The 56,719-nt window shown below is 64.7% G+C and carries 48 protein-coding genes, 3 tRNA genes and 1 pseudogene (1 of these 52 cut by a window edge); 22 read left to right on the forward strand and 30 right to left on the reverse strand.

The genetic code is table 11. The features are described 5' to 3' along the window. From ACWCIA_RS10075 to ACWCIA_RS10085, 3 genes and pseudogenes are all read left to right on the forward strand, one after another. Positions 1 to 712, forward strand: a pseudogene (locus ACWCIA_RS10075) (hypothetical protein); the annotation flags it as partial. A 102-nt stretch (positions 713 to 814) separates the two neighbouring features. Then, a complete protein-coding gene (locus ACWCIA_RS10080; protein WP_454162896.1) occupies positions 815 to 1,870 on the forward strand; it encodes an HAF repeat-containing protein in 1,056 nt (351 codons plus the stop codon). A 91-nt stretch (positions 1,871 to 1,961) separates the two neighbouring features. Next, entirely contained in the window at positions 1,962 to 3,068 is a 1,107-nt protein-coding gene (locus tag ACWCIA_RS10085; RefSeq protein WP_454162898.1) for an HAF repeat-containing protein, read from the forward strand. A gap of 172 nt (positions 3,069 to 3,240) precedes the next feature. Here the strand turns inward: ACWCIA_RS10085 and ACWCIA_RS10090 are convergent. The 11 genes from ACWCIA_RS10090 to ybiB form a co-directional block, all read right to left on the reverse strand. After that, positions 3,241 to 3,319, reverse strand: a tRNA-Ile gene (locus tag ACWCIA_RS10090). A gap of 115 nt (positions 3,320 to 3,434) precedes the next feature. Beyond that, entirely contained in the window at positions 3,435 to 5,681 is a 2,247-nt protein-coding gene (rpoD, locus tag ACWCIA_RS10095; protein WP_454162900.1) for an RNA polymerase sigma factor RpoD, read from the reverse strand. Positions 5,682 to 5,937: 256 nt separating this feature from the next. Continuing rightward, entirely contained in the window at positions 5,938 to 7,734 is a 1,797-nt protein-coding gene (dnaG, locus tag ACWCIA_RS10100) for a DNA primase (protein WP_454162902.1), read from the reverse strand. A 111-nt stretch (positions 7,735 to 7,845) separates the two neighbouring features. After that, the gene (locus tag ACWCIA_RS10105) at positions 7,846 to 8,295 is read right to left on the reverse strand and encodes a GatB/YqeY domain-containing protein (protein WP_454162904.1); all 450 of its coding nucleotides are present in this window, start codon (positions 8,293 to 8,295) and stop codon (positions 7,846 to 7,848) included. Between the two features lie 131 nt (positions 8,296 to 8,426). Then, entirely contained in the window at positions 8,427 to 8,639 is a 213-nt protein-coding gene (rpsU, locus tag ACWCIA_RS10110; RefSeq protein WP_005665410.1) for a 30S ribosomal protein S21, read from the reverse strand. A 207-nt stretch (positions 8,640 to 8,846) separates the two neighbouring features. Next, positions 8,847 to 10,055 (reverse strand): NAD(P)/FAD-dependent oxidoreductase, encoded by a 1,209-nt coding sequence (locus ACWCIA_RS10115; RefSeq protein ID WP_454162907.1) that lies wholly within the window; start codon positions 10,053 to 10,055, stop codon positions 8,847 to 8,849. Positions 10,056 to 10,155: 100 nt separating this feature from the next. Next, positions 10,156 to 12,849 carry an MSCRAMM family protein gene (locus ACWCIA_RS10120; RefSeq protein WP_454162909.1) on the reverse strand — a complete coding sequence of 898 codons (2,694 nt, stop codon included), beginning with the start codon at positions 12,847 to 12,849 and terminating at the stop codon, positions 10,156 to 10,158. 82 nt (positions 12,850 to 12,931) lie between these two features. After that, the gene (locus tag ACWCIA_RS10125; protein ID WP_454162911.1) at positions 12,932 to 13,780 is read right to left on the reverse strand and encodes a fimbrial biogenesis chaperone; all 849 of its coding nucleotides are present in this window, start codon (positions 13,778 to 13,780) and stop codon (positions 12,932 to 12,934) included. Positions 13,781 to 13,819: 39 nt separating this feature from the next. Next, positions 13,820 to 14,311: a DUF4402 domain-containing protein gene (locus tag ACWCIA_RS10130; protein ID WP_454162913.1), complete on the reverse strand. Its 492-nt coding sequence runs from the start codon at positions 14,309 to 14,311 to the stop codon at positions 13,820 to 13,822. Between the two features lie 32 nt (positions 14,312 to 14,343). Then, on the reverse strand, positions 14,344 to 14,874 hold the full coding sequence (locus tag ACWCIA_RS10135; protein WP_454162914.1) for a DUF4402 domain-containing protein: 531 nt from the start codon (positions 14,872 to 14,874) through the stop codon (positions 14,344 to 14,346). Between the two features lie 295 nt (positions 14,875 to 15,169). Continuing rightward, positions 15,170 to 16,153 (reverse strand): DNA-binding protein YbiB, encoded by a 984-nt coding sequence (gene ybiB, locus ACWCIA_RS10140; protein WP_454162916.1) that lies wholly within the window; start codon positions 16,151 to 16,153, stop codon positions 15,170 to 15,172. Positions 16,154 to 16,260: 107 nt separating this feature from the next. Here ybiB and ACWCIA_RS10145 point away from each other — a divergent pair, with 107 nt between their 5' ends. From ACWCIA_RS10145 to ACWCIA_RS10155, 3 genes are all read left to right on the forward strand, one after another. Continuing rightward, positions 16,261 to 17,322: a 3-deoxy-7-phosphoheptulonate synthase gene (locus tag ACWCIA_RS10145; protein ID WP_454162917.1), complete on the forward strand. Its 1,062-nt coding sequence runs from the start codon at positions 16,261 to 16,263 to the stop codon at positions 17,320 to 17,322. Between the two features lie 96 nt (positions 17,323 to 17,418). Then, complete coding sequence (gene tsaD, locus ACWCIA_RS10150) at positions 17,419 to 18,459, forward strand: tRNA (adenosine(37)-N6)-threonylcarbamoyltransferase complex transferase subunit TsaD (protein ID WP_454162919.1); 1,041 nt, start codon at positions 17,419 to 17,421, stop codon at positions 18,457 to 18,459. A 119-nt stretch (positions 18,460 to 18,578) separates the two neighbouring features. Continuing rightward, positions 18,579 to 19,436 carry an endonuclease/exonuclease/phosphatase family protein gene (locus ACWCIA_RS10155; protein ID WP_454162921.1) on the forward strand — a complete coding sequence of 286 codons (858 nt, stop codon included), beginning with the start codon at positions 18,579 to 18,581 and terminating at the stop codon, positions 19,434 to 19,436. 171 nt (positions 19,437 to 19,607) lie between these two features. Here the strand turns inward: ACWCIA_RS10155 and ACWCIA_RS10160 are convergent, their stop codons facing one another. The 3 genes from ACWCIA_RS10160 to ybaK form a co-directional block, all read right to left on the reverse strand. After that, positions 19,608 to 20,270 (reverse strand): DsbA family oxidoreductase, encoded by a 663-nt coding sequence (locus ACWCIA_RS10160; protein ID WP_454162923.1) that lies wholly within the window; start codon positions 20,268 to 20,270, stop codon positions 19,608 to 19,610. Positions 20,271 to 20,389: 119 nt separating this feature from the next. Next, on the reverse strand, positions 20,390 to 21,010 hold the full coding sequence (gene plsY / locus ACWCIA_RS10165; protein WP_454162925.1) for a glycerol-3-phosphate 1-O-acyltransferase PlsY: 621 nt from the start codon (positions 21,008 to 21,010) through the stop codon (positions 20,390 to 20,392). A 94-nt stretch (positions 21,011 to 21,104) separates the two neighbouring features. Continuing rightward, positions 21,105 to 21,596 (reverse strand): Cys-tRNA(Pro) deacylase, encoded by a 492-nt coding sequence (gene ybaK, locus ACWCIA_RS10170; protein ID WP_454162927.1) that lies wholly within the window; start codon positions 21,594 to 21,596, stop codon positions 21,105 to 21,107. A gap of 38 nt (positions 21,597 to 21,634) precedes the next feature. Between ybaK and ACWCIA_RS10175 the strand changes: the two genes are divergently transcribed. Then, positions 21,635 to 22,609, forward strand: coding sequence for an endonuclease/exonuclease/phosphatase family protein (locus ACWCIA_RS10175; protein ID WP_454162929.1), 975 nt, complete (start codon positions 21,635 to 21,637; stop codon positions 22,607 to 22,609). On the opposite strand, the gene ACWCIA_RS10180 is transcribed toward ACWCIA_RS10175, so the two are convergent. Next, positions 22,590 to 24,731: a putative bifunctional diguanylate cyclase/phosphodiesterase gene (locus ACWCIA_RS10180; protein ID WP_454162931.1), complete on the reverse strand. Its 2,142-nt coding sequence runs from the start codon at positions 24,729 to 24,731 to the stop codon at positions 22,590 to 22,592. The genes ACWCIA_RS10175 and ACWCIA_RS10180 overlap by 20 nt on opposite strands. Before the next feature lie 350 nt (positions 24,732 to 25,081). Here ACWCIA_RS10180 and ACWCIA_RS10185 point away from each other — a divergent pair, with 350 nt between their 5' ends. Continuing rightward, on the forward strand, positions 25,082 to 26,299 hold the full coding sequence (locus ACWCIA_RS10185) for an efflux RND transporter periplasmic adaptor subunit (RefSeq protein ID WP_454162932.1): 1,218 nt from the start codon (positions 25,082 to 25,084) through the stop codon (positions 26,297 to 26,299). Positions 26,300 to 26,303: 4 nt separating this feature from the next. Next, on the forward strand, positions 26,304 to 29,423 hold the full coding sequence (locus ACWCIA_RS10190) for an efflux RND transporter permease subunit (protein WP_454162933.1): 3,120 nt from the start codon (positions 26,304 to 26,306) through the stop codon (positions 29,421 to 29,423). Between the two features lie 222 nt (positions 29,424 to 29,645). Here ACWCIA_RS10190 and ACWCIA_RS10195 read toward each other — a convergent pair whose 3' ends face one another. The 4 genes from ACWCIA_RS10195 to ACWCIA_RS10210 form a co-directional block, all read right to left on the reverse strand. Further along, positions 29,646 to 29,837, reverse strand: coding sequence for a hypothetical protein (locus ACWCIA_RS10195; protein ID WP_454162934.1), 192 nt, complete (start codon positions 29,835 to 29,837; stop codon positions 29,646 to 29,648). 76 nt (positions 29,838 to 29,913) lie between these two features. Then, on the reverse strand, positions 29,914 to 30,816 hold the full coding sequence (xerD, locus tag ACWCIA_RS10200; protein ID WP_454162936.1) for a site-specific tyrosine recombinase XerD: 903 nt from the start codon (positions 30,814 to 30,816) through the stop codon (positions 29,914 to 29,916). Next, positions 30,789 to 31,313, reverse strand: a complete 525-nt coding sequence (locus ACWCIA_RS10205) for a methylated-DNA--[protein]-cysteine S-methyltransferase (RefSeq protein ID WP_454162937.1) — start codon at positions 31,311 to 31,313, stop codon at positions 30,789 to 30,791. The genes xerD and ACWCIA_RS10205 overlap by 28 nt, the downstream gene beginning before the upstream one ends. 395 nt (positions 31,314 to 31,708) lie before the next feature. After that, complete coding sequence (locus ACWCIA_RS10210) at positions 31,709 to 32,713, reverse strand: TRAP transporter substrate-binding protein (protein ID WP_454163281.1); 1,005 nt, start codon at positions 32,711 to 32,713, stop codon at positions 31,709 to 31,711. 111 nt (positions 32,714 to 32,824) lie between these two features. On the opposite strand from ACWCIA_RS10210, the gene ACWCIA_RS10215 reads away from it, so the two are divergent. The 3 genes from ACWCIA_RS10215 (at position 32,825) to ACWCIA_RS10225 (ending at position 36,017) form a co-directional block, all read left to right on the forward strand. Continuing rightward, positions 32,825 to 34,828 carry a sensor histidine kinase gene (locus ACWCIA_RS10215; RefSeq protein WP_454162939.1) on the forward strand — a complete coding sequence of 668 codons (2,004 nt, stop codon included), beginning with the start codon at positions 32,825 to 32,827 and terminating at the stop codon, positions 34,826 to 34,828. Between the two features lie 28 nt (positions 34,829 to 34,856). Then, positions 34,857 to 35,438: a response regulator transcription factor gene (locus ACWCIA_RS10220; RefSeq protein ID WP_454162941.1), complete on the forward strand. Its 582-nt coding sequence runs from the start codon at positions 34,857 to 34,859 to the stop codon at positions 35,436 to 35,438. A 198-nt stretch (positions 35,439 to 35,636) separates the two neighbouring features. Beyond that, the gene (locus ACWCIA_RS10225) at positions 35,637 to 36,017 is read left to right on the forward strand and encodes a DUF3052 family protein (protein ID WP_454162943.1); all 381 of its coding nucleotides are present in this window, start codon (positions 35,637 to 35,639) and stop codon (positions 36,015 to 36,017) included. Here the strand turns inward: ACWCIA_RS10225 and queG are convergent. Next, the gene (gene queG, locus ACWCIA_RS10230) at positions 36,012 to 37,106 is read right to left on the reverse strand and encodes a tRNA epoxyqueuosine(34) reductase QueG (protein WP_454162945.1); all 1,095 of its coding nucleotides are present in this window, start codon (positions 37,104 to 37,106) and stop codon (positions 36,012 to 36,014) included. The genes ACWCIA_RS10225 and queG overlap by 6 nt on opposite strands. Positions 37,107 to 37,165: 59 nt before the next feature. Between queG and tsaE the strand changes: the two genes are divergently transcribed. The 3 genes from tsaE to ACWCIA_RS10245 are packed head-to-tail and all read left to right on the forward strand — an operon-like array spanning position 37,166 to position 39,879. Continuing rightward, complete coding sequence (gene tsaE / locus ACWCIA_RS10235) at positions 37,166 to 37,651, forward strand: tRNA (adenosine(37)-N6)-threonylcarbamoyltransferase complex ATPase subunit type 1 TsaE (protein WP_454162947.1); 486 nt, start codon at positions 37,166 to 37,168, stop codon at positions 37,649 to 37,651. Next, on the forward strand, positions 37,615 to 39,018 hold the full coding sequence (locus ACWCIA_RS10240) for an N-acetylmuramoyl-L-alanine amidase (RefSeq protein WP_454162949.1): 1,404 nt from the start codon (positions 37,615 to 37,617) through the stop codon (positions 39,016 to 39,018). The genes tsaE and ACWCIA_RS10240 overlap by 37 nt, the downstream gene beginning before the upstream one ends. 57 nt (positions 39,019 to 39,075) lie before the next feature. After that, on the forward strand, positions 39,076 to 39,879 hold the full coding sequence (locus tag ACWCIA_RS10245; protein ID WP_454162951.1) for an aldose epimerase family protein: 804 nt from the start codon (positions 39,076 to 39,078) through the stop codon (positions 39,877 to 39,879). A gap of 84 nt (positions 39,880 to 39,963) precedes the next feature. Here ACWCIA_RS10245 and ACWCIA_RS10250 read toward each other — a convergent pair whose 3' ends face one another. Both ACWCIA_RS10250 and ACWCIA_RS10255 read right to left on the reverse strand, forming a co-directional pair. Then, the gene (locus tag ACWCIA_RS10250) at positions 39,964 to 41,112 is read right to left on the reverse strand and encodes a carbonic anhydrase (protein ID WP_454162953.1); all 1,149 of its coding nucleotides are present in this window, start codon (positions 41,110 to 41,112) and stop codon (positions 39,964 to 39,966) included. Between the two features lie 129 nt (positions 41,113 to 41,241). Further along, a complete protein-coding gene (locus ACWCIA_RS10255) occupies positions 41,242 to 41,886 on the reverse strand; it encodes a VTT domain-containing protein (protein WP_454162955.1) in 645 nt (214 codons plus the stop codon). A gap of 171 nt (positions 41,887 to 42,057) precedes the next feature. Between ACWCIA_RS10255 and ACWCIA_RS10260 the strand changes: the two genes are divergently transcribed. The 6 genes from ACWCIA_RS10260 (at position 42,058) to ACWCIA_RS10285 (ending at position 47,966) form a co-directional block, all read left to right on the forward strand. Continuing rightward, positions 42,058 to 42,975, forward strand: coding sequence for a peptidylprolyl isomerase (locus ACWCIA_RS10260; RefSeq protein ID WP_454162957.1), 918 nt, complete (start codon positions 42,058 to 42,060; stop codon positions 42,973 to 42,975). A gap of 41 nt (positions 42,976 to 43,016) precedes the next feature. Further along, positions 43,017 to 44,918: a DNA mismatch repair endonuclease MutL gene (gene mutL, locus ACWCIA_RS10265; protein ID WP_454162959.1), complete on the forward strand. Its 1,902-nt coding sequence runs from the start codon at positions 43,017 to 43,019 to the stop codon at positions 44,916 to 44,918. Beyond that, positions 44,919 to 45,881 carry a tRNA (adenosine(37)-N6)-dimethylallyltransferase MiaA gene (miaA, locus tag ACWCIA_RS10270; RefSeq protein ID WP_454162961.1) on the forward strand — a complete coding sequence of 321 codons (963 nt, stop codon included), beginning with the start codon at positions 44,919 to 44,921 and terminating at the stop codon, positions 45,879 to 45,881. It begins immediately after the preceding gene. An 81-nt stretch (positions 45,882 to 45,962) separates the two neighbouring features. Continuing rightward, positions 45,963 to 46,039: transfer RNA gene (locus ACWCIA_RS10275), tRNA-Met, on the forward strand. 62 nt (positions 46,040 to 46,101) lie between these two features. Beyond that, positions 46,102 to 46,178: transfer RNA gene (locus tag ACWCIA_RS10280), tRNA-Met, on the forward strand. Positions 46,179 to 46,388: 210 nt separating this feature from the next. After that, the gene (locus ACWCIA_RS10285) at positions 46,389 to 47,966 is read left to right on the forward strand and encodes a GmrSD restriction endonuclease domain-containing protein (RefSeq protein WP_454162963.1); all 1,578 of its coding nucleotides are present in this window, start codon (positions 46,389 to 46,391) and stop codon (positions 47,964 to 47,966) included. Positions 47,967 to 48,407: 441 nt separating this feature from the next. Here ACWCIA_RS10285 and ACWCIA_RS10290 read toward each other — a convergent pair whose 3' ends face one another. The 8 genes from ACWCIA_RS10290 to ACWCIA_RS10325 all read right to left on the reverse strand — a co-directional run bounded on the left by ACWCIA_RS10290 (position 48,408) and on the right by ACWCIA_RS10325 (position 55,402). Continuing rightward, complete coding sequence (locus ACWCIA_RS10290) at positions 48,408 to 49,013, reverse strand: DUF4326 domain-containing protein (protein ID WP_454162965.1); 606 nt, start codon at positions 49,011 to 49,013, stop codon at positions 48,408 to 48,410. A 1-nt stretch (position 49,014) separates the two neighbouring features. Next, a complete protein-coding gene (locus ACWCIA_RS10295; protein ID WP_454162966.1) occupies positions 49,015 to 49,455 on the reverse strand; it encodes a DUF488 domain-containing protein in 441 nt (146 codons plus the stop codon). 10 nt (positions 49,456 to 49,465) lie between these two features. Then, complete coding sequence (locus ACWCIA_RS10300) at positions 49,466 to 50,077, reverse strand: dual OB domain-containing protein (RefSeq protein WP_454162968.1); 612 nt, start codon at positions 50,075 to 50,077, stop codon at positions 49,466 to 49,468. A gap of 115 nt (positions 50,078 to 50,192) precedes the next feature. Continuing rightward, a complete protein-coding gene (locus ACWCIA_RS10305; protein ID WP_454162970.1) occupies positions 50,193 to 50,525 on the reverse strand; it encodes a putative signal transducing protein in 333 nt (110 codons plus the stop codon). A gap of 53 nt (positions 50,526 to 50,578) precedes the next feature. Continuing rightward, the gene (locus tag ACWCIA_RS10310; RefSeq protein WP_454162971.1) at positions 50,579 to 51,847 is read right to left on the reverse strand and encodes a DUF445 domain-containing protein; all 1,269 of its coding nucleotides are present in this window, start codon (positions 51,845 to 51,847) and stop codon (positions 50,579 to 50,581) included. A gap of 31 nt (positions 51,848 to 51,878) precedes the next feature. Continuing rightward, on the reverse strand, positions 51,879 to 53,030 hold the full coding sequence (locus ACWCIA_RS10315; RefSeq protein WP_454162973.1) for a CaiB/BaiF CoA transferase family protein: 1,152 nt from the start codon (positions 53,028 to 53,030) through the stop codon (positions 51,879 to 51,881). 19 nt (positions 53,031 to 53,049) lie between these two features. Next, positions 53,050 to 54,210: an acyl-CoA dehydrogenase family protein gene (locus ACWCIA_RS10320; protein ID WP_454162975.1), complete on the reverse strand. Its 1,161-nt coding sequence runs from the start codon at positions 54,208 to 54,210 to the stop codon at positions 53,050 to 53,052. A gap of 10 nt (positions 54,211 to 54,220) precedes the next feature. Further along, positions 54,221 to 55,402 (reverse strand): lipid-transfer protein, encoded by a 1,182-nt coding sequence (locus tag ACWCIA_RS10325; RefSeq protein WP_454162977.1) that lies wholly within the window; start codon positions 55,400 to 55,402, stop codon positions 54,221 to 54,223. 159 nt (positions 55,403 to 55,561) lie between these two features. Between ACWCIA_RS10325 and ybaL the strand changes: the two genes are divergently transcribed. Then, positions 55,562 to 56,719, forward strand: the 5' portion of a protein-coding gene (gene ybaL / locus ACWCIA_RS10330) for a YbaL family putative K(+) efflux transporter (protein ID WP_454162979.1). It continues 543 nt past the right edge of the window; only the first 1,158 of its 1,701 coding nucleotides appear in the window; it begins with the start codon at positions 55,562 to 55,564; its stop codon lies beyond the right edge, outside the window.

A 56,719-nucleotide genomic window follows, 5' to 3' on the forward strand; every position in this document is an offset into this window, starting at 1 on the left:
CGGGACCCCCCCAAACCCCCAAACCACCCCGCCCGCCACCGCCACCGCTAGGGGGTGGGGGGCGGGATACCGCGCCCCCCCACCCTCCCGGCCCGCGCCCCACGGCAAGTTCACCGACATCGGCAACCTGCCCTTCGAGGAACCGACCCTGACCTTCGCCCGCGCGCTGAATAACCGCAACCAGGTCGCCGGCGAATCCGGGCCGTTGACCTTCCCGGACCAGCCGCTGCGCGCCTTCATCTGGACCAAGGGCGTGATGCGCGACCTGGGCGACCTGGGCGACACCCCGAACGGCGCCACCGACATCAACGACCGCGGCCAGGCCACCGGCTTCGCGGCCCTGCTGGAAGGCTTCCGCGACCGGGTGGCCTTCCTGTACACCAACGGCCGCCTGGTCGACATCGACCGCCGCCCCGCCACCGAGGACAGGGACAGCGCGGGGACCGGCATCAACAACTACGGGCACGTCGTCGGCACCAGCAACCACCTGTCCGGCTTCATCTACCGCGGCAAGCGGATGCAGAGCCTGAATGCGCTGGTCGATCCCCGGCTGGGCTGGGACATCACCCGTCCGGAAGCCATCAACGACGCCGGCCAGATCGCGGCCACCGCCTTCCGCGGCGGCATTCAGTATGCGGTGCGCCTGGACCTGATCCGTCCGCACGCCTTGTCGGCGCCGCTGCTCGATGAGGACGAGATGGTGCAGCAGTAAGAAAGCGGCCGGCGCGACAGGTGCGGCGCGGCCGCGCCGGCCAATCGAGGCGCAGCCCAGGTTGCGCCGTCGCCGCATGCCTTTGTTTTTAAGGAGATCATCATGTGGAAGCGAAACAGTCTGGCCCTGGTACTGCTGGCCTCGGCAGTTGGCCTGGCCAGCGCATCACCGCCCCGATTCGAGTACCGGGTCACCCGGGTCGCCCCGCTGATCAGCAGCGGCCTGGCCATCAACAATGCCGGCGCCACGGTCGGCGACTTCCAGTTCACGGGCGCCGGCGCCCACGGTTTCCTGACCCGGGGCAACCGCACGGTCGAGATCGGCGGCCTGGAGGAGTTCGGCAACTTCAGCATCGCCAACGACATCAACGACCGCTTCCAGGTCGTCGGCACCTCGAACGTCGCCAGCGGCACGCGCGGATTTCTCTATGAAGGCGGCGTCCCCAGGGACGTCAACGTCTTCCTGCCGGCGACGACCACCGCCACCGGCATCAACAATGCCGGCTATATCGTGGGCAGCTACCAGTTCAACTTCGGGGCCCCGCGCGGCTACCTGCGCGCCCCCGACGGGTCCTTCCGCGACCTCGGCGCCCTGCCCTTCGCCAATCCGTTCACGCTGCCCGAAGCGATCAACAAGCGCAAGCAGGTGGTCGGCGGTTCCGGCCCCTTCGTGCCGGGCGCGATCCTGGTGCCGCGCGCCTTCCTCTGGCAGGACGGGGTGATGCGCAGCCTGGGCACCTTGGGCGGCGTGTCCAGCGCGGCCAGCGACATCAACGACCACGGCCAGGTCACCGGCTCTTCGGCGCTCAGGACGCCGGGCGTGTCGCACGCCTTCCTCTGGCAGAACGGGCGCATGGTCGACATCGACGGCCGGCGCGGCGGGCAAAGCGGGGGCAACGGCATCAACAACCGCGGTTACATCGTCGGCGACAGCGACCTCGGTCCCTTCATCTGGCGCGGCAAGCGGATGGAGCGCCTGAATGCCCTGATCGATCCGTCCGGCCGCTACGTCATCACGAGCGTGCAGGGCATCAACGACAAGGGACAGATCGTCGGCACGGCCGACCAGTTCGGCGTCGCCTTCGGCTTCGCGGTGCGGCTCGACCCGGTCTGCCGCGACCCGCGCCACGGCAAGGAGGCCCACGTCCACGATGAATGACCAGTTGTAGCTGCGCAGCCCTGGTGGCGGGCTCGACCTGACGGCAGGGGCCATCGCCCTGCCCGGCCGTCATTACCTTGTGGAGATTGTCATGACCGTCATGTCATTGCGTACATCCGTTTCCCTGTTCCTGCTGTCGCTCGGGATGGGCCTGGCCCATGGCTCGCCCGGCTACGCGGAATACCGGGTCACCATCGTCGGCCCGGCCGGCAGCCAGCCGAGCGACATCAACGAGTCCGGCGCCGTCGTCGGCTACACCTATCTCGGCGGCCCCAACTACCGCAGCTTCGTCAACTACGGCAAGGGCCCGATCGACCTGGGCCTGCGGGGCGGCACCTCCAACCAGGCGGTGGCCATCAACGACAAGGGCGAGGTGCTCGGCAACGTGACCACCACCACCGCCACCACCTCCGGCTCGCCGCGCGGCTACGTCTATTATCGCGGCAGCTTCCGGACTATCCCCGGCCCCGGCGGCCGCCCTGCCCGCCTGGTGGACATCAACAATGCCGGGTATATCCTCGCAGCGAGCAACGCGACAACAGGCCCCGGCGCCGGCAACCCGGGCGCCTACCTGCGCGCGCCGAACGGCAAGTACCAGGAGCTCGGCGCGCTGCCCTACCCGAACCCGACCACCCAGCCGGAAGCGCTCAACAACCGCAACCAGGTCACGGGCGAATCCGGCACGCTGAGCTCTCCGGAAATCCCGTTCTACGCTTTCATCTGGAGCAAAGGCGTCATGCGCCAGCTGGGCAGCTTCGGCTACACGCCCAACTACGGCCTGGACATCAACGACCGCGGACAAGTCGCCGGCTATACCTCGACAGAAACCTTCCGCGAGGCACTCGCCACCATCTGGAACCACGGCCGCCCCACCCTGATCGACACGCGCCCGGCCGGCGACTACCGCTTCAGCACCGCCCAGGCCATCAACAACCATGGCCACGTCGTCGGCAACAGCAACCACCTGGGCGCCTACATCTGGCGCGGCAGGCGGATGGAGAGCCTGAATGCGCTGATCGATCGCAAGTCGGGTTGGAACATTAGCTTTTCGAGGGGGATCAATGATGCGGGGCAGGTGATCGCGGATGGATACCGCAATGGCGTTGGGTATGCGGTGAGGCTGGATTTGGTGAGGCCGCATGCGTTGGGGAAGGCGCAGATTGAGGCGGATGAGGAGGCTGATGTGGTTGCGAAGTGAACGCTGCAGCGCAAGCGAAAGCAGGAAGCAGGAAGCAGTGCGGCAGTGAAGTCATGCTGGAACGGTTGGCGCGGCGACAAGACATTGCGTCGCGCCAATCGATGACTCGAGCAGCAGGTAAGCTATTGGCGCGGGATACGGGAACGCTGCTGTACCAGCTACGGGAGAAAATTGGTAGGCCTCCCCGGAGTCGAACCGGGCACCAACGGATTATGAGTCCGCTGCTCTAACCAGGCATGAGCTAGAGGCCCAAACTCGTTACAGATGGGAAGTAGAAAAATCTCGCCACCGCGCTGCGGTGTTCCGAACGAAGTGGCGAGAGGATATTGCTTTAGTGTTGAGCCGTCAAGGTATAGCTACAACGGATCAGCTACTACCTTCCAGGAAGCTCTTCAGCTTGTCCGAGCGCGACGGGTGGCGCAGTTTGCGCAAGGCCTTGGCTTCGATCTGGCGGATACGCTCGCGGGTGACGTCGAACTGCTTGCCGACTTCTTCCAGCGTGTGGTCCGTGGACATCTCGATGCCGAAGCGCATGCGCAGCACCTTCGCTTCGCGCGGGGTCAGCGAGTCCAACACATCTTTGACGACACCGCGCATCGAGGCGTGCAGGGCCGCATCCGACGGGGCCAGCGTGTTGTTGTCCTCGATGAAGTCGCCCAGGTGCGAATCGTCGTCGTCGCCGATCGGCGTTTCCATCGAAATCGGCTCTTTCGCGATCTTCATGATCTTCCGAATTTTGTCTTCCGGCATTTCCATCTTGATCGCGAGCGTTGCCGGGTCTGGCTCGGCACCGGTCTCCTGCAAGATCTGGCGCGAGATGCGGTTCATCTTGTTGATGGTCTCGATCATGTGCACCGGGATACGGATGGTGCGCGCCTGGTCGGCGATCGAGCGGGTGATGGCCTGGCGGATCCACCACGTCGCGTAGGTCGAGAATTTGTAGCCGCGGCGGTATTCGAACTTGTCGACCGCCTTCATCAGGCCGATGTTGCCTTCCTGGATCAGGTCGAGGAATTGCAGGCCGCGGTTCGTGTACTTTTTCGCGATCGAGATCACGAGACGCAGATTGGCCTCGGTCATCTCGCGCTTGGCCTTGCGCGCCTTCATTTCGCCGGCCGCCATCTGGCGGTTGATGTTGCGCAGGTCCGGCAGCGGCAGCACGACGCGCGCCTGCAGGTCGATCAGGCGTTGCTGCAGTTCCTTGATCGTCGGGATGTTGCGGCCGAGGATGGCGCTGTAAGCGTGGCCGGCGTTGACTTCGCCGTCGACCCATTCCAGGTTCGTTTCGTTGCCCGGGAAGACCTTGATGAAGTGGGCGCGCGGCATGCCGCAACGGTTCACGGCCACGTCGAGGATCTGCTTTTCGATGTGGCGCACTTCGTCGACCTGGCCGCGCAGCGTGTCGCACAGCTTTTCGACGACCTTGGCCGTAAAGCGGATGCCCAGCAGCTCGTTGGAGATCGTTTCCTGGGCCTTGACGTAGGCTTTCGAGTTGTAGCCGTCCTTCTCGAAGGCCTTGCGCATCTTGTCGAACTGCTGCTCGATGGTGCCGAATTTTTCCAGTGCGGAATTTTTCAGCGCTTCAAGCTGCTCGGCGGAGTAGCCGGCCGCGCCGGTGCTGGCGGCGGCCTCTTCTTCTTCGCCCTCTTCCTCGTCGCCGGCTTCTTCTTCCTCGTCCTCGTCGCCTTCGCCGGCGCTCGGGACGACGGCTGCCGGTGCGGCTGCTTCGTCTTCTTCCGGATCGACCATGCCGTCGACGATCTCGTCGATCTTGATTTCGTCGGCTTCGATGCGCTTGGAGGCGGAGATGATTTCGGCGATCGTGACCGGGCAGGCGGAGATGGCCTGGATCATGTCGCGCAGGCCGTCTTCGATGCGCTTGGCGATTTCGATTTCGCCTTCGCGCGTCAGCAGCTCGACCGAGCCCATTTCGCGCATGTACATGCGGACCGGGTCGGTGGTGCGGCCGAAGTCGGAGTCGACGGTGGAGAGGGCGGCTTCGGCGGCGGCCTCGGCTTCGTCGTCGCTGGTGACGGTGGCGACGTTGTCGGACAGCAGCAGCGTTTCGGCATCGGGCGCGTGTTCGTACACGGCAATGCCCATGTCGTTGAAGGTGCCGATGATGCCTTCGATCGCTTCCGGATCGACGATGTTTTCCGGCAGGTGGTCGTTGATTTCCGCGTAGGTGAGGAAACCGCGCTCCTTGCCGGACTTGATCAGCGCTTTCAGCTTCTGGCGGCGGAGCTCGATTTCTTCTTCGCTCGCTTCAGTATCGGCCGAGAACGCATCTTTCAGCAAGGCTTTTTCTTTGGCCTTGCGGTCCTTGGCCTTGGCCTTGTCGACGGCCTTCAGTTCAGCGCGTTCGACGGCGTTGAGCGCGGCGACTTCGTCATTCTCCGGCGTGAATTCCTTTGGCTTGCGCCCGCGGCGGCCCGGGACCTTCACGGTCGGCAGCACGTAGCCGGACGTGTCGATGGCGGCCAGGGCGGCGGCATCGGTGGTCTGGCTGACGACTGGTGCGGCGCCCGCTGCAGGTGGAGTAGCAGTGCGAACTTCCGCCTTGTCTTGTGCGTTGTCCGCCTTGGCGGACGCTCTGGTGGTTTTGGCAGCCACGATGGGTTCGGGTTTCTTGGTTGGCACAGGCGCTTTCGATGTCACAACGACTAACTTTACGATGGTTAAAGATAAAGTTTTGTTACCTTACATCACGCTGCTAACAGCGTACAACACTGCTGCGCTAACTGAAACTCCACGCCCCTTTTGACACGAAAGTCGTTTCAAAGGTTGCAATAGTTAGCGTTTTATTATAGCACGCACCCCTTCTTTTTCCAGCCGCACATAGCCCCCTTGTTAGTTTTGCGACAAGGGTCTAGCGCCTGGTGGCCGCTTCCAGCTCCTCACGATCCAGGAACTGCTGCTGCGCTGTGATTTCACGATAGCGAGTACTCACCTGATCTGGGGTCAGGCCCTTCGAAAACAACTGGTTCAACTCCTGTTTTAGTGCATCCTTCTTGATTTGCCTCACGGCACTGACCAGCCAGACACGGTCGGCGTCGGGATCGGATTCCGGCTCCGACGCGATCTCTGCAATGATGTGGTCGTAGTAACTGCCGGCTTCCTTCAGCTGTTCGCACAAGGCCGCAAAGGTGCCGTATTCGCCCAGCGCCTGCGCCATCCCGACCAGGTAGCGCAGGTTGTCGGCCGATTCCTGTCCGAAAAAGTCGAAGGCCTGCAGTGCTGATTCGTCCAGGTGCAGGGACAGCGCCGGATGGGCCACCAGGATGCGCACGATCTGCAATTCCAGCCCGACCGGCTCCGGCCTGCCCTGGCGCGGCGGCGCCTTCTTTGCCACCGATACCGGCTTGGACAACTCGAACAGGCTTTCGATCTCGGCCGGCGTCGAATCGGTCAGACTGGCCAGGCCGCGCACGATCTGCAGGCGCAGGCTCGAGGGCGTCATCGACTGCAGCAGCGGCTTGGCGTCGAATTGGGTGCGCGCCCGCCCTTCCGGCGTGGACAGGTCGTGTTCGCCCGTCACTTCGCGCAGCAGGAATTGCGACAGCGGCATGGCGTCGTTGATTTCTTGCGAGAAGGCTTCGGCGCCGAACTCGCGCACATAGCTGTCCGGGTCGTGCTTTTCGGGCAGGAAGAGGAACTGGATGGTCTTGTTGTCGCTCACCTGAGGCAGGCACGCCTCCAGCGCCCGCCGTGCGGCGCGGCGGCCGGCCTTGTCTCCGTCGAAACTGAAGATGACGTTGTCGGTCTGGCGCAGCAGCTTTTGCACGTGGGTACTGGTACAGGCGGTGCCGAGGGTGGCCACGGCTTGCGGGAAACCGAGCTGGGCCAGGGCGACGACGTCCATGTAGCCTTCGGTCACCAGCACGTAGCCGGCGTCGCGGATGGCCTGGCGCGCCTCGAACAGGCCGTAGAGCTCGAGTCCCTTCTGGAACAGCGGGGTTTCCGGAGAATTCAGGTATTTCGGTTCGCCGCTGTCGAGCACGCGGCCTCCGAAGCCGATCACCTGCCCTTTCGTGTTGCGAATCGGGAACATGATGCGCTCGCGGAAGCGGTCGTAGCGCTTCTTGTTGCCGCCGTTCTCGTCGACGCGGTCGATGACCAGGCCCGATTCGACCAGGGCCAGCGCGTCGTAGTCGGGGAAGACCGAGCGCAGGTTGTCCCAGCCGGAGGGGGAATAGCCCATGCCGAAGCGGGCGGCGACCTCGCCGGTGAGGCCGCGGTTCTTGAGGTAGGCGATGGCGTTCGGGGCGCTTTTCAGCTGGGCGCGGTAGTAATCGCAGGCCTGGCTGAGCGCGTCCGTCATGGCCAGCGACTGGGCCTGCTGGGCGGCGCGCTGCTGGGGCGGGATCTTGTCGTCCTGCTCGGGCACGACCATGCCGACGCCCTGGGCCAGGTCCTTGACGGCCTCGACGAAGCCCATACCCGAGTATTCGATCAGGAAGCCGATCGAGGTGCCATGGGCGCCGCAACCGAAGCAGTGATAGAACTGTTTGGTCGGGCTGACGGTAAAACTGGGGGACTTTTCGCTGTGGAAAGGACACAGCCCCATGTAATTGGCGCCGCCCTTTTTCAGCTGCACGTAGCGCCCGACCACGTCGACGATGTCGACGCGGTTGAGCAGATCGGTAATGAATGATTGCGGGATCACGTAGCTTACACAGTGTTTGTCTAATGTCAGACTATACCGCAGCGCTCGCTGCAAGTTGATCTGCAACAAGCATGGCCCGTCGGGCCCGCTTGTGTGGCCGCTTGTGTTGCATCAGGCGCCGGTAAGCGCCTTCTTGACCAGGGCCGACACGACCGTCATGTCGGCACGGCCCGCCAGCTTCGGCTTGACGATGCCCATGACCTTGCCCATGTCCTGCGGGCCGGCGGCGCCCGAGGCGGCCACTGCTGCGGCGACTTCGGCGGCGATCTCCTCGTCCGACAGGCCGGCCGGCATGTAGGCGACCAGCACTTCGAGCTCGGCCTTTTCGATGTCGGCCAGGTCGGCGCGGTTGCCGGCTTCGAACTGGGTGATCGAATCCTTGCGCTGCTTGATCATCTTTTCGACGATGGCGACGGTTTGCTGGTCGTTCACTTCGATCTGTTCGTCGACTTCCTTGCGCTTGATTTCGGCGAGCAGCAGGCGGATGGTGTTGAGCTTGCCGGCTTCCTTGGCGCGCATCGCCGCTTTCATGTCGTTCGTGATTTGTTCTTTCAGGCTCATGGCATCCTCGAAATAGATGGTGCAAACAACAAAACCCGCCGGGGTAGCAACCAGGGCGGGCTTAAAGGACTTCTAGCGGCTACCGAAACGAGCGCAAGGCTCCGTCCCGGATCAAGGCCGGCTGGACAGTCTTAGTACAGTTTCTTAGGCAGTTGCTGGCTGCGGATGCGCTTGTAGTGGCGCTTCACGGCAGCGGCCAGCTTGCGCTTGCGCTCTGCAGTTGGCTTCTCGTAGAACTCGCGTGCGCGCAGTTCGGTCAGCAGACCGGTTTTTTCGATGGTGCGCTTGAAGCGACGCATTGCGACTTCGAACGGCTCGTTTTCTTTAAGGCGGATAGTGGTCATGTAAAAATGAAACCGTTGGATTTGGGAAGAACGAAATTCTAGCAGCTTTTGGGAAGCAGTGGAAGAGTTTACGATCGTGTGATGAATTTGATACAGGGGGTTTTCTTGGGTGGTGGAGCTGCAGCTGAGCCGTTATTGGTTCATTTGGTCCGCGTGGGCACGGGGTGCCCACCCTACGGGAAACGCTGCGGGCTGGCGGTTGAAAATTTACACGCTCTGCCCTGCCACGTAGCCGGAGGCCCAGGCCCACTGGAAGTTGTAGCCGCCGAGCCAGCCGGTGACGTCGACGGTTTCGCCGATGAAGTACAGGCCGGGCACGTCCTTGGCCATCATCGTTTGCTGCGACAGGGCGCGGGTGTCGACGCCGCCGAGCGTGACTTCGGCCTTGCGGTAGCCTTCCGAACCGGTCGGGACGATGGCCCAGCGGTTGATGGCGTCGCCGAGCTTGCGCAGCTTGGCGTCGGGCAGGTCGGCCAGGCGGGCGTCGAGTGCGAAGCCGTTGGCCAGCAGCAGGCCTTCGGCCAGGCGCGCCGGCAGCCATCCCGACAGCACGTTGCCGATCTGTTTCTTGACCGTCGTCTTCGAACCGATCAGCTCTTCGGCCACGTCGAGTTCCGGCAGCAAATTGATCACGATCGGCGTGCCCGGTTCCCAGTAGCTGGAAATCTGCAGGATCGCCGGGCCCGACAGGCCGCGGTGGGTGAACAGCAGGTCTTCGCGGAACAGGCCGCGTTTGGCATTCTTGCCCTTGCCCGAACCGGTCGACACGTCCACCTCCAGCGCGATGCCGGCCAGCGGCGCGAACGGCGCCCAGCTTGGGCCGTCGAAGGTCAGCGGCACCAGGCCCGGACGCGGCTCGACCAGCGGCAGGCCGAACTGGGTGGCCAGCCGGTAGCCGAGGTCGGTCGCGCCGATCTTCGGGATCGACAGGCCGCCGGTGGCGACGACGACGCTGGCAGCGGCAATGTCGCCATGGTCGGTGGCGACGACAAAACCTTCGCCCTCTTTCTCGACCGACAGCACCTTGCACGGCATGCGCCAGTTGACCTCGCCTGCGCTGCACTCGGCCTTCAGCATGCCGATGATCTGCTCGGCGGAATCGTTGCAGAACAGCTGGCCGCGGTGCTTCTCGTGGTAGCCGATGCGGTGTTTCTTGACCAGCGCCAGGAAGTCCTGCGCCGTGTAGCGCGACAGCGCGCTCTTGCAGAAGTGCGGGTTCTCGGAGAGGAAGTTGGCCGGTCCGGCGTTAATGTTCGTGAAATTGCAGCGGCCGCCGCCGGAGATGCGGATCTTTTCGGCCAGCTTTTCGGCGTGGTCGATCAGGACCACGCGCTTGCCGCGTTGGGCGGCCACGGCCGCGCACATCATGCCGGCCGCGCCTGCGCCGATTACCGCCACATCATATTGTTTTGCCATGCCTGCCGTGCTCCGCGTTTCGCCAAACCGGCCATTGTAAACGCTCGCCGCCCATGCCGTGGAGGCCGGCCTGGAATTCGGCCGTGCGGAACAACGCCGGTCAGCCGTCGGTGGCGCTGCGCACCTCGAGGTCGCGGCCGTTGAGCACGGTGCCGTCGGGGCCGATCGCGATGGCCAGCGTGCCCGGGTCGCGCAGGCCGAGGCGCTTGAGCTGGTCCGGCGACACGCGCAGGACATACTCGCCCGGGAGGATGCCGGTCATGACGTAATAACCGTCGGCGGCGCTGGCGATGCTGGCCACCACCTTGTCCGAGGCATCTATCAGCTCGATCTGCAGGTCGCCGACCGGGCGCCGGGCGCCTTTGCCGGACAACCAGGCCGTGCCGTCCACCTCGCCGGTCAGGCTGACCGCGAACTCCACCTGACTGACTTTGCCCGGGCGCGGCACGATGCGGACGCCTTTCAATTGCGGCTGCCACTGCGGATCTTCGAGGGTATTCGGCTCGATCCCGATGTCGGTGTGGCGGCCGGCGGGCAGGCGCGGCAGCCAGGCCACGCCATCGGCATTCGTGCGCGCGGCGTAGTTGGCGCCGTTGATGGTGAAGCCGGCGCCGCCGATCGGCAGGTCTTCCTTGCCCATCGCGCCGTCGTGGTTCTTGTCGAGGAACACGCGGATCGAGGCCGCGCCCATGTTCGCCATCGGCTGGGATTCCCGCAGGAGGCGCCGGGCACGCGGTTCCAGCCCCATCGCCATGAACAACTGCACCCCGACGCCGTAGTCGCGGCGGCTCGTATAGTAGCCGTTCACGCCCAGGCCGAAGCTGCCCAGGCGCTTGTTCAGCGACCCGGCCGCGCGTACTTCGCGATCCTGGAACATGCGTGTCAGGCCCAGGTTCAGCATGTAGCCGTCGCGCAGGTACCAGTCGGCCGCGACGGCGGCGCTGCCGAGCCTGGCATCGGGCTTGAGCGTGTAGTGCAGTTGGCCAGCGAGCCCAACGCCGGCCACCCTGCGGCTGACCTGCAGCACGCCCTCGGTGCGCGTGGTGCTGCCCAGGGCCGCGCTGCCGACGGACTGCCAGCGCACGCTATTGCTGAGCGCGGTGCCGTTGCGGTAGGCCGACAGGCGCCCCTGCACTTCGCGCTGCTCGATGCCCGATGCGAGCACGTCGCGCCTGAGCTGCAGCGACAGCGGAAAGGAGCTGGCCGCGCCCAGCGCCAGCACGCCTTCTGCGCGCACTTCGTCGCGGGTGCGCACCGGGTCGCCGGCAGGCGCGAACAGTTCGCTGGCGAAGCCGTCCAGGTGGACGCGGCTGGCCGACAGCGCGACGTGGCCGATCCGGGTTTTGATGCCCAGCTGTCCCAGCCTGCCGCCATCGTCGGCCGCCACCGCGTCGGCGGTCAGGATGACGCCGTTCCAGTAGCTGCGCAGGCCCAGGTTGGCGTAGCTGCGCGCCGCGTCGAACAGCGGCAGGCGCTGCCAGCCGGCAGTGAGGTTCAGGTGTTCGCTCATGCCCCACTCGAACTGGGCCAATGCGCGCTGGCGCCCTTTTTCGTCGCGGTGCGCGGCCAGGTCGTAGAACAGCGCGCCGCGCGGCAGCGCAGACTGCTCCAGCAGGAAGGACTGGCGCTCGACACGCATCTGGCCGAGCGGGCCGTGGAACACCAGCCGGAAGTCGTTCGGGCCATAGGCCAGCGGCTGGTCCTCGAAGCTGTACTTGCCGCTCGGCCCCGACTGCCGCACCCCGACAAGCGCCTCGTTGTAGTACAGCTCGACATCCCAGCCCGGCGGCAGGTCGCCCTGCAGCGTGTGGCGGTCGAAACTGGTGGGCTGGTCGAGCGGGCGGTTACTGAGCGCGATGCCGTTGCCGGTCGCGCTGCTGGCGGAGATGTTGGCCACGCCCGGCACCGGCACGCTGCCGAACAGCACGCTGCGCGCCTTGATCGGCCCGAAAAGCCTGCCGTCCGGGTCGTGGCGCCCGAGCGTCAGGCGCAGCTCCTGCGATGGCGCATGCAGGGTGCGGCTGGCGTACAGCGCCGCTTCCATGCCCAGCAGATCGGTGGTCAGGTAGGCGGTCCAGGACGCCTCGGTGCTGCGCGCGCCGCCGTTCCGGTCGATCCCGAATCCCAGCGTCTGGTCGATGAAGGGAACGTCGGCCAGGCGGTACGGCGTGGCCAGGCGCGGATAGCCGGGGTCGATATAGCCGCCGGGCGCGCCGGCCAGGCTGCCGCGTTCGCGCCGCTTCAGGCGCGCCTGCAGCGGCAGTTGTTCGCGCGGATGCACTTTCAGGGCCAGGCTCGACATGTCGAGCTCGAGGTCGACCGGCAGCCAGCGCGCCAGCAGCCGGCTGGCCACGTAAATTTCATCGCCTTCGAGTCTGATCTGTGCCGGGTCGAGTTCCTCGCGCACGCCGCCGATGTCGACCGTCCGCCCCTGCACGTCGAGGCTGAAATGGCGTTGTTCGGTGAGGATGTAGCCGCTGGCACGGCCTTCGCCCGGCGTTACCCGGATGGCCAGCGTCAGCAGGCGCGCCATGTCGCCCAGCGGCAGGTAGACGTCGCGCCCGAGCTCGTAGGCCGTGACGGCGTCCGACAGCACCAGGGTACCTAGGCGCACCTCGAGCAGGACCAGGTTGGCTTCGCTCGCCTGGGCCGCCGCTGCCGCTGCCGCTGCCGCTGCCGCTGCCGCTGCCGCCACGGCGGGCTGAAACGGCAGCGCCGCAGGCAGCAGGGCCAGCACCGCGAGCAGGCAGCTGCTGCGGCGTGGCCCTGGGGATCGCGAACGCGCCTGGCCCACCGGACGTCCGCCTAGGAAACGGGGAGCAGGAAGCGCGGCGTCTGGAAACCGGGCGGCAGGCGCGGCCTTCGCCCCTGCGCCCTCACGGCAGGTTCAGGCTGGCCTGCGCCAGCAGCTTGCCGCCGGCTTCGGGCCGGTCGCGGTAGCTGACTTCGAGCGTGCCGCCGGCCAGCGTTACGCCGGCCGGCACCTGCAGCGGCAGTATCGCCTGGCGCGTGCGGTTCGGCGTGTACACGGCAATGCCGCCCATCTGGGCCAAGCCCTGCGGCTTGCCGTTCCTGGGGGTGAAGGTGACGCTGATGTCGCCATACACCGAACTGCTCCCCTCGCGCTCGAATTGCAGCGCGAGCTGGGGCTGCCGGGCTTCGTCCTTGCCGAGTGCCAGTCCCGAGAGCTTGACGCTGGCATTCGTGACGCCGTGCCGCACGATCACCGGCACCGAGGCGCCGACCAGCGCCGTCATGACCACGCCGATCCCGCTGCCGCCCGCGCCCTGGTTCTCGATGCTGGCCTTGCCGTCGGCCTCGGGCTGCTTGTCGAATTGCAGGTGCGAGCGGTACTCGCCGTCGGCCAGCTCGGCGGGCTTGCGCAGCATCACGCGCACGGTCTGGGCGGTTCCAGGCTGCAGGGTGATCTGGCGCGGCGAATAACGCAGCATCGCATCGGCGAAACGTTCTCCGTCCTGCGGAGCCTCGGCCACTTCGAACTTGCCGTTTTCGGTCATGCGGCGGTTGACAAGCGAAATGCGGTAAGTAGCGGGTTTGCTGCCGTTGTTGATCAACTCGATCTGTGCGGCGCGCGTGTTCTTGTCGAACACGAGGCGGGTCGGGTGCAGCATCAGCTCGGCGCGCGCGTGCAGCAGGGGCGCCAGCAGCAGGCAGGCAAGGAGCAGCCGTGCGGCGGAGAAGGATGCGAACGACGGATAACGCATGAGCATGTCCTTTCACTGGGCCGCAAGGCGGCGCAGCATTCACTGGTAGTTGACTGTCACGGGAAAAGTGCCGGAATACGTGCCGGGTGCCTGGTTGGGCGCCACGGTGAGCGTTGCGCCGATCGACAGCGTCGTGCCGCCGGCCGGAATGGAGAGCAGCGTGCCGGGCGTGTTGACGAAATTGCCGACTGCCATGCTGTTGGTGCCGCTGGTAAGACGGATGGCGCCGTTGGCCGGCAGGGAAATGATGATGCCCTTGTTGGCGCCGCCGTTGCCGCTGCGCCCGACGTTGAACGCCGCCTGGCCGGTGTTCGGGGAGTTGAGCAGGACCACACCGCCCGTGCGCGAACGCAGCCCGCCCGGCGTAAGGACGATGGTGCCGCCGGTGCCGGCGACGAAGCGGCCGAAGTCGAGGCCCCGGGCATTGCTCAGGTTGACCTGCTGCGCGCACACAGGGCGCGCGCCTGCGGCGAGCAGCGCCAGAGTGGCGATGCCCGCGAGCAGGATGAAACGGTCACGGCGTCCCGGCATGGTCAGGAGCGGGTTGCCCCGCTACCCAGTCCTCAGTTGTATTCGACCGTTGCGTTGATGGTGCCGCTGTAGGTACCGGCCGCCTGGGTGGCGGCAACGCTCAGCACGCCGCCGACGAAGATGCTCTGGCTGCCGCCGGTCAGCGTGCCCGTGGCGACGACACCGGTGCTGGCCGCGCCGGCAGCCACCGCGACCGCCGGTGCGAAGGTCATCGAGTTGCCGCCCGACGTCAGCGGGCTGGCCACGACGGTGATGCCATAGGTTGCGCCGGTCTGGCCGACGACGTCGAACTGTGCCGCGGCGCTGCCGCCGGCCAGTCCCACCACCCCACCGGTCACGCTACGGCTGCCGTCCGTTCCCAGGGCCACCGTGCCCAGGGAAGCGCCGGCGGCGAAGTTACCGAACGACAGGTCAACCATCTTGGTGATCTGGATAGGTGCCACGACCACGCCGGTCGAGGTGGCTTGCTCGGTTGCGGCGATGGCGCTGCCGGCGCCGGCGATTGCCAGCGCCAGCACGGCGAGGCGGAAATTGTTCAAGGTGAAGCGCGAATGCTTGTTCATTCTGGTCATCCTTCAGATAGGGAGGACCGGTTCATGTGAACCGGATCAAAACGAGACCGAACGCGTCAGTGTCGGTTGGCAATCAATCGAATTGCTTTGCGGTATCGTTTTTCCATAGTGAAAGAAAATGACCTGGCTGTTTTTGCCTTGGATCAGTGGTCACGCAATTTCCGTACAGAAACAACCATGCTCTTGCGGGAAAGTATTCATCTGTTCCGCACAAGGAAGACGCCGCGCCGAACGGGCGGCGGAATGCAGCGGCAGGCGCGTTGCGTGCCTGCGTTGTAGCGGTGACTCAGGTCCGCAGCGCGCGCGATGCCCGCACGCAGGCCGCAACCTGCGCCGTGATCGACGGCGGAACAGGCACTTCCCCGCGCAGCGCGCGCCCAATCCAGGTAGCCGTTGCGGCGGCATCGTGCGCCTCCGGCACCTCGGCCAGGTCATCGGTCGGCGCATCGCGCTCGACCAGCAGCGTGCGCTGCCCGCCGTGGAACCAGTCGATCTGCTGGGCGCGGTGTGGATTGGCGACCGTCTCCCCTTCGGTGCCGCGCATCAGGAAGGCGTCGCCGCGCCCGGGTGGCACGGTGAGGAAATACTCGCCCAGCGTCTGCAGGTATTCCGGATGGGTGTATGAGACCAGCCGCAGCGCCGCGCCCTCGAAGGGCTGCAGGATCTTGACCAGGGTGTGGGTCGAGTTGCGCACGCCGAGGATGCGGCGCAGCGACAGCATCCATGCCAGGCGCGGCGCCAGCGTCTCGATCGGCATGAAGGCCGGGCGCGCGTCGGCGAAGGCGTCCGCCAGGTCGGCGCTGGTGGCGCAGGGGGCCAGGCCCATCTCGGCCAGGATTTCGAAGGTGGTCACGCGGCCCGGATCGCCCTGCACGCCATGCACCAGGGTCGGCACGCCCTCGCGCGCCAGCAGCAGCGCCAGCAGCGGCGTCAGGTTGGCGAGCTTGCGCGCGCCGTTGTAGCTGGGGATGAGTACCGGGGCGTAGTCGCCGGGCGGGCTGGGCAGGGGCGCGAACGAGGCTTCGGCGGCATCCATGAAGCCGGCCAGCTCCTCGACGGACTCGCCCTTGATGCGCATGGCAAGCAGGATGGCGCCCAGTTCCAGGTCGGACACGCGGTCCTCGAGGATCGCGCCGTAGAGCGCGGCCGCGTCCTGGCGCGACATGCTGCGCGCGCCCTTGACGCCGCGGCCGATCTCCTTGATGAAGGCGGCGGCGGGGAAGGATGCGGGTCGGGTATCGAATTGAGCAGGTTGGATATCGGTAGGCATGCCATTAGCTTACACCGACATGCATGCGGGGTGCTTTTGCGGCGAGTGCTGCAAAGCAGCACAAATGGCGCTACACTCGTCGATCGACCAGCCCAACGGACCGCACCATGCAGATCACCCCCGATATCGAAAATACCAACGTTACCTCGTTTGGACGCATGCCGACCCCGAGCGAACTGCACGCCAGCCTGCCGCTTTCCGAACGTGCCTTCACCAACGTCATGACTGGCCGCGCCGCGCTGCGCGACATCCTCGACCGCAAGGACAAGCGCCTGTTCGTGGTGGTCGGCCCCTGCTCGATCCACGATCCGGAAGCCGGCCTCGATTACGCGCGGCGCCTGAAACAGCTGCAGGAAGAAGTCGCCGAGACCATGCTGCTGGTGATGCGCGTCTATTTTGAAAAGCCGCGCACCACCACCGGCTGGAAGGGCTACATCAACGATCCGTTCATGGACGACTCGTTCCAGGTCGACGTCGGCATGCAGCGCGCGCGCCAGTTCCTGATCGACGTGTGCGAGCTGGGCCTGCCGACCGCCACCGAGGCGCTCGACCCGATTTCGCCGCAATACCTGGGCGATCTGATCGCCTGGACCGCGATTGGCGCCAGGACCACCGAATCGCAGACGCACCGCGAGATGTCCTCGGGCCTGTCGACGCCGGTCGGCTTCAAGAACGGCACCGACGGCGACGTGAGCATCGCGATCAATGCGGTGCTGTCCTCGGCCAATCCGCATGCCTTCCTGGGTATCAACGACAAGGGCGCGGTCTCGATCGTGCGCACCCGCGGCAACGCCTACGGCCACGTAGTGCTGCGCGGCGGCGGCGACCGCCCGAACTACGACTCGGTCTCGGTCACCATCGCCGAACAGGCCCTGAAAAAAGCCGGCCTGCCGGCCAACCTGGTGGTCGACTGCTCGCACGCCAACAGCTACAAGAAGCCCGAACTGCAGCCGCTCGTGATGTCGGACGTGATCCAGCAGATCAAGCACGGCAACAAGTCGCTGGTCGGCGTGATGATCGAATCGAACATCGTGGCCGGCAACCAGCCGATCCCGGCGGACCTGACCCAGCTGAAGTACGGCTGCTCGGTGACGGACGGCTGCATCGGCTGGGAAGACACGGCGACAATGCTGCGCAATGCGCACCGGGAGTTGATGCAGCGGCCTTGACGCCGGCACCCGTGGATCATTCGCGCCACCCAAGGTCGCGGATGGTCCATCTGCTTTACAATACTCCCCTTCCGCTTTCCCCTTCCGGCTTTTCCCATGATTGTTCTCGGCGTCGAATCCTCCTGCGATGAAACCGGCCTGGCTCTGTACGATACCGAGCGCGGCCTGCTGTCCCATGCCCTGCATTCGCAGGTAGCCATGCACGAGGAGTACGGCGGCGTGGTGCCGGAACTGGCGTCGCGCGACCACATCCGGCGCGCCCTGCCCCTGCTCGAGCAGACCCTCGGCGAGGCCGGCATCGCCGCCTCCAGCATCGACGCCATCGCCTACACCCAGGGCCCGGGCCTCGCCGGCGCGCTGCTGGTCGGCTCGTCGGTGGCCTGCAGCCTGGCGCTCGCGCTGGACAAGCCCGTGCTGGGCGTGCACCACCTCGAAGGCCACCTGCTCTCGCCGCTGCTGGCCAGCGAGCGCCCGGAGTTCCCCTTCATCGCCCTGCTGGTCTCGGGCGGGCACACGCAGTTGATGCGGGTGGACGGCGTCGGCCGCTACACCCTGCTCGGCGAAACCCTCGACGATGCGGCCGGCGAAGCCTTCGATAAATCGGCCAAGCTGCTCGGCCTGGGCTACCCCGGCGGGCCGGCGATCTCGCGCCTGGCGGAATTCGGCGATCCGAACGCCTATACCCTGCCGCGCCCGATGCTGCATACGAAAGACTTCAACTTCAGCTTCTCGGGCCTGAAGACGGCCGTGCTGACCGTGGTGAAGAACCACGAGGAGAAGGTCGTCGCCAACATCTGCGAGCAGGACAAGGCGAACATCGCGCGCGGCTTCGTCGACGCGATCGTCGACGTGCTCACTGCGAAATGCGTCAACGCGTTGCGCCACACGGGCCTCAAGCGCCTGGTGATCGCCGGCGGCGTGGGCGCGAACGCGCAGCTGCGCGCGTCGCTGAATGCGGCAGCCGCCAAGCGCAAGTTCCGCGTCTTCTATCCGGAGCTCGAGTTCTGCACCGATAACGGCGCCATGATCGCCTTTGCCGGCGCCATGCGCCTGGAGAGGAATCCCGCGCTGGCGACCCGCGATTACGCCTTCAATGTGCGGCCGCGCTGGCCGCTGGACGAGTTGGAAGCCGCGTAAAAAGAGGCTTGCAAGGCGGCCAAAAACCGTGAACTTGCCACGCTGACATCGATCCTACCGTGTGACCGCACCGCGCCAAACGATGGCAATATCGGGCGGTTCAGTTTTCGGAGGCCTACATGCGCGTTGTTAGTTGGAACATTCATTGGGGCTGTGGGAAGGACGGGCGCATCCGCATCCACGCAATCATCGACGTGCTTCGCAAGCTCAACCCGGACGTCATCTGCCTGCAGGAAGTGGCGGCGAACCACCCGGAACTCGAAGGCAGCGCCACCGCCAACCAGTTCAAGCAGCTGGCGGGCGCCTTTGGCGGTTACCACGCGATCGAGCACGCTCCCAGCGAAATCTACCGCAGCAACGTCCCCCGCCTGTTCGGCAACCTGGTCCTCTCGAAATACCGCATCACCCAGGCCCACCGCCACCTGCTGCCCTGGCCGGCCGACCCGGCCGGCAAGCCGGGCATGCCGCGCGGCGCGATCGAGGTCGTGCTCGACGCGCCCGGCGCCAAGCTGCGCCTGATGACCACCCACCTCGAATACCACTCTCCGCTGCAGCGCATGGCCCAGGTGCACCGCCTCCGCGAACTGCACGCGGAAGCCTGCGCGCGCGCGGCCGGCTTCGCCGCCCACCCCGAACTCGATGCGCCCTACCAGCTCGGCCTGCGCCCGGCCTCCGCCATCTACTGCGGCGACTTCAACATGGCGCCCGGCGCCGACGACTACCAGGCTTTACTCGCCCCGGGGACGGACGGCGCCCCCGGCCTGGTCGACGCCTGGGCCGCCCTCCACCCCGGCCACGGACGCGCCCCGACCGCGGGCCTGCACGGCTATCCGTGGCCCGACAAGCCCGATTGCTACGATTATTTCTTCGTGACGGAAGACCTGGCGCCGCGCGTGGCGGCGGTGGAAGTGCAGTCGGAGACGGCGGCGTCGGATCACCAGCCTGTGGTGCTGGACCTAATTCCGGGCGGCGGCTGAACGTAGGTGGACGGTTCCACCCGTCCGTATGCGCCGCGTTGACGTATTCGCCGTCCACGCGTTCAACCATCTGATGACATGTCGCGATGTCTCGCCCGGTGCTTGAACGCGTGGACGGCGTCACCGCTAACGGCTGTCACCTTTCCGGGTGGAGCCGTTCACCCTACAACATCACACCAACGGCGACTCGCCCTGCGCCGCAATCTCGCGCAGCGCGCGCTCGAACACTTCCGGCGGCTGCCCGCCCGAGATCAAATGGCGCTGGTTGATCACGATCGCCGGCACCGAGCGGATGCCGGCGCGCTGGAAGAACAGCTCCGTTTCGCGCACTTCGTCGGCGAACTCCCCGCTGTCGAGGATGCGCTGCGCCTCGGTCGTGTCCAGGCCCACCTGGCCGGCCACGCGCACCAGCAGCTCGCGCGAGCTCGGGTCTTCGCAGTGGGTGAAATAGGCTTCGAACAGGGCGAGTTTCAGCGCGTGCTGGCGGCCCTGCGATTCGGCCCAGTGCAGCAGGCGGTGGGCGTCGAAGGTGTTGTAGATGCGGCCGCGGCGCGCCATGTCGAAGGTGAAGCCGACCGCTTCGCCGCGCTGGCGGATCGTTTCGCGCGACTGGATCTGCTGCTCCAGCGGCGCCCCGTATTTTTCGGTGATGTGCTCGACGATGTCCTGGCCCTCGGGTCCCATGTCGGGATTGAGTTCGAAGGGCTGGAAATGCAGCTCGGCCGTGACATCCGGCGCGACGCGCTCGATCGCCTGTTCCAGGGACTTGAGGCCGATCGCGCACCAGGGGCACGATACGTCCGACACGAAATCAATCCTCAATTGCTTGCTCACACAACACCGCCTTCCTGATAGGGATGCCGGCGCAGGGTGCGCCGGCGTAAAAAGCGGATATGGGGATGCTTGCGAGGGAATCAACGGGGACGTGGGCGCGGCATCTGCGCCCGACGGACTTACTTCTTCTTCGCCCCCGCTGCCTTGCTGCCGATGCGCGATTCCTTGCCGGCAATCAGGTTGCCGATGTTGCTGCTGTGGCGGAACAGCAGGAGCGAGCTCATGGCGACAACGGCGAACAGGATCTCGTCCACGCCGAACAGCAGGCCATAATAAAACGGGGCGAAGATGGCGGCGATCAGCGCGGCCAGCGACGAATAGCGGAAGGCGTAGGCCACGGCCAGCCAGGTGACCAGCGTGGCCAGGCCCAGCCAGACGTTCAGGCCGAGCAGCACGCCCAGCGCGGTGGCCACGCCCTTGCCGCCGACGAAGCGGAAGAACACCGGCCACAGGTGGCCCAGGAACACGGCGATGGCGACCAGCGCGATGCCGCCGTCGTCGAGGCCGTATTGCGGACCGAACTTTACTGCCAGCCACACCGCCAGCCAGCCCTTGGCGCCGTCGCCGACCAGGGTGGCGATCGCCGCCTTCTTGCTGCCGCTGCGCAGCACATTGGTCGCGCCCGGGTTCTTCGAACCGTAGGTGCGCGGGTCGGACAGGCCGAACACGCGGCTCATCACGACGGCAAAGGAAATCGAGCCGATCAGGTAGGCGGCGACGGTAGCGATCAGGGTGTTCATGTTGTCTCTCTCATAGGGCCCGTTCAGCGGGCTCGTGAATATACACCAGCGCAGGACGCGGCGGAAGTTAGCTGGCCTCGTCAGCCGACGATCATCAGTCGTCCAGGGCGCACTGCACCGGTTTGGCGCCGAGCACCTCGACCAGCACGCCAGGTGCGATGCCGACCAGGTAGCCGCGCCGGCCGCCGTTGATATAGATCTTCTCGACGTCGAGGATCGATTCCTCGACGTACACCGGCATCGCCTTGCGCGTGCCGAAGGGCGAGGTGCCGCCCACCAGGTAGCCCGAATGGCGCTGGGCCACCTCCGGCTTGCAGGGCTCGACCTTCTTGCAGCCGATCTGGCGCGCCAGTTCCTTGGTCGACACCTTGCAGTCGCCATGCATCAGCACGATCAGGGGCTTGGCCGCTTCGTCCTGCATCACCAGGGTCTTGACGACCTCGTGTTCGGGCACGCCGAGTGCGCGCGAGGAAACGGCTGTGCCGCCATGTTCTTCGTAGGGATAGGGATGCTCGGAAAAAGCCACTCCTTCCTTGCGCAGGAACCCGGTGGCGGGTGTCTCGGACACGTGCTCTTTCTTGGCCATGCGTGATACGCTAAACACTGGAATAAAGGGTTTCTATTATGCAGCAAGAAATACGCTTTGCCACCTTTAACGTATGCAACCTGGCGCCCCCGGGCGTGAAGCTGTACGACAACCTGCTGCCGACCACCGAGGCCGAATACGAGGCCAAGCTGAACTGGACGGCGCACCAGCTCGACCTGCTCGACGCGGACGTGATCGGCTTCCAGGAGATCTTCTCGCAGGCAACGTTAAAAGAGGTGCTGGCGCGTACGCAACGCTACCGCGAAGCCTTCCACCTCGGCTTCGATCCGGACCCTGCCGCGATGCGCCTGACGCCGAGCGTGGCCCTGGTGTCGCGCCTGCCCCTCTCCGGGCCGGCCGAGCCGATGCTCGAGTTCCCGCGCGGGATCGAGCTCCCCAGCGGCAGCCGCGACGCCGCCCGCTTCACCCGGGCGCCGCTGCACGCCGTCGTCACCGTGTCGCCCGACGTCCTCGTCGACGTGGTCGTGGTGCATCTGAAATCGCGCCGCCCCGACTACCGCACCGGCGACACCGGAGAAGACCCTGCCCTGTACGCGCTGGCCTGTCTGCGCTCGCTGATCCGGCGCGGCACCGAAGCGGCCGCCCTGCGCGTGCTGCTCACCGAAATGGGCCGCGCCAACCGGCGCCCGCGTGTGGTGCTGGGCGACTTCAACGACGTCGCCGATTCGGTGACGACCAGCATCGTGCTCGGCGCCGGCACGCCGCTCGGCGACCGCCTGTATGACGCCAGCCAGGTGCAGCGCCGGGTCGACCATGCGCGCCACCTCGGCTTTTCGAGCGTGCACGAAGGCCATTACTCGACCATCGACCACATCCTGGTATCGGAAGAATTCAACGGCGCGCTGCCGAACGCGATCGGCGAAGTCGTCGACGTGCTCTACCTGAACGACCACCTCGACCTCGAGCTGCCGGAAGCGTCCGACCACGGGCAAGTGCTGGCCCGCATCCGCCTCTACGACGAGGGACACGGCCTCATGGAGGCGGGGCTGTAGGGGATGAATTTTCAGGGGGTGCCGGCGCGGGCGGCGGCCCACCCGCATCGGTGTCTTTCGTGTTCACATAAAAACCCTGGTATTCGTCGCACCCGTGCTGCGCCAGGTAGCGCAGCTGCTCTTCCGTTTCCACGCCCTCCGCGGCCACCCGCAGCTTCAGGCTGCGCGCCAATGCGATGATCGCCGGGATCATCGGCGCCCCATCCGGCGCGTTCACGATGTCGTCCACGAAACTGCGGTCGATCTTCAGTTTCGACAGCGGGAAGCGGCGCAGGCTGGCCAGGCTGGAAAAGCCGGTGCCGAAGTCGTCGACGGTCAGCTGCACGCCGCGCTGGCGCAGCGTGTCGAGGGTGGCGAGCGTGGCGGCATTGCCGCCCATGATGGTTTTTTCCGTGATCTCCAGGTCGAGGAATTCCGGCGCCAGGCCGGACGCCTGCAAGGCTGCATCCACGTAGCCGAGCAGTTTGTCGTGGTTGAACTGGACGTTCGACAGGTTGACCGCCACCACCACCGGAAAGCCGGCGTCGCGCCAGCGGCGCGCCTGCTGGCAGGCTTCGCGCAGCACCCATTCGCCGATCGGCACGATCAGGCCGGACTCGTCGGCAGCGGCGATAAAGGCCTCCGGCAGCAGGCGCCCGCGCTCGGGGTCGCGCCAGCGCAGCAGCGCCTCGAAGGCAACCGTGCGGCCGCTTTGCACGTCGATTTCGGGCTGGTAGTCGAGTTCGAATTCGCCCTGCTCCAGCGCACGCCGCAGCCGCCCTTCCATCTCGATGCGCTCCTGCACGCGCGCATTCATGGCCTGGCTGAAGAAATGGAAGGCATTGCGTCCGTTTTCCTTGGCGTGGTACATCGCCACATCGGCATGGCGCAACAGGGTTTTCGGGTCGCTTCCGTCGCCCGGGCAGATGGCGACGCCGATCGATACCGACATGTTCAGCTGCCCGCCGCCCGCCGCCACCGGCCGCGCCACCGCCTGCAGCACGGCCCTGGCCACGTGGGCGACATGGGCCGCCTGGTCGACGCCGCCGATGTCGGCCAGCAGCACGACAAATTCGTCCCCGCCCAGGCGGCTGACCGTATCGACCCGGCGCACGCAACGCCGCAGCCGGTTCGCCAGCTCCTGCAGCACGGCGTCGCCGGTCTCGTGGCCATGGTTGTCGTTGATCGTCTTGAAATGGTCGAGGTCGATGAACATGATGGCGAACTGGCGGCCCTGGCGGGTGAACGCGGCCAGCGCCTGCTCGAGCCGGTCCATGAACAGGATGCGGTTCGGCAAGCCGGTCAGCGCATCGTGCTCGGCCTGGTGGCGCGCCTGTTCGACGGCGCGGCGGCGCTCGCTGATGTCGGACAGCATCACCATGTAGCTGGTCAGCACCCCATTCCCATCCTTGATGCCCGACAGTGCCGCGCGCACGGGAATGGCGCTGCCGTCGCGCCGGGCTCCCCACAGCTCGCCTTCCCAATGGCCGTGGCCGTCGAGATGGTCGCGCAGGCGGTCGCACAAGGCGCGGTCCTGCACGCCCAGCCGCAGGCTCGGCAGCAAGGCGCCGACGACTTCGTCCGGCGCGTAGCCGGTCAACTCGGTGTAGGCGCGGTTGGCCGCCAGCACGCGGTGCTCGCGGTCGACCAGCAGGATGCCGTCGCGCGCATGGTCGAACACCTGGCTGGCCTGGCGCAGCGATGCTTCGAGCACCTTGCGCGCGGTGACGTCGACCTCCATGCAGAAGACCTGGCGCGCCTCGCCCTCGCCCGGCACCGGAAAATGGCTCGAATGCAGCCACAGGCGGCGCCCGTCGCGCAGCTCGACGTGCCAGTCATGGCCGTTGACGGCCTGGCCGGTGCGCCAGACCGAGGCGATCGCGTCCTCGAATTCACGCTCCTCGCCCAGGTGCTTCACGAGGCTCGTAAACGGGCGGCCGAGGGCCTCGCCTGCGGGAATGCCGAGAAGCTCGGCACAGGCGTGGTTCCAGAAGCGAACGATGCCGTTGCGGTCCTGGCTGTGCACGGCCACCGCAGGGCTGAGCTCGATGGCGGCGACGAAGCGGTACAGCCAGTCGAGCACTTCGCGCGCCGGCCCGCCGGGAATCGCGGACAGGGGCGGTACGGGCAGTTCGCTACTCACAAGCAATCCTGTTCTCAAGTGAAACGATAGCGCCGGCGCGCCCGGATCGATCCATTCTTGACGGCGCCAATCTGTTCATATTTGCGCGTACGCAAACGTATCGCAGGCGCATAAATTGCGCACGCCGCGACGGCGTCCTGTCCGCTTTTTCTGCACTTCAGCGTCCACAAACGCCTGCTTATCGCATTCCGATGGCGTCCGGGCTTGTCAATTTCTATAGTTCCCGCCATGCGCACGGAGCTCCGGATCACCAGAAGACGGAGCACGCGCGCCCCCAATTCGCTCCTCCCTGCACTTCTTTTCTTGTGCTCTTAACAATTCAAACAACGGCCGCCATGAAAATCGAAACCTTGCCACTGACTCAAGCGTCCCCTCTTTCCACCCGGCGCCGCTGGCGCAAACCGGTCATTGCGCTGGTGCTGGCGGCCCTGGCCGGCGGCGGCTGGTATGCATGGCAGGGCAAGCAGGCGGCGCCTCCGCCGGCGGCCGCCAAGAAAGCGGACAAGCCGACCGTGTTCGAGCTGGCGCAGAACGACGTGGTGACGGTCGAAGCGCGCGAACTGGCGCTGCGCCTGCCGCTGTCGGGCTCGCTCGCGCCGCTGGCGCAGGCCACCGTCAAATCGAAGGTCTCGGGCGTGGTGCTGGAAACGAGCGTGCGCGAAGGCATGACCGTCAGCGCCGGCCAGGTCATCGCGCGCCTGGACGATGCCGACGCCCGCGCCCGGGTCGCCCAGCAGTCGGCCATGCTCAAGGAAGCCAACGCGCGCCTGGCCCTGGCCACCAAGAACGAAGCCAACAGCCAGGCCCTGCTCAAGCAGAACTACATCTCGCAGAATTCCTTCGACACCACCCGCAACAGCGTCGAGCTGGCCCAGGCGGCGGTCGATGCGGCGCGCGCCCAGCTCGACCTGGCGCGCATCGCCCTGAACGACACGCAGATCCGCGCGCCGCTTTCCGGCGTGGTCAGCAAGCGCTTCGTGCAGGCCGGCGAGAAGCTGTCGCCGGACAGCCCGGTGATGGCCATCGTCGACCTGCAGCACCTGACGCTCGACGCCCAGGTGCCGGCGTCCGACATCCCGCGCGTGCAGGTCGGCCAGGACGTGCGCTTCCGCGTCGACGGTTTCGACGCCCGCGAATTTTCGGGCAAGGTGGCGCGCATCAACCCGGCCGCCGAAGCGGGCTCGCGCTCGATGCTGGTGTATATCAGCGTGGCCAATACCGACAACCTGCTGCGCGCAGGCATGTTCGCGAAAGGCCAGATCACCACCGACAAATCGGGCGCGCGCCCGATCGTGCCGCTGGCCGCGCTGCGCAAGGATGGCGCGCGCGACGTGGTCTACCGCGTCGACGGCGGCAAGGTGGTGGCGCAGCCGGTCGAGCTGGGCATGCGCAACGAGGATGAGGGACTGGCCGAAGTCACGGGCGGCGTCGAAGCCGGCGCCGTGCTGCTGGCGGTGCCGCTCGACGGCGTCAAGCCGGGTACGCAGGTGAAGCTGGCCGGAGCGAAAACCGGCGCCTCGGCGCCGGTCGCAGCGACCGCTTCTTCTTCCCCTGCGAAGAAAGGCTGACGCCATGTGGATCACCAAAGTCAGCATTCGCCACCCCGTTTTCGCGACCATGGTCATGGTCGGCCTGATGGTGCTCGGCCTGTTCTCCTACCGCTCCCTGGGCGTGGAGAGCATGCCGAACGTCGAGATCCCCTTCGCCTGGGTCGAGACCCAGTATCCGGGCGCCTCCCCGGAGCAGGTCGAGAACGACGTCACGCGGCCGATGGAAGAAGCCATCAACACGGTCAGCGGCATCAAGAACATCCGCAGTAATTCCTGGGAAGGCCGCAGCGGCGTCTCGATCGAGTTCCACATCGCCACCAACATGGACAAGGCGATGCAGGACCTGCGCGACAAGGTGGCGCGCGTGCGCCCGGCCTTCCCGAAGGAGGTCAAGGAACCGTTCGTGATCCGCGCCGACGGCGAGAACCAGCAGCCGATCGTGCGCCTGTCGGTCACCTCGACGGAACGCGACATGCGCGCGCTGTCGACGCTGGCCGAACAGGTCATCGTCAAGCGCCTGCAGAGCGTGGCCGGCGTGGGCGAGGTGCGCACCGGCGGCGTGGCGCGGCGCCAGATCCTGGTGCACGTCAAACCCGAGCAGCTGCGCAGCCAGAACATCGGCATCGACGAAGTGCTGCGCGCGATCCAGGCCACCAACGCCAATCTCCCGGCCGGTAATCTGCAGTACGGCGCGGCCGAGCGCCTGGTGCGGGTCGAAGGCAAGATGAAGGAAGCGCGCGAGTTCAACAACATCATCGTGGCGCGCCGCGCCAGCGGCCCGGTCTACCTGTCGCAGGTGGCCGACGTCGTGGACGGCGAGCGCGAGGAGACCTCGATCTCGCGCGTCAACGGCGTGCGCGCCATTTCGCTCGACATCACCAAGGTCCAGGATGCGAACACGGTGCAGGTCGGCACCGGCATCATCAAGATGGTCGAAGAGCTGCGCAAGACTATGCCGGCCGACGTGCACTTCCGCGTGATGGACGACCAGTCCACCACCGTCCAGCACCAGCTCGACAACGTCAAGCGCACCATCATCGAAGGCGCGATCCTGACCATGGTGATCGTGTTCCTGTTCCTGCACTCCTGGCGCAGCACGGTCATCACCGGCCTGACGCTGCCGATCTCGGTGCTGGCCTCCTTCATCGCGATGCGCTACTTCGGCTTCACGCTGAACTTCCTGACCCTGATGGCCCTCTCCCTGTGCATCGGCCTCCTGATCGACGACGCGATCGTGGTGCGCGAGAACATCGTGCGCCACCTCGGCATGGGCAAGAGCCACCTGCGCGCCGCCGAGGAAGGCACCAACGAGATCGGTCTCGCCGTGATGGCGACCACCTTCGCGATCGTCGCCGTGTTCGTGCCGATCGCCTTCATGGACGGCATCATCGGCCGCTTCTTCCTGCAGTTCGGCGTCACCGTCGCCGTGGCGGTGCTGGTGTCGCTGTTCGTCAGCTTCACGCTCGACCCGATGCTGTCCTCGGTCTGGCCGGACCCGGTCCAGGACCGTTTCAAATATGTACCGTGGCTGGGCCGCCTGATGGCGAAGATCGAGGTCGGCATCGAACACGTGCACGTGCTGTACGGCCGCGTGCTGGCGCTGGCCCTGCGCTGGAGGAAGGCTACCCTGGCGCTGGCGCTGGGCATCTTCGTCGGCAGCCTGTTCCTGATCCCGATGATCGGCGGCGAGTTCGCGCCGAAGACCGACAACGGCTTCATCGAGATGCGTTTTAAAACCCCGGTCGGCTCGAGCCTGGCCTACACCGACGGCAAGGTGAAGCAGGTCGAGGAAGCGCTGCGCGAGTTCAAGGAGATCGACGCCATCAGCAGCGCCATCGGCGTCTACGAAGGCCACAACAGCGCTCAGGTCGTGCTGAAGCTGACCGACGTGAAGAAGACGGGGCGCCGGTCGCAGGAAGAGATGGAATCGGTGATCCGCCAGCGCCTGTCCTCGATCGCCGGCATCACGATGTCGGTCGGGAACAAGCCGATCTTCATCGCGATCCTGGGACGCGACGAAGCCAAGCTCGACGCCGCCGCGCACAAGCTGATGGACAAGATGCGTGCGATCAAAGGTGTGGCCGACATCGAGTACAGCCAGGAAGGCGCGAACCCGGCCACCGTCATCAAGATCAACAACGAGCTGGCCAGCGACCTGGGCCTGTCGGTGGCGCAGGTGGGCGCGGCGCTGCGTCCGTTCGTCGGCGGCGACCAGATCAGCCACTGGCTGGCGCCGGACGGGCAGAACTACGAAGTCAACGTGCAGCTGCCGAGGAGCGGCCGCCAGAAGGTGGCGGACCTGGCCGACCTGTCGCTGGCTTCTTCGCGTGTCGATGCGAGCGGCAACCCGATCATGGTGCCGCTGCGCCAGGTGGTCGAGTTCGTGCCCTCGTACAGCCCGCAGGTGCTCAAGCGCCAGGCGCTCGAGCGGCGCGTGGCGATCTACGCCGGTGTCGAAGGCCGGCCGTCGGGCGACGTCAACGGCGACATCAAGAAGGCGATGGATTCCATCGAGCTGCCGGAAGGCGTGCGCTTCGACGTCGGCGGCGACGCCCAGCAGATGGCCGAGACCATGGCCAACTTCGGTTCGGCGATCGTGATTGCGATCATCTTCATCTACCTGGTGCTGGCTTCGCAGTTCGGCAGCTTCCTGCAGCCGATCGCGATCATGATGTCGCTGCCGATGTCGCTCATCGGCGTGCTGCTGGCCCTGCTGGCGACCGGCAGCACCCTGAACGTGTTCTCGGTGATCGGGGTCGTGATGCTGATGGGCCTGGTGACGAAGAACGCGATCCTGCTGGTGGACTTCGCCAACCACGGCCAGCGCGAGGGCAAGGGACAGTTCGCGGCCATCCTGGAAGCCGGCCAGGTGCGCCTGCGCCCGATCCTGATGACGACGCTGGCGATGATCTTCGGCATGCTGCCGATGGCGATCGGCGCCGGCGACGGCGGCGAGACGCAGGCGCCGATGGGCCGCGCCGTGATCGGCGGCGTGATCACCTCGACCTTGCTGACCCTGGTCGTGGTGCCGGTGGCGTACAGCTACCTCGACAATCTCGGCAAGCGTGCCCGGCGCTGGTTTGCGAAGGGGCACGAGCACGTGGCCGATGTCGTGCCGGTGATCGCGAAGGAAAGCGCGTAACGAAGGAGCATGAGGTAGGGTGGACGGCTTCACCCGAACGTTTGGATTACACAAACGTCAACGCCGTCCACGCGTTCAACCGGCCGAGGCTGAACCGTGCAGTGGTTTGCATCGACTGGTTGAACGCGTGGACGGCGTAAGTGTTACGTTAATACCCAGTATGGGGTGGAGCCGTCCGGTGAACTCGTCATTGAGGCCACTGGCCTCAATGACCCCTACGAATTACGACTGCGCCTGTGTCTCCTGCGCATCGGCATCAGCCTCTACCCCAGCCTCGCCCCCCTCTGCCGCTTCATCCCCTGCCCCCTCCGGATGGTTCTTCGCTTCTGCTTTACGCTTGGCTTTCTCTTCCGCCTTGCGCTTCTTTTCCAGTTCCCGTTGCCGCTTCTCGTATTGGAAGTTGGTTTTGGCCATGATCACCTCGTGTGCGCTGACTTGATAGGAGTGGTGCGGGAGCTATTATGACCCAGTTAAGCTTTCAAAATTTGAATTAACCACGTGGATGATGCGCCGCATGCAGGTGCTTCAGGCGCTCGCGCGCAACATGGGTATAAATCTGTGTGGTGGAAATGTCCGAATGTCCCAGGAGCAGTTGCACTACGCGCAGGTCAGCGCCATGGTTCAGCAGGTGGGTGGCAAACGCATGGCGCAGCGTATGCGGCGACAGCGGCCCCTTGATGCCGGCCTTCGCCGCATGCTTCTTGATGAGCACCCAGAACATCTGGCGCGTCATCGGCCCGCCGCGGCCTGTCACGAACAGCGCATCGTCGACCTGCCCGTTGAGGATGATGCCGCGCGCATCCTTCAGGTAACGCTCCATCCAGCCGCGTGCTTCGGCGCCGAAGGGCACCAAGCGTGTCTTGCTGCCCTTGCCGGTGATGCGCAGCACGCCGTCGTTCAGGCTCAGTTCGACAACCTTGAGGGCCACCAGTTCCGACACGCGCAAGCCGCTGGCATACATGAGTTCCAGCATGGTGCGCTCGCGCAGGCCCAGTGGCGTGGAGACGTCGGGCGCGGCCAGCAAGGCCTCGACCTGCTGCTCGCTGAGGGTGTGCACGAAGCGGGTCGGCTGGCGCGCGGTGGCCATCTTGAGGCAGGGGTCTTCGCTGACCGCGTTGCGGCGCAGCGCCAGCGCGTAGAAGCGCTTGAGGACCGACAGTCTCCGGTTGGCGGTGCTCGGCTTGGTGTCGGGATGGCGCTCGGCGAAATAGCCGGCCAGGTCTTCCGGCGCGGCGCCGAGCAGGCCGCGTCCTGGCCGTTTGGCCTCGAGCCAGCCTGCGAACAGGCGCATGTCGCGCCGGTAGGCGTCGAGCGAATTCTTTGCCAGGCCCTGCTCCAGCCACAGGGTATCGCAGAACTCGTCGATCAGTCCCAGATCGCCTGTTGCTGCCATGGCGATGCGGTGGCCCCTTCGTGACGCAGCAGCCAGCGTTTCACCGACAGGTGAAAGCCGTTTTCGTCGTCGTTGTTGGAAAAACCGCCCAGGCCGCCGGCGGCGGTGACGCGGTGGCAGGGGATGACGAGCGGGAACCAGTTGGCGCCGCAGGCCTGGCCGACGGCGCGCGGCGCCGAGCCGATCTCCTTGGCGATCCGCCCATAGGTGAGGACCGAGCCGCGCGGGATGGCGCTGATCGCGCCCCACACCCGCTTCTGGAAGGCGCTGCCGGTCTCGAACAGCGGCAGGTCGAAGCGGAAGTCGGGATCGAGCAGGTAATGCTCGACCTGGCGCGCGGCCAGTTCGGCGACCGCGTTCTCGGGCGCCTTTTCCTCGAACCGGGGCTGCAGGTACACCATCTCGCGCACCCGCTCGCCTTCGGTGCGGATACCCATCGCGCCGAAGGGGGCCGCCACGATGGCGGAAAACAGCTCGCTGCCTTGTTGTGTCGTCATGGGTTTAGTTTACTCCGGCGGCGCGCTGTCTACCAACTTTTTCGCTGAGGCAATGCTGGTGATTCGCAGGGCGGGCACAGCCGAAAAAAAAGCGCACCCAAAGGTGCGCTTCAATCATGGTCACGTCCCGGTCGTTTGGCGTACCAACGACTTCTGTCAGACGTGAGTCTCCTCTCATGATTCTCCGGTATGGACTACCGTATTGTTGTGCCCTCCCCAAGACCTGTACTCGCGTGTGTCCGGGCGTCATGCACTGTTTCAGTGCCGACAGCGCCCAATCATAACGCAACTGTAGCAACGGAGAATAGCTTTTTATATACGGTTTATGAAAAACCGCGATGGACGAGGTTTCGCCGCCACAGCCGGACTTCCGGTCGCTACCGCGTGCAACAGTTTCAGCGCCCAGCCGTCTCGCGCGCAATCGCCCCGATCAGGCCCTTGCCGATCCGGTTTTCCATCTGCCGGTGCACCGGCAACAGCGCACGGCGCCAGGCCGCCTGCTCCTGCGGCGTCGGATGGTAGATGGCGGTCTTGCCGGCCTTGCGGATCGCTTCCAGGGCCAGGTCGTTGTCGCGCTGGGCGATGGTTTTCTCGAAGGCGGTCGCCTCCTCCATCGCACCCTCGAGTTGGCGCCGGATGTCGCGCGGCAGCCCGTCCCAGAACTTCTTGTTGACGATGACGGCATAGCCCAGGTAGCCGTGGTTGGACACGGTCAGGTGCTGCTGCACCTCGTGCATCTTCTGGGTGTACATGTTCGAGGGCGGATTCTCGGTCCCGTCCACCAGGCCCGTCTGCAGCGCCTGGTACACCTCGGAGAAAGCCAGCACCTGCGGCCGGGCGCCGAGGGCGCGCATCTGCGCGTCCAGCACGGTCGAGGACTGGATGCGCATGCGCAGGCCGCGCAGGTCGCCGGGCAGGTGCAGCGGCTTGTTGGCCGACATGATCTTGAAGCCGTTGTCCCAGTAGGCCAGGCCCGTGATGCCCTTCGGCTCGAGCTTTTCCAGCAGCTGCCTGCCGATCCGGCCTTCGGTGACGGCATACAGCGCGGCTTTCGAGGGAAAGATATAAGGCAGGTCGAAGGCTTCGAATTCCTTCACGCCGAGCGGGCCGAACTTCGCCAGCGAGGGCGCCAGCATCTGCACGGCGCCCAGCTGCAGGGCTTCCAGCTCTTCCTTGTCCTTGTAGAGCTGGCTGTTCGGATACACTTCGACTTTCACCCGCCCGCGCGTCGCCCGTTCGGCCAGCTGCTTGAAGCGGATCGCGGCCTGGCCCTTCGGGGTGTCGGTGGCGACCACGTGGCTGAACTTGATGACGATCGGCGCCTGCGCGCGGGCCGCGTTGGTGCCCAGCGCCAGGCCAAGGGCCAGGGCCGGGCCGGCGATGAGGGCCAGCCGCCGCATGTTTGTCTTCTGCATGTTATCGATTACTGTATCTGCTACCTGGAAGCGTGCGAGGAATGTCGCCCCGAATTTCCCAATACTACCAGTCCAACAAAACCTCCACGGCCGCGCATGAAAAATCCTTTTAGACTGCCCCGCCGCGCCAACCTGTCGCGTCCATGGCGCTGGCTGGTGCCGGTGCTGCTGGTGCTGCTGTTCCTCGCCGTGCTGTTCTGGCTGCCGTGGCAGGCGCGCCAGATGGAAGCCAACGAGCGCCAGGAGCAATTGATTGCCGATACCTTGTGGGTCGAGCAGACGCTGCGCTTCGAACTCGCGCGCAGCGAGGAAGCGCTGGCCGCGCTCGGCGCCGACCTCGCCGTCAAGCCGCCCGCGCCGGAGGTGCTGCAGGCCCGCTTCAACCAGATGTTCAAGAACGGGCCGGAACTGCGCCGCGTGCTGTGGCTCGGCGCCGATGGCGCGGTGCAGGCGCAGTTCGGGACCGACCCGCCGGTGGCCAACGCGCAGGCGGAAGGCCTCGAGACCCACGACATGGCGCGCCTGACCCGCGCCGGCCGCTACACCGAGCCGTATGGCGCCACCCGTGGTTCCCCCGGCCTGGTCGACTATTACCTGCCCCTGTTCCGCGGCGGCGCCTATGCCGGCACCCTGCAGGCCACCTACGACCTCGATGCGCTGCTGGACGAGGCCGTCCCCTGGTGGTTCGCCCAGGACAATGCCCTGACCCTGCTCGACCGCGGCGACAAGCCGGTCGCCGCGCGCGCCGCCGGTGGTCCCGGACGCGGCGTCTACACCCACCGGCGCGCGCTCGACCTGCCGGGCGCCTCGATCGTGCTCGCCACCGACAGCGTCAAGGGCGCGCCGCGCCTGCTGCCGAACCTGTTGGTCGGTTCGGTGATCGTGCTGGCGCTGGGACTGCTGTGGAGCCTGCTCGCGCTGTGGCGCCACATCTCGCGCACGCTCGCGGCCGAGGCCGCGCTGCGCCAGCAGATGGCGTTTCGCACGGCGATGGAAAACTCGCTGATCACCGGGCTGCGCGCGCGCGACCTCGAGGGCCGCGTTACCTATGTCAACAAGGCCTTCTGCGAAATCGTCGGGCTGCCGCAGGAAGAACTGGTCGGCAGGATGCCGCCGATGCCCTACTGGGCGCCGGAAGTGCGGGGCGAGTACGAGGAACGCTTCGCGGGGGTGCTGGCCGGCACCATCACGCCCCAGTTCGAGACCGTGTTCCAGCGCTCGGACGGGGTGCGGGTGCCGGTGCTGGTGTTCGAAGCGCCGCTGGTGGACAGCCGCGGCAAGCAGACCGGCTGGATGAGTTCCATCCTCGACATCACCGACCGCAAGAAGGCCGAGGAACTCAACCGCCAGCAGCAGGAAAAACTGGAAACGAGCGCGCGCCTGGCGACCATGGGCGAAATCTCGTCGATGCTGGCGCACGAGCTGAACCAGCCGCTGGCGGCCATTTCCAGCTACACGGCCGGCGCCCTGAACGTGCTGGACAAGGCGAGCAAGGACGCGCCGCTCGAACCGACCCTGCTGCGCCGCGCGCTGGAGCAGGCGCGCCAGCAGGCGCAGCGCGCCGGCCAGATCATCAAGAGCGTGCACGAGTTCGTGAAAAAGAGCGAGCCGAAGCGCGAGACGGTGGCGATCGCCAGCGTGATCGACGAGGTGCGCGCCCTGATCGAGCTGCAGGCGCGCCAGTCCTGGGTCTCGCTGCAGATCCAGCTGCCGCCCGCCCTGCCGCCGGTACTGGCCGACCGCCTGCTGCTCGAGCAGGTCCTGCTGAACCTGACGCGCAACGGCATCGAGGCGATGGCGGAGGCGCCGCCGGAGCACCGCATCCTGCGCATCACGGCCGCGCACGACGATGCCCAGGTGTCGGTGTCGGTGATCGACCACGGCCACGGCATCCCGCCCGAGGTGGCCGAACGCCTTTTCTCGCCCTTCTTCTCGACCAAGGCGGAAGGCATGGGGATGGGCCTGTCGATCTGCCGCACGGCCATCGAGTTTCACGGCGGCACCCTGACGCACGCGCCGAATCCGGGCGGCGGCACCGTCTTCACTTTCAGCCTGCCGCGTGCCGACATCGCCAGCACGGCGGCCGCCGAGCTACAATGACGCGGACAAGAAGAACCTGGAGACCCGCATGCTGCATATCGTCGACGACGAAGACGTGATCCGCGACGCCCTCGCGTGGCTGGCGCAATCGCGCGCCCTGCCCGCGCGCGGCTATGCGGGCGGCCAGGCCTTCCTCGACAGCATCGGCGCGCCCGACCCGGAAGGCGACTGCGTGCTGCTCGACGTGCGCATGCCCGACATGAACGGCATCGCCGTGTTCGACCAGCTCATCGGCCGCGGCCTGCTGCCCCGGCTTCCCGTCATTTTCCTCACCGGCCACGGCGACGTGCCGATGGCGGTCGACTCGCTCAAGCGCGGCGCCTTCGACTTCTTCGAAAAACCCTTCAACGACAACGACCTGATGGACCGCGTCGACCAGGCCCTGGCAGCCTCGCGCGCCGCCGCCAGCGCCGCCCAGGTACAGGCGCGCCTGGCCACGCTGTCGGCCCGCGAACGCGAAGTGCTCGACCTGATCCTGGCCGGCAAGATGAACAAGGTGGTGGCGGACGAGCTCGGGATCAGCATGCGCACGGTCGAGGTGCACCGGGCGCATATCTTCGACAAGATGCAGGTCAAGACGGCGGTGGAGCTGGCGGGCTTGCTGAAGTAGCCAGCGTTTCCGTTTTCCGCGCATGTGGGGCTGTTGCCTGCCCTTCCCAGCCCAGCTACAACTTCCGGTCGCAAAACCCCGCGCACAGGACGTCCCAAACTCCGCCCGTTTCGGGGATCGCTTGTAAAATCAAGCTGAACGCGTTGCCGCCGGCGCGCCCATGGCCGACAACTTCGCCAACTTCTTTAGGGAAAGCACATGAACGAAAAGACAGTTGCAGACAGGATGTTTTTGCGCAACGCGAAATCCATGCTGATCATCAATGGCGGGGTGCACCCGACGGTCGTGTCGCAGTTTCCGCAGCAACTGATCCAGGAAGGCGACGGTCCTTTCGATGTGATCATGATGTTCTGCATGAATCGCAAGGACCTCGAGCAATACCTGCCGACGGCCAAGGAACGCCTGGGCGACAAGGGCTCGCTCTGGATCGCCTACCTGAAGCAGACCGCCTCGAAGGCCACCGATATCAATCGTGACTCGATCAATGCCTATCTAAAGGAAAACGGTATCACTGCCGTGGCAATGATTTCGATCGATGGCGACTGGTCCGCCATGCGCGCAAAACGCATCGAGCTATGAAGCGTGTCGGGCCAGCGCCCATGCCACGTGTTCGCGCACCAGTGCGGACGGGTGGTCGGCGCGCGCCTGCAGGGCCGCCACGATAGCGGGATCGCCCCGACGCGCATCCGCACTATTCCCCATGCCGATGGCCAGGTTGCGCAGCCAGCGCTCGTGGCCGATGCGGCGGATCGGACTGCCTTCCATCCTGCGGTTGAATTCTTCTTCGCTCCACCCGAACAAGTCCACCATGCTCGAATCGCCCAGGCCGTTGCGCTCGTCGAAATCCGGCACGCTGGCGCGCTGCGCGAACTTGTTCCACGGGCACACCAGCTGGCAGTCGTCGCAGCCGTAGATGCGGTTGCCGATCAGCGGCCGCAGGTCGACCGGAATGCTGCCCTTCAGCTCGATCGTGAGGTAGGAGATGCAGCGGCGCGCGTCGAGCCGGCCGGGGCCGAGGATGGCGCCGGTCGGGCAGGCGGCGATGCAGTTGCTGCAATTGCCGCAGTGGCCGCTCGTCGGCGCATCGACCGGGAGCGGCAGGTCGACCAGGATTTCGCCGATAAAAAAGGTGGAGCCGGCTTCGCGCGACAGCAGCAGCGTGTGCTTGCCGCGCCAGCCCAGGCCCGCCTTTTCCGCCAGCGGCAATTCCATCACCGGCGCCGAATCGGTGAACACCCGGTAGCCGTAGTCGCCGATCTCGCCCTTGACCCGCGCGGCCAGTTGCGCCAGGCGGTTGCGCAGCACCTTGTGATAGTCGCGGCCACGCGCGTACATCGACACCACGGCCGCGCCGGGCTCGCGCTGGCGGGCCAGCTCGCGCTCGCGCCAGGCGTCCGATGCGTCGGGCTTGAGCGGCAGATAATCCATGCGCGCGACGATGGCGCGCACCGTGCCCGGCACCAGCTCGGCCGGCCGGGCGCGCTTCATGCCGTGGCTTGCCATATAATCCATCTCGCCGTGGTGGCCCGCCGCTAGCCAGGCGCGCAGGCCCTCTTCGGCGTGCGCCAGGTTGACGTCGGCGATGCGCACGTCGGCAAAGCCCAGCTCCGCGCCCCATGCCTTGATGGCGCGCGTCAATTCGTGCAGGTCGGGAACGGGTGTGGACATACGGCGTGAACGGTGACAATCGCGGCGCGAGCGCGCCGCCAAACATGACATTCTAATTGATGCAGTCCTTCAAAGCTTACCTTCCAGACGAATCGGCCACCCTGCAACTCGGCGCGGCCCTGGCGCGCGCCATCGTGCCCGGCCTCGTCGTCTACCTGCACGGCGACCTCGGCGCCGGCAAGACTGCGCTCACCCGGGCGCTGCTGCACGCGGCCGGGCACCAGGGCACGGTGAAAAGCCCGACCTATACCCTGTCGGAACCGTATCGCGTCCAGCTCGACGGGGCGCCGGTCAACGTCATCCACTACGACCTCTACCGCATGTCCAGCCCGGAAGAATTCCTCGACGCGGGCTTTCGCGAGGATTTCGATGGCAGGAACGTCTGCATCGTCGAGTGGCCGGAAAAAGGCGAACCAGTGTTGCCGCCACCCGACTTACGTGTGTTGCTTTCGGTCAGCGGCCACGGCCGTGATGTAGAATTGCAGGCGTTGTCTCAATTGGGTCTGCTATGCCTCGACCGACTCTCCTTCGCTCCCCCCGCCTGACGTCTTCTACGCGCCGCACCGTACTGAAAGCCGGCGGCACGCTGCTGCTCTCGGTGGTCGCCCCCTTGCCGGCCAGCGCCGCGCAGATCCTGGCCGTGCGCGTGTGGCCGGCGGACGACTACACCCGCGTCACGCTGGAAAACGACACCAACCTGAAGGCCGACCATTTCCTGCTGTCCGATCCGCCGCGCATGGTGGTCGACATCGACGGCCTGGCCCTGAACGACACCCTGAAAAGCCTGGTCGCGAAGATCGAGTCGAACGACCCTTACATCAAGCAGGTGCGCGTCGGCCAGAACCGCCCGAACGTGGTGCGCCTCGTGTTCGACCTGAAGGAAGAAATCAAGCCGCAGGTCTTCACGCTGGCGCCGGTGGCGGAATACAAGCACCGCCTGATTTTCGACCTGTATCCGATCCGCGAAGCCGACCCGATCGCCGCCCTGATCGAAAAGGGAGAGTGGTCGCCGGGCGACGGCACCCCGACCGCCGTGCCGGCCGAACCAGTTCCCTCGGCCCAGCCGGTGGCGCCCGACCCGATCGCGCGCCTCGAAGCGGAAATCGCGATCATGAACGGCAACCCGCCGGCGCGCCCGGTGCAGCCGGCGCCTGCGCCGAACACGCCTGCACCGAAGCCGGCCGCCCCCGCCAACAACGTCATGCGCATGGTCACCATCGCGCTCGACCCCGGCCACGGCGGCGAAGACCCGGGCGCGATCGGCCCGAGCGGCACGCGCGAAAAGGACATCGTGCTGGCGGTGGCGAAAAAGCTCAAGTCGCGCCTGGAAGCGCTGCCGAACACGCGCGTGATGCTGACCCGCGACGGCGACTATTTCGTCCCGCTCGGCAAGCGCGTGGAAAAGGCGCGCAAGGTGGAGGCCGACCTGTTCGTCTCGATCCACGCGGACGCCTTCATCGAAGCGCGCGCACGCGGCTCCTCGGTGTTCGTGCTGTCGGAAAAAGGCGCCAGCTCGACGGCTGCGCGCTGGCTCGCGACCGACCAGAACAAGGCCGACATGATCGGCGGCGTCAACCTCGCCAAGCACGACCGCCAGCTGGCCAGCGTCCTGTTCGACCTCTCGACCACGGCCCAGATCAACGACAGCCTGAAACTCGGCAAGGCGGTATTGGGCGAGATCGGCGGCATCAATCGCCTGCACAAGGCGGCCGTCGAGCAGGCGGGGTTTGCCGTCCTGAAGGCGCCCGACATCCCCTCCATCCTGGTCGAGACGGCCTTCATTTCGAATCCGGAAGAGGAAGCCAAGCTGAAGGACGACGGCTACCAGGACCAGCTGGCCGCCGCCATCACCAAGGGCATCAAGCGCTATTTCTCGGCCAATCCGCCGATGGCGAAAAGCCGCACGACCTGACGGTGCGCCAAGGCGGTATGGCATACTAGCCGCCCGACTTCATGACATGTCATCAACATGCCCCACATGGACGCTGCCATTTCCACCACCTTCGGCCAGTTGCCGGCCCTGCTCCTGACCGCCCCCGACGGCGCGCAAGCCACCGTCACCCTCTACGGCGCGCACCTGATCTCCTGGCAAGGCGCCGACGGACGCGAACGCCTGTTCTGCAGTGCGCAGTCCAGCCTGGACGGCAGCCGCGCCATCCGCGGCGGCGTGCCCGTGATCTTCCCCCAGTTTGCCGCGCGCGGCGAAGGCATGCGCCACGGCTTCGCGCGCGTGAGCACTTGGCGCGTGGAGGACTCCGGCATCGATGACGGCTGGGCCTACGCCGTGTTCGCGCTGGCCCCGTCCGACCTCGCACCCGAACATGCCGCGGCCTGGCCGCACGGCTTTGCGCTGTCGCTGCGGGTCGCGATCCGCGCCAACGACCTGACCATGAGCTTCGAGGTGCGCAACACCGGCGCCGGCGCCTTCCCCTTCGCCGCGGCCCTGCACACCTATTACCTGGTCGACGACATCGCCCGCGTGCGCATCCTGGGCGTGGAGCCCGAGGAGCTGGCGATCAGCGACAAGTTCGACCGCATCTACGAAGGCGTCGAGCCGCGCCTGGCGCTGGTCGACGGCGGCGTCGTGCTGACGCTCAGGCAGGAAGGTTTTACGGACGCGGTCGTATGGAACCCGGGCGCCGAGGATGCCGCGGCCCTGGCGGACATGGCGGACGAAGAATACCGGCGCTTCGTGTGCATCGAACCGGCCTTGTTGAACGGGCCGGCGCTGCAGCCGGGCGAGGCGTGGCGGGGCGAGTACCGCGTCAGTTGAGCCGCTTGAACGCGTGGACGGGAAACCCGTCCACCCTACAACCGCACTCCCCCAACAAAAAAGCCGGCATCGCCGGCTTTTTGTTTAATTCGATTCCTTGATCATCCTTCCCCCGCCCGGCTGCACCGGCCGCGCGTTGAGGGGGTACAGCCGCGAGAACAGCGCCATCTGCGCCGGCGAGGCCGTCATCGGCTGCTTCATCACCATCCACAGCACGTTCTCGGTGCAGGGCGGCTCGGTCAGCGAGCCCATGTAGGTGTAGTAGGCGCGGCGCTGCGGCAGCAGTTCGATCGGATCGAGTTCCAGGCCGGGCGAACCAAGCTGCCCCTTCTCGAGCGGGATGTTGTTCCACACGGTCTGGATCGTGTCGTTGCCCTTGCCGCGCTCGAGCAGCACGGCGACCACGGCCAGCTTGCCGCCCGCGCCGCGGTGCACGAGGTGCACGACCATCTCGGTGCCCTTGCCGTCGATGCGCTCTTCCGACGGGCGGTGGAAGTGGAACTGCACCAGCTCGTAAGTCTCCGGCCCGACCGTGATGAAGTTGCCGCTGCCGACATTCACCTGCACCGTGTGGCCGTTGTCGATTTCGGTGAAGCTCGAGGGTCCGTAGTTGAAGTCGATTTCCTCGAGGTTGACCTGCATGCCGTCGCGGATGTCGATCGGCGACTGGCGCTTGCCCGTGCCGCACTGGGCCCAGGCCGGATTGATTTTGCCCCAGTTCTCCGGGCCGAATTCGCCGTCGTAGTCCCAGTGGTTGCTGATCTTGGGCGCGGCCGCAATGGCCGCCTGCTTCTTGCGGCGTGCGTCGGCCGCCTTTTTCGCCTTGGCTGCGGCGGCCATCCGCGCGGCCTGCTTGGCGCGCATCTCTGCCAAACGGGCGGCGATCTTTTCGGCCAGGTCGACTTGGGCCTCATCCTCGCTGGCGCCCGACACGGCGGCGGCGACACGGTCGGCGGTCGCGGCGCTGGCCTTGGCCGGCGTCCCGGACGCGGCCTTGGCGGCTTTCTCGGCTGCCTGCTGCTCGGCCAGCTGCTTGTCGGCCGCGGCGGCGATGGCCGCTGCCTTGTCGCCGCCCTTGGCGCTGGCGGGTTTCGACAGCTCGGCCGCCAGCCTGGCGGTGTCGGCCGCTTTCTTCGCAGCGTCCGGCGTCGGCTTGGCGGTGGCGGGCGCTTCGGCAGCGCCGGCATGAAGCAGGATCAGGCTGCTGGCGAACAGGGCAATCAGGTTACGCATGGGGGCAGGAAAAGTGGACTCTCCCTGCATTAACGACCTGGCGGTAGCGAAACTTGAGCGCGCGAAGGACAAACGCGCCGAATCGTGCCGGCGCGCTGTCGATCGAACAAGGGAGTTGCCGGCCTGCTATCAGCGGCTGAGCATGCGGCGCCCGAACTTGACCAGGCCGCCGATGGCCAGCGGCACCAGGACCACGCTGATGCCGATCAGCACGATGGCGGTCAAGTGGTCGCGCACGATCGGAATATCGCCGAAGAAGTAGCCAGCCGTTACTAAGCTGGTCACCCAGAGCGCGGCGCCGGTCACGTTGAACAACTGGAAGCGCCAGTGGGTCATGTCCGAGACGCCGGCCACGAAGGGGGCAAAGGTGCGCACGACAGGGATGAAGCGCGCCAGCACGATGGTCTTGCCGCCATGCTTTTCGAAAAAGTCGTGGGTGCGGTGCAGCGCATCCTTGTTGATCCACTGGTAATTGTGGGTGAACATGCGCTGGCCGACGGCTTCGCCGATGTAGTAATTCAGGGTGTTGCCGGTGACCGCCGCCACGATCAGCAAGGCCATCAGCAGCGGATAGCTCATCTGGCCGGTGGCGCAGAAGGCGCCGGCAACGAACAGGAGGATGTCGCCGGGAAGGAAAAACAGGACCACCAGGCCCGTCTCGCAAAACACGATCGCAAACAGCACGAGATAGACATACAAGCCGTACTGCGCGAGCAAGATGTGCAATGTTTTGTCGACATGAAGAAGCATGTCGAACAACTGCATCAGATCCATAATTTTCCTAAACGGTAACAGCGAATCATACCATCAGTGCCTCGTCCCTAGCTTCTGCCCCGGCACGGCGATGGCCGGTTTTTGAGACAACGCACAGTTTTCTAAAACGGGGATTTTCCCGATTACAATTGGCAAGCAAAACAACATTCATAACAACAATCAGGAGTGGAGATGAAGGCAGCGAGCATCGCAGTACAAGTGGGCGTGATCCTGGCCCTGGCCGGCGGCAGCGCCCACGCGGCGGAACCGAAACCCTTGCCGCCCAAGGCTAGCGTGGGCGACATCGTCAAGGAATCGAAAGCGGCGGACTGGCGCGCGCTCGACCTCGACAACACCCTGTACATGGACCTCCCGGGCGGACGCGTCGTGATCGAGCTCGCCCCCAGCTTCGCGCCCAAACACGCCGTTAACATCAAGGCGCTGGCGCGCGAAGGCTATTTCGACGGCCTCGCCATCCTGCGCTCGCAGGACAATTTCGTCGTCCAGTGGGGCGACCCGGACGAGGCGAACCCGCGCCCGGTCAAGAACGCGAAGATGAAGCTGCCGGCCGAGTTCACGGTGCCGCTGAAGAACGACACCGCGTTCACGCGCCTGAAGGACGTGGACGGCTACGCGCCGCAGGTCGGCCATTCGAACGGCTTCCCGGTCGGGCGCGATCCGAAGAAGGGAGAGACCTGGCTCGCGCACTGCTACGCGATGGTCGGCGTTGGCCGCGACAACGAGTCCGACAGCGGCGGCGGCACCGCCCTCTACGTCGTCACCGGCCAGTCACCGCGCCACCTCGACCGCAATATCACGGTGGTCGGGCGCGTCGTTTCCGGCATGCCGCTGCTGTCGACGGTGCCGCGCGGCCCGGCGCCGATGGGCTTCTTCGACAAGCCGGAGATGCGCATTCCCATCAAGGCCTTCCGGGTGGCGGCCGACCTACCGGAAGCCGAGCGCAGCAGGTTCGAGGTGATGCGCACCGAGAGCGCGACCTACCAGAAAGTGGTCGAAGCCCAGCGCAACCGCGGCGGCCCGTGGACCAAGGTCGCGGCCGGTCATATCGACCTGTGCAATGCGCCGATTCCGGTGCGCGAGCAAAAATAAACCCCGGTGCCGCCGGGATGGGCCGCGCGTATAATCTTCATATGAACGCGCCCGTCCCTACCCACCGCCCCATCCAGCAACTCAACGACCAGCTCATCTCGCAGATTGCCGCGGGCGAGGTGGTCGAGCGGCCCTCGGCCGTCGTCAAGGAGCTGCTGGAAAACGCGCTCGACGCGGGCGCGACCCAGATCACGGTCCGCCTCGAAGAAGGCGGCGTCAAGCGCATCGCGATCACCGACAACGGCCGCGGCATCGCCCCGGACCAGATGCCGCTGGCGCTGGCGCGCCATGCGACCTCGAAGATCGCTTCGCTGACCGACCTCGAAAACGTGGCAACGCTCGGCTTCCGCGGCGAAGCGCTGGCCTCGATCGCCTCGGTGGCGGCGGTGTCGATCACCTCGCGCACCGCCGACGCGCCGCACGCCTGGGAAATCGTCGGCTCGCACCTGGGCACGGTCGCCCCCTCTTCCGGTTCGTTCGGCACCACCATCGACGTCCAGGACCTGTACTTCAACACGCCGGCGCGCCGCAAGTTCCTGAAAAGCGAGCAGACCGAATACGGCCATTGCGCCGAGGTCGTGCGCCGCATCGCGCTGGCGCGTCCGGACGTGTCGTTCAGCCTGACCCACAACGGCCGCACCATCGACCACTGGAACGTGTGCGAGATGGCCAAGCGCAGCGCCCAGATCCTCGGCAGCGACTTCGCGGAGGCGCGCCTGCCCATCGACGAAGCGGCCGGCCCGCTGCGCCTGCACGGTTATGCCGGCCTGCCGACGGCCTCCAAGGCGCGCGCCGACGGCCAGTTCTTCTACGTGAACGGGCGCTTCGTGCGCGACAAGCTGCTGGTGCACGCGGTGCGCGCCGCCTACCAGGACGTGCTGCACGGCGACCGTTTCCCGTCCTATGTGCTGGCGCTCGACCTCGACCCGGCGCTGGTCGACGTCAACGTGCACCCCTCGAAGATCGAAGTGCGCTTCCGCGACAGCCGCGCGGTGCACCAGTTCGTATTCCACGCGGTGTCGCGCGCGCTGGCGCAAACCTCGGCCACGGCGCACGGCAGCGTGCCGGCGCCCTTGACGGCGGCCGAGATCGCGCCCTCGTCTTCCTCGGACTGGCGCCGCCCGCATGAGCAGACTTCGTTCAGCACCCAGCTCAGGGACGCGTCCTCCTCGACCTTCTCGCCGTCTCCCTTCCCGGCGGGCAGCCGCTGGGATGCGCCGGCCACCCAGGGCGTGGCGCAGACGACCGCGAACTACGGCGCCCTGTTCGCAGGCGGCGCCGAACGCCCCGCCGCATCGAACACCGCCATGCCGATGCCCGCCACCTCCAGCGCGCCGACCAACGACGACTTCCCGCTCGGCTTCGCCCTGGCCCAGCTGCACGGCATCTACATCCTGGCGCAGAACACCCGGGGCCTGGTGCTGGTCGACATGCACGCGGCGCACGAGCGCATCCTGTACGAGCAGCTGAAGAACGCGCTCGACGCTCGGGTCGAGGGCGAGGACATGCAGGTGCAGGCGATGCTGATCCCGGTGACCTTCTTCGCCGACGCGGTCGAAGTGGCCACCGCCACCGACCACCAGGAGACGTTAAAGGCGCTCGGCTTCGACATCGCCGCGCTGTCGCCGACCACGCTGGCCGTGCGCGCCGTGCCGACGCTGCTGCGCAATGCCGACGCCCAGACGCTGGCGCGCGACGTGCTGCGCGACGTGCGCGAATTCGGTGGTTCGCGCGTGCTGATCGAGCGCCGCAACGAACTGCTCGGCACCCTCGCCTGCCACACGGCGGTGCGCGCCAACCGCATCCTGACCATCCCGGAGATGAACGCCCTGCTGCGCCAGATGGAAGGCACGGAACGCGCCGACCAGTGCAACCATGGCCGCCCGACCTGGGTCCAGCTCGAGATCGCCGCGCTCGACAAACTCTTCCTGCGCGGCCAATAAATGACGCAGGCTCTCAACAACGCCAAGCCGCTGGCGGTGGCGATCATGGGCCCGACCGCCTCGGGCAAGACGGCGGCCGCGCTGCGCATCGCGCGCGAGCGCCCGGTGGAGATCGTCTCGGTCGACTCCGCCCTGGTCTACCGCGAGATGGACATCGGCACGGCGAAACCCACATCCGAGGAACTGGCGAGCGCGCCGCACCACCTGATCGACATCATCGACCCGCTCGACGCGTACTCGGTCATGCAGTTCAGGAACGACACGCTGCGCCTGGTGGCCGAGATCACGGCGCGCGGCAGCCTGCCGCTGCTGGTCGGCGGCACGATGATGTATTTTAAAGGGCTGACCGAGGGCCTGGACGACCTGCCCACCGCCGACGCCGGCGTGCGCGCCGCGATCGACGCGGAGGCCGCGCGCATCGGCTGGCCCGGCATGCACGCCAAGCTCGCCGCGCTCGATCCGGCGACCGCCGCGCGGCTGGCGCCCGCCGACGCCCAGCGCATCAACCGCGCGCTGGAGATCATCGAGCTTACCGGCAAGCCGATGTCGGAACTGCTGGCGCGCCGCGCAAAACCCGAGCTGCCTTTCGAGCTGGTCTCGTTCGCGCTCGAGACGCCGGACCGCAGCGTGCTGCACAAGCGCATCGCGCTGCGCTTCGACCAGATGCTGGGCGACTCGGACGACGAGGGCATCGTGGCCGAAGTGGCGCGCCTGCGCGCGCGCGGCGACCTGACGCCGAACCTGCCCTCGATGCGCTGCGTCGGCTACCGCCAGGCCTGGGAATACCTGGACGGCAAGATCGACCGCGCGGGCCTGCGCGAAGCGGGCATCATCGCCACCCGCCAGCTTGCCAAGCGCCAGCTGACCTGGCTGCGCGCGATGCCCGAGCGGATCGTGGTTGACTTCCTCGGTCCCGACCCGGCAGGCGAGATGCTGGGGCGCCTGCAGGCCTTGCAAAAATAGCAGTGCCGACACAAAGGCCAACGCTTAGTCGCTCACAGCCTTGACAGGGCGCGCCGCGCCTTGGATAATGTCGTTCGTTTCGGTGATATAGCTCAGCTGGTTAGAGCACAGCACTCATAATGCTGGGGTCGGTGGTTCAAGTCCACCTATCACCACCACAGAATTGCAAACGAATGGCTTGGCTCACGCGAGTCGAGCCATTTTGTTTTAAAGCGTTTTCGGTGATATAGCTCAGTTGGTTAGAGCACAGCACTCATAATGCTGGGGTCGGTGGTTCAAGTCCACCTATCACCACCAAATTTCTGATAAGCCGTTGATTCGAAAGGATCAGCGGCTTTTTCCATTGGTGCTTACTGTGCTAACTTCGAAGCCCCCTCCATGTTGCGCTCCAAAAAGAGCTGGTCTGCCAAGCTGAACACCCCCGCCTAAATAATTCTTGCCAGAACAAAAACTTCCCGGCAGAATCATTGTCGGTAGAAAATTTTAACGGCCCAACAGTAACAATATATGGCGAACCTGGTAAATCTAGATGCAATGGTCCTTCGTGAGGATTTCGCAGCTTCGGACGGCGATGCTCAGTCGTTTGAGAAGACCGACAAGATCACTCTGAGGGAGCTCGGGCCAGACGGCTTCATCGGGAAACTTTTGAGGAAGCCCGACTTCCAGCGTGAGACAAATCATTGGACGCCTGAGCAAGTGGTCGCGCTCTTAAAATGCTTCGTTAACGGCGATCTAATACCTTCTGTAATTTTGTGGAAATCCGATCGCTTTTTTTTCGTGATTGACGGTGGGCACCGTCTCAGTGTCCTAAAAGCTTGGGTTATGGATGACTACGGGGACGGTCCGGTATCGCAACCGTTCTTCAGTTACGAAATTTCCGCCGAGCAAAAACGAATCGCCAAGCGGGTTCGTGAGATGGTGCAAACTCAGGTTGGAACTTGGCAGCATTTGCAAGCGAAAATGGGTACCGTAGGATTGACACCAGCCGAAACAAAGATCGTTAATACAATTGCTGTCCGCGGTCTCCCAATTCAATGGGTTGAAGGTGATGCCGAAAAAGCAGAGACATCGTTCTTCAACATTAACACTCAAGGAACTCCTCTTGATGACATTGAGGAACTGCTGCTAAAAGGACGAAAAAAGGCGATATCAATTGCAGCCCGAGCAATAATTCGCGCAGGCAGAGGACATAAATATTGGTCGTCCTTCGACCAGGAGACAGCAAAAAAAATCGAGGAACTGTCAGGCAAAATTCACTCAACATTGTTCGATCCAGAACTCCACCGTCCCATCAAAACCTTGGATTTGCCTCTTGGCGGCCAAAAAAGCGTCAGGACCGCCATCCAGGCATTAATTGACCTGTGTTTGATCGCAGTACGTGATCAATCGGGGAAACCTACTTCCGTCGAGGAGACTGCGGAAGATGCTGACGGGAAGGATACGGTTTCCGTTCTATTAAAGTTGTCGAAACTTGCCCAGCGAGTATCTGGCAACGAAAACGGCAGCCTAGGGCTGCACCCGGCGGTCTATTTCTATGGCCCAACGGGGCGGCATTCGAATTCGATGTTCATGGGCACAATGTCTCTCATCGCCAGAGCCATAGCCAACAACAACAAGTCCTTCTTTGATAACTTTACCGAAGTCCGCGAGCGCCTTGAACGGATCCTCATCGAGGATAAAGAGACGATTGCGACGATTCTTCAAAAGCATCCGAGCAAAAGACGCGTCGAGAAATACGAGGAGTTCCTTGCCGGCCTCATCAAGTCCCTTAAAGCCGGCGAGACACCAGACGGCCCATTACTTGTTAAGCTACTTGGTCTTGAAGGAAAAATCGTCATCGGTAGAGACGTGCAACGACCGACGGCCTTCTCAGACGACGCTAAGAGTGTTGTGTTCTTGCGTAATGCGCTGAAGAGCGCATTACGGTGCCCAACTTGCCGGGGCTACCTGGATACGGAAAAATCTATTTCGTACGACCATGTCAAGCCGGTTCGAGCTGGCGGGGTTGGCGATCCTGACAATTGCGAGCTGATGCATCCTTATTGCAATCAATCAGTGAAGGAAAAGCGCGCTACCCGAGCTTAAGGCCGATATTCTTTTCCGCCTAAAAAAGCCCTGAGTTGTCAAAATTCCGGGGCTTTTTCGCATCCAAACGCTTTTAAAAAATATTCTAGACGGCTCGGGAATTCATTTGCCTATTTACCAAATGCGAGCTTGAGAACACACCACTGCGCAATCACTCGCGGCTTCTATACACCACTCTATCGTCGAGCGCAAATTCGCTGCGTTGGAGAATACCGACACCAACCGCGCCTGCTAGACATAGGCCAACGGCACCGGGATGCGCACATCACTCAGGGCTGGGAACAGCCGCATATGGCATTCGGTCTCTTGACCTGATGTAGTAGGTGATTAGAGCTACAGAATACAACGGAACAAGATAATCGGAGTCGGTGCTCTAATGGCGAACCCTGAACCCACATCGAACATATTTACGTTAGTGGAGGCCAGCACGGCCGACTGTGTCTACTTCCCGTCGTCCCATGCGTTCAAAAAATTCGCAAGAACGTCACCATGGCAAGCCTCCGGTTTGCAAAAACACCCTAATCGCTTCCCTGCCAACTTGAACACTTCTGACTTTTTTTTATTTGGAAATTTCTCGTAATCAAAGTCATATTTATACTTCCTAATGACTTCCTCCCGACTCTCCCCTTCGGCGAACATCGAGTAGGGATTCCCCCAATAGGATCCGCGCCCGATATATTCATATTCAGCATTGCTTTTGATGCCAGCAAAGCGTAGATCCTTTTTTATATTAATAACTCGCGTGATGCTTACGAATATTCTTCGTAATGGGATCTGTTGCTTCTCAAGCTCTACCATTTCGTCAAGAAAAACTTCGCCGTCTGAAAAAACGATAGCATGAGTTACATTTTCGTCCTTCCACGATTTGCACTCGACGATTGATGCAGGGCTTAACCGCCCCGAGAAGAGACTCTTAATAAAATTACTTTCGTCGCTCGGAAATACGATGCGATAGTCTTGCATATTACTGATGATATTGCAGACTTTACGGTCGAATTTCGACTGACTGCGAAATTCTAGAGGATACAATATCAATACCGATTTCATCTTAATACAAATGCCTAATTTTCATGTCTAAATCGCTTGCCTTGTTAAGATACTCGACGACGAGACGTCTGTGGCACATATGTGGCTCATGCTCACTGCAAAGAAGGCAACCTTGATCGAGCAACTGAGGCGTAATTGAACGTTCGACGTTTCGTTTTGCCATCAAGTTTAAAAATTTTTCTTCATACGAAGCCCATGTCATTTCGCCCTTTTTATAGGGGTCAAGTATCTCTTTAGTAGGTGTAAAATCCGGGATATGTACGTACTCTGCAGAACAGATCTCGCGTAAAAAAAACTTAAGATCGTCTTTTTTCGCGAATCCGGCCAATTGAGACACATTGTTCAAACGAACGTCAATTAGCGTCTTGACGTTTGATGAGCGGATGAACTTAAAAAACGTCTCAGCATTTTTCTTCGTAAATCCAATGGTATAGATATTCATGCGCCTGGCCTTAAAGGATTGTAGCAATAATCTTATAATGGAAGCCATCCGAATGCTCTTCGCCCAAGCTTGCCACAACCCAATTATCATGATTAGCACGACCAATTTCAATCGTGTCGAAATTAGTGCAGGTCGCTGGAAGATCGTAATCGACGTTGTTATAGCGAAATGTAACGCGTCGCTTATTTTCGTCAGATCGATAGAGTGTTAAATCCTCGACTTTTACTAAATACAAAGACTGATCTATTTGGCATGCTCCAGACGTAATCGCAACCGCGCTAATTCTATTCCCCTCTCCCCACAGCGATTCCGGATGATCTTGATACGTAGGCAGGTCAGCCATTCCAATTTTGTATTTTTGCACCCAGCCAGCTCCGCAAAGAACATTTTCTGGCTGATTAACTAAAGGAACCGGGCTGCCGAGTCTCATAATAATTTTTTGCAGGGGCTTCGCGACAAATCGGCCATGCGGATTTGTGTACGACGCTTGATCAGTGGTAACTGCTCCTCCCTCTGGATTCGCCACTAACCGAATCCATCTGCCCCCATTTACCGGCTTCCCAGCAACGCATCGAAGCCTATGTTTGATAGAGTTTGCGAGTATAACTATTGTACTTAACATTTTGTCTCCACTTGCCGTACGCGCTGGCTTGATCCCGTGATCTCCGGCAAGAGAGATTGTAACCAGTAAACGTTTTAGTGTGGAATTTTCGGTTTCGCTTGTGGCAAGACGTTGTTTAGACGCTTCCTTCCTTTATGCCGTTCCCGTCCATATTTTCAGTCAATGCGAAGTCTCCTCGCCCAAAGGCTTCAATCACGGCTTGAGCCTGTTGGATATACGTTAAGGGCACCAGGATGCGCACGCCGCCCAGCGCCGGCGCCAGCAGCAAATCGGTTTGCATCAGGTGGGCGTCGGCCAACACGGCGGGAATGCCGGACGCCTCCAGGCAGCCCTGCATTAACGTCGCTTCCATCGGAATCAGGTAACGCGCGACGATGAACAGATCGCGGCCCGGGATCGCCTCGATGTCGGGGTGTGCAGCCAGCCATGCGTTCAGTGCCTGTTCCATGACTTCTCCTCCTGAAGCGATAACAACCATATTACGCTTTTCCGGCGCTTCCCCTAGGACAGCACGCCCGGCAGCGACGACAGCAAATACAGCACCACCCCAATCAACCCGCCGACGATGGTGCCGTTGATGCGGATGAATTGCAGGTCCTTGCCGATATTGAGTTCGATCTGTTCGGACATTTCGGCGCTGTCCCAGTTTTTCACGGTATCGGCGATGTGGCGGGTCAGGTAGACGGCGAATTCCGGTGCGGCGGCGCGTGCGGCCAGTTCCAGGTTCTCGTTGAGCGACCGGCGCAATTGCGGGTCGTCGGCCAGGGTTTTCCCGAGCCAGGCGCCGGTGGCCTGCATGCGCATGCGCAGGGTCGAGTGCTCGCTCTCGAGATCCTTTTTCAGCCAGCCCTTGAGGTCGCCCCAGAGCGATTTCAGGTAATGGTTGAGGGTGTCGTCGTTCAGCAGGTAATGCTTGATTTCTTCGCTTTTGCTGGAAAACTGCGGATCGGCTTTCAGGCGCTCGATGAATTCCTTCGTAAAGGTATCGAAGCGCGCGCGCAGGGGATGTTCGGGATCGCTGGCGACCTTGCTCAGGATGCCGGACGCCAGGCGCACCGCGATATCGGCGCCCTTGCGGCCGATGAGTTCGGACGGCAGCATCTTTTCGATGAAGGCGTATTCGTCGCGCAGCCAGTCGACGATGCCTTGCGAGATATAGGCCTGCGTGTCGCCGTTATCGAGCAACTTCGCCAGCTGGTGGATGCCTTCGTTCAGCAATTCCTGGTGGCGCCCGCCGCGCGTCAGGCTTTCCAGGATGGTGCCGGCGGACTTCGACAAATCCACGCTGCCGACCATCGTGTGCACGGCCTTGCGCAAAAAATTCTGGATGGCCGCGTCTTCGGTGAAGTCGAGCATCCAGACCGCCAGTTTCACCAGGTAGCCGCCCATGTGCTCGGTATTGGCCGGTTTTACCAGCCAGTCGGCCACTTTCTGCGCCGGGTCGTGTTTCTGGATCAGCCTGACGATCGATTCGGTATCGAGGAATTTCTCGCGCACGAAGAGCGCCAGGTTATCGGCAATCTTGACCTTGTTGTTCGGGATGATATTCGTATGGCGCGATACGACCGGAATCGGCACCCGCTTGAACAGGGCGACTACGGCAAACCAGTCGGCCAGGGCGCCGACCATCGCCGCTTCCGAAAACGCTTTCAATAGCCCGGTCCACCAGCTGGGCGGCAGGAACAGGCTCAGGACAAACAGCAGGGCCGCGCCGATGAAAAAACCCAGCGCGAGCCGTTTCGATTTGTCGAGTTGGAGTTCCTTGGTCATATGCCAGCGTTAGCCCATCAATGACCTTATCCTATATGACTCCGTTGCTTTGCAGCGTCCCGATTGCCTCGAGACTCCAGCCCCAGTCCGCCAGTATCGCGGCGCTGTGCTGGCCGGGCGCGGCGCCCGCCTGCCCTGCCTCGGGCAGGGTGCGGGAAAAGCGCGGGCTTGGTGCCGGCTGGACCACGCCCTCGATCTCGACGAAGGTGCCGCGCGCACGGTTGTGCGGGTGCTGCGGCGCCTCCGCCATGTCGAGCACCGGGGCGACGCAGGCGTCCGTCCCCTCCAGCAGCGCGCACCAGCCGTCGCGCGTGCGGGTCGCGAACAGCGCGGCGAATTTCGCCTTCAGCTCGGGCCAGCGCTTCTGGCTCCACTGCTTCAGGAAGTCGGGGTCGGCGGCGCCCGTCAATTCCAATAGCTGGGCGTAGAACTGCGGCTCGATCGCGCCGACCGAGAGGAATTTGCCGTCAGCGCAGGCGTAGGTATCGTAGAACGGTGCGCCGCCATCGAGCATGTTCGCTTCGCGGGCGTCGCTCCACGAACCATGGGCGCGCAGGCCGTACATCATGGCGCCCAGCAGGGCCGAGCCGTCGGTCATGGCGGCATCGACCACCTGCCCCTTGCCCGAGGCGCGCGCCTCGAGGGCGGCGCAGACGACGCCAAAGGCGAGCATCATGGCGCCGCCGCCGAAGTCGCCGACCAGGTTCAGCGGCGGGCTGGGCGGCGCGTCCGCACGGCCCATGGCGTGCAGCATGCCGGACAGGGCGACGTAGTTCAGGTCGTGGCCGGCGGCCTGGGCCAGCGGTCCGTCCTGGCCCCAGCCGGTGATGCGCCCGAACACCAGCTTCGGGTTGCGCGCCTGGCAGTCGTCGGGGCCGAGGCCGAGGCGCTCCATGACGCCGGGACGGAAGCCTTCGATCAGGATGTCGGCCTGTTCGGCCAGTTTCAATACGAGGTCGCGTGCCTCGGGGTGCTTCAGGTCGAGGGCGAGCGAGCGGCGGCCCCGGGCCATCACGTCGAACTTCGTGCCGAGCATGGGGAAAGGGTTGGGGGCGCCGGGTTTCGGCTTGCGGTCGATGCGGATGACCTCGGCGCCCATGTCGGCCAGCATCATGGCGGCGAAGGGACAGGGGCCGAGGCCGACCATTTCGATGATTTTGATGCCAGTGAGCGGTCCGGGCATGGGCAGTCCAGTCAACACATCACAAGGAGCGGGCGATGATCTCTTTCATGATCTCGTTGGCGCCGCCGTAGATGCGCTGGACGCGCGCGTCGACGTACATCTGGGCGATCGGGTATTCGAGCATGTAGCCGTAGCCGCCGAACAGCTGCACGCACTGGTCCACGACCTTGCATTGCAGGTCCGAGATCCAGTACTTGGCCATCGAGGCGCGCACGGCGTCCATCCGGCCCGCGAGCATGTCTTCCACGCAGCGGTCGATGAAGATGCGCGCGATCGTCGCCTCGGTCTTGATCTCGGCGAGCACGAAGCGCGTGTTCTGCATCTCGATCAGGGCCTGGCCGAAGGCTTTGCGTTCTTTGGCATGCTCGACCGTCAGGTGCAGCGCGCGCTCGATCGCAGCCACGCCGGCCACGCCGAGGATGGTGCGCTCGTAGGGCAGTTCCGTCATCAGCTGGGCAAAGCCCCTGCCCTCTTCCCCGCCCAGCACGTTCGCCAGCGGCACGTGGGCGTCGTCGAAGAACAGCTCGCAGGTGTCCTGCCCCTTCTGCCCGACTTTTTCGAGGATGCGGCCGACCCGGAATCCGGCTGCGTTACCGCCCTCTCCATCGCGGGTTTCGAGCAGCATCAGCGAGATGCCTTTCGCGCCCGCATCCGGGTCGGTCTTGGCCACCACCAGGATCAGGTCGGCCAGGTAGCCGTTCGAGATGAAGGTCTTCGAGCCGCTCAGGCGATAGCCGTCGCCGCCCTTCACTGCCGTCGTCCGGATGCCTTTCAAGTCGGAGCCGGCGCCCGGTTCGGTCATCGCGATGGCCGCGATCATCTCGCCGCTGGCGAGCCTGGGCAGGTAATGCTGCTTCTGTTCCTCGGTGCCCTGGTTCAGCAGGTAGTGGGCGACGATCGCATGCACGTGCAGGCCGAAGGCCATGTCGCCCACGTAGCCGAGTTCCTCGAACACGACCGCCATGTGGGCGAAGCTGCCGCCCGAGCCGCCGTACTCCTCGGGGATGTCGGCGGCAAGCAGGCCCATTTCGCCTGCCTTGTGCCACAGCGCGCGGTCGACGTGCTGCTGCTTGCGCCAGCGCTCGCCGTGCGGGGCGACTTCGCTGGCGACGAAGCGGCGCACGGCGTCGCGGAAGGATTCCAGCTCGGGGTTCATCCAGGAGGCGGTCATGAGCTCCATGTGTTCTCCCTTACGCAGCCTGGTACAGGGTGACGACGCAGGCGCCGCCCAGGCCCAGGTTGTGCTGCAGCGCCGTGCGGGCGCCCTCGACCTGGCGCGCGCCGGCGCTGCCGCGCAGCTGGTGGGTCAGCTCGAAGCACTGGGCCAAACCGGTGGCGCCCAGCGGATGGCCTTTCGAGAGCAGGCCGCCCGAGGGGTTGGTGACGACCTTGCCGCCATAGGTGTTGTCGCCGTCGCGGATGAATTTGTCCGCACCGCCTTCCGAGCACAGCCCGAGGGCTTCGTAGGTGATCAGTTCGTTGTGCGCGAAGCAGTCGTGCAGCTCGACGACGTCCAGTTCGTCCGGACCGATGCCCGCCTGGCTGTAGACCTTGTTGGCCGCCTCACGGCTCATCTCGTAGCCGACCAGGCGCATCATGTCGTTGGCTTCGAAGGTGCTGGCGCGGTCAGTCGTCATCGCCTGGCCTGCGATGAACACGTCGCTACGCAGGCCGCGCTTTTTCGCGAAGCTGTCCGACACCAGTACCGCGGCGGCGGCGCCGCAGGTCGGCGGGCAGGCCATCAGGCGCGTCATCACGCCCGGCCAGATCATCGGCGCCTCTAACACGTCCTGCGCCGTGACTTCTTTCCTGAACAGCGCCAGCGGGTTGTTGACCGCATGGCGGCTGGCCTTGGCGCGGATCCGGGCGAAGGCTTCGAGCGGCGTACCGTATTTTTCCATGTGCGCCAGGCCCGCGCCGCCGAAGTAGCGCAGCGCCAGGGGGATCTCGGGCTTGCCGACCAGGCGGTCGGTGACGGCGTCGAAATCGTCGAAGGGCGCCGGGCGGTCGGTGAAGACGGAACCGAGGGCGCCGGGGCTCATCTGCTCGAAGCCGAGCACCAGCACGCAGTCGGCCGCGCCGCTGGCGATCGCCTGGCGCGCCAGGAACAGGGCCGTGGAGCCGGTCGAGCAGTTGTTGTTGACGTTGACGATCGGGATGCCGGTCATGCCGACGCCGTACAAGGCCTTCTGGCCGCAGGTGGAGTCGCCGTACACATAGCCCGCATAGGCCTGCTCGACGTCCTCGTAGCCGATGCCGGCGTCCTGCAGCGCGGCGCGCGCGGCGTCGGCCGCCATCTCGTGGTACGGGGCGCTGGCGCCGGGCTTGGCGAACGGGATCATCCCGACGCCGGTGACGAATACCTTGTTCATGCTGTCTCCTGAATGGGTTGGCCTTGTTATGCAAACGATTATAGCCAGCAACGAGAACCGGATTGTCGGCAAGGACTGGAAGCAGTCCTCTATTTTCGGGATCGTGTTGCCATGTCGCTTATACTGTCGTGATTCCACCTAGAAAAGGAGCTGTCCTGCATGCACCATGAACTCAGCCTGATTACCACCATCGCCGCCGCCCTCGGCTTCGGCCTCCTGTTCGGGATGATCGCCGTCCGCCTGAAACTGCCTGCCCTGGTCGGCTACCTGGCCGCCGGCATCGTGATCGGGCCCGCCACGCCGGGTTTTGTGGCCGACGTGTCGCTGGCCTCCCAACTGGCCGAGATTGGTGTCATGCTGCTGATGTTCGGAGTGGGACTTCACTTTTCGCTGCGCGACCTGCTCGACGTGCGCAGGATCGCCCTGCCCGGCGCGGTGCTGCAGATTGCGGTGGCCACCGCAATGGGCATCGGCATGGCCCACCTGTGGGGCTGGAGCCTGGGGGCGGGACTGGTGTTCGGCCTGGCGCTGTCGGTAGCGAGTACCGTGGTCCTGCTGCGCGCGCTGGAGTCGCGCGGCATCCTCGATTCGATGAACGGCCGCATCGCGGTCGGCTGGCTGGTGGTCGAAGACCTGGTGACGGTGCTGGTGCTGGTCCTGCTGCCGGCGCTGGCCGGCCCCTTGGGCGGCAAGAGCGTGGACGGCGAGACCTCGCTCCTGCTCGCCCTCGGCAAGACGCTGCTGCAGGTCGGCGCCTTCGTCGCCTTCATGCTCCTCGTCGGGCGCAAGGTCTTTCCCTGGTTCCTGTGGCGCGTCGCCAAGACCAATTCGCGCGAACTGTTCACGCTCTCCGTCATCGCCGCGGCCGTCGGCATCGCCTACGGTTCCTCCGAGCTGTTCGGCGTGTCCTTCGCGCTGGGCGCCTTCTTCGCCGGCATGGTGCTGCGCGAGTCGGAACTGAGCCACCGCGCGGCCGAGGAATCGCTGCCGCTGCGCGACGCGTTCTCGGTGCTGTTCTTCGTCTCGGTCGGGATGCTGTTCGATCCGATGGTGCTGGTCGAGAGCCCGTTCAAGGTGCTGGCGGTGGTCGCGGTCATCATCTTCGGCAAGTCGATCGCGGCGATGCTGCTGGTGCTGGCCCTGCGCTACCCCCTGAATACGGCGATCACCGTCTCGGCCAGCCTGGCGCAGATTGGCGAATTCTCCTTCATCCTGGCGGCGCTCGGCATTTCGTTGGGGCTGATGCCGGCCGAAGGCCAGAGCCTGATCCTGGCCGGCGCGATCATCTCGATCGCGGTCAATCCGCTGCTGTTCACG

The organism is Massilia sp. SYSU DXS3249, from assembly GCF_053668055.1.

Bases quoted from the DNA above. Each gene is read 5' to 3' on its own strand.
- ACWCIA_RS10080 (WP_454162896.1), top strand. From the start codon at position 815: ATGTGGAAGCGAAACAGTCTGGCCCTGGTACTGCTGGCCTCGGCAGTT.
- ACWCIA_RS10085 (WP_454162898.1), top strand. From the start codon at position 1,962: ATGACCGTCATGTCATTGCGTACATCCGTTTCCCTGTTCCTGCTGTCG.
- ACWCIA_RS10105 (WP_454162904.1), bottom strand. From the start codon at position 8,295: ATGAGCCTGAAAGAACAAATCACGAACGACATGAAAGCGGCGATGCGC.
- rpsU (WP_005665410.1), bottom strand. From the start codon at position 8,639: ATGACCACTATCCGCCTTAAAGAAAACGAGCCGTTCGAAGTCGCAATG.
- ACWCIA_RS10115 (WP_454162907.1), bottom strand. From the start codon at position 10,055: ATGGCAAAACAATATGATGTGGCGGTAATCGGCGCAGGCGCGGCCGGC.
- ACWCIA_RS10125 (WP_454162911.1), bottom strand. From the start codon at position 13,780: ATGCGTTATCCGTCGTTCGCATCCTTCTCCGCCGCACGGCTGCTCCTT.
- ACWCIA_RS10130 (WP_454162913.1), bottom strand. From the start codon at position 14,311: ATGCCGGGACGCCGTGACCGTTTCATCCTGCTCGCGGGCATCGCCACT.
- ACWCIA_RS10135 (WP_454162914.1), bottom strand. From the start codon at position 14,874: ATGAACAAGCATTCGCGCTTCACCTTGAACAATTTCCGCCTCGCCGTG.
- ybiB (WP_454162916.1), bottom strand. From the start codon at position 16,153: ATGCCTACCGATATCCAACCTGCTCAATTCGATACCCGACCCGCATCC.
- ACWCIA_RS10145 (WP_454162917.1), top strand. From the start codon at position 16,261: ATGCAGATCACCCCCGATATCGAAAATACCAACGTTACCTCGTTTGGA.
- tsaD (WP_454162919.1), top strand. From the start codon at position 17,419: ATGATTGTTCTCGGCGTCGAATCCTCCTGCGATGAAACCGGCCTGGCT.
- ACWCIA_RS10155 (WP_454162921.1), top strand. From the start codon at position 18,579: ATGCGCGTTGTTAGTTGGAACATTCATTGGGGCTGTGGGAAGGACGGG.
- plsY (WP_454162925.1), bottom strand. From the start codon at position 21,010: ATGAACACCCTGATCGCTACCGTCGCCGCCTACCTGATCGGCTCGATT.
- ybaK (WP_454162927.1), bottom strand. From the start codon at position 21,596: ATGGCCAAGAAAGAGCACGTGTCCGAGACACCCGCCACCGGGTTCCTG.
- ACWCIA_RS10175 (WP_454162929.1), top strand. From the start codon at position 21,635: ATGCAGCAAGAAATACGCTTTGCCACCTTTAACGTATGCAACCTGGCG.
- ACWCIA_RS10190 (WP_454162933.1), top strand. From the start codon at position 26,304: ATGTGGATCACCAAAGTCAGCATTCGCCACCCCGTTTTCGCGACCATG.
- ACWCIA_RS10195 (WP_454162934.1), bottom strand. From the start codon at position 29,837: ATGGCCAAAACCAACTTCCAATACGAGAAGCGGCAACGGGAACTGGAA.
- xerD (WP_454162936.1), bottom strand. From the start codon at position 30,816: ATGGCAGCAACAGGCGATCTGGGACTGATCGACGAGTTCTGCGATACC.
- ACWCIA_RS10205 (WP_454162937.1), bottom strand. From the start codon at position 31,313: ATGACGACACAACAAGGCAGCGAGCTGTTTTCCGCCATCGTGGCGGCC.
- ACWCIA_RS10210 (WP_454163281.1), bottom strand. From the start codon at position 32,713: ATGCGGCGGCTGGCCCTCATCGCCGGCCCGGCCCTGGCCCTTGGCCTG.
- ACWCIA_RS10215 (WP_454162939.1), top strand. From the start codon at position 32,825: ATGAAAAATCCTTTTAGACTGCCCCGCCGCGCCAACCTGTCGCGTCCA.
- ACWCIA_RS10220 (WP_454162941.1), top strand. From the start codon at position 34,857: ATGCTGCATATCGTCGACGACGAAGACGTGATCCGCGACGCCCTCGCG.
- ACWCIA_RS10225 (WP_454162943.1), top strand. From the start codon at position 35,637: ATGAACGAAAAGACAGTTGCAGACAGGATGTTTTTGCGCAACGCGAAA.
- queG (WP_454162945.1), bottom strand. From the start codon at position 37,106: ATGTCCACACCCGTTCCCGACCTGCACGAATTGACGCGCGCCATCAAG.
- tsaE (WP_454162947.1), top strand. From the start codon at position 37,166: ATGCAGTCCTTCAAAGCTTACCTTCCAGACGAATCGGCCACCCTGCAA.
- ACWCIA_RS10240 (WP_454162949.1), top strand. From the start codon at position 37,615: ATGCCTCGACCGACTCTCCTTCGCTCCCCCCGCCTGACGTCTTCTACG.
- ACWCIA_RS10245 (WP_454162951.1), top strand. From the start codon at position 39,076: ATGCCCCACATGGACGCTGCCATTTCCACCACCTTCGGCCAGTTGCCG.
- ACWCIA_RS10250 (WP_454162953.1), bottom strand. From the start codon at position 41,112: ATGCGTAACCTGATTGCCCTGTTCGCCAGCAGCCTGATCCTGCTTCAT.
- ACWCIA_RS10255 (WP_454162955.1), bottom strand. From the start codon at position 41,886: ATGGATCTGATGCAGTTGTTCGACATGCTTCTTCATGTCGACAAAACA.
- ACWCIA_RS10260 (WP_454162957.1), top strand. From the start codon at position 42,058: ATGAAGGCAGCGAGCATCGCAGTACAAGTGGGCGTGATCCTGGCCCTG.
- mutL (WP_454162959.1), top strand. From the start codon at position 43,017: ATGAACGCGCCCGTCCCTACCCACCGCCCCATCCAGCAACTCAACGAC.
- miaA (WP_454162961.1), top strand. From the start codon at position 44,919: ATGACGCAGGCTCTCAACAACGCCAAGCCGCTGGCGGTGGCGATCATG.
- ACWCIA_RS10285 (WP_454162963.1), top strand. From the start codon at position 46,389: ATGGCGAACCTGGTAAATCTAGATGCAATGGTCCTTCGTGAGGATTTC.
- ACWCIA_RS10290 (WP_454162965.1), bottom strand. From the start codon at position 49,013: ATGAAATCGGTATTGATATTGTATCCTCTAGAATTTCGCAGTCAGTCG.
- ACWCIA_RS10295 (WP_454162966.1), bottom strand. From the start codon at position 49,455: ATGAATATCTATACCATTGGATTTACGAAGAAAAATGCTGAGACGTTT.
- ACWCIA_RS10300 (WP_454162968.1), bottom strand. From the start codon at position 50,077: ATGTTAAGTACAATAGTTATACTCGCAAACTCTATCAAACATAGGCTT.
- ACWCIA_RS10305 (WP_454162970.1), bottom strand. From the start codon at position 50,525: ATGGAACAGGCACTGAACGCATGGCTGGCTGCACACCCCGACATCGAG.
- ACWCIA_RS10310 (WP_454162971.1), bottom strand. From the start codon at position 51,847: ATGACCAAGGAACTCCAACTCGACAAATCGAAACGGCTCGCGCTGGGT.
- ACWCIA_RS10315 (WP_454162973.1), bottom strand. From the start codon at position 53,030: ATGCCCGGACCGCTCACTGGCATCAAAATCATCGAAATGGTCGGCCTC.
- ACWCIA_RS10320 (WP_454162975.1), bottom strand. From the start codon at position 54,210: ATGGAGCTCATGACCGCCTCCTGGATGAACCCCGAGCTGGAATCCTTC.
- ACWCIA_RS10325 (WP_454162977.1), bottom strand. From the start codon at position 55,402: ATGAACAAGGTATTCGTCACCGGCGTCGGGATGATCCCGTTCGCCAAG.